The organism is Ruegeria sp. BHSB172, from assembly GCF_059613165.1.
This window is the reverse complement of sequence record NZ_JBXWRZ010000015.1, coordinates 1-55,008: the sequence shown is the minus strand read 5'-3', so window position 1 is coordinate 55,008 and position 55,008 is coordinate 1. Positions and strand designations below refer to the sequence as shown.

Here is a 55,008-nt window from a genome sequence, read left to right as displayed (position 1 = left end):
AAAATCCTGTGGCACGGGTTGCAGGCGGTTTTCCTGCGCAGTCGGCAGATCGACCGGCACCAGCCCCAGCGCCCGCAAGATCTGACGATAGGACGGATAACCCGGCGCGCCGATCCCCACCCGGTCGCCGCTGTCGAACAGCGCGGTGAAGGCCAGCAGGAATCCGCCTGAGGATCCCGGGGTGATCACCACCCGTTCGGGGTTCAGGTCTACGTCGTACCATTCGCCATACATCCGTGCGATGCGTTGCCGCAGCGCCGGCAGACCCAGCGCGACGGTATAGCCCAGCGGGCCGTGCCGCATCGCGCGGGCCAGCGCCTCCAACGCGCCTTGAGGCGCGCCGGTTCCGGGCTGGCCGACTTCCATGTGGATGATGTGGCGCCCGGCCTCTTCAGCGCGGCGCGCGGCCTCCATCACGTCCATCACGATGAAGGGATCAACGCCCGACCGGGTTGAGTTTCGCATGCCCATCTCCCATGTTGCGACCATGGCTTTTGAACGCGGATCCCGGCTGGCGTCAATCCCGGCATTTCTGCTGGCGGTGGCGCTGTGGATCGCGGCCGCCGCGCAAAGCCACGCGCAAAGCCTGATCCGCGACCCCGATATCGAACACGGGCTGCGCGAACTGGCCTTTCCGATCCTGCGCGCGGCGGGGCTGAACACCAACCGCGTGCGCGTTCTGGTGGTCAAGGACGATACGTTCAACGCCTTCGTGATCGACTACAACACGATCTACGTGAACCACGGGCTGATCCTCAGCGTCGACAGCCCCGAGATGCTGCAGGCCGTCATCGCGCACGAGGCCGCCCATATCGCCAACGGGCATCTGGCCCGGCGGGCCGAAAACCTGCGCGCCGCCAAGCGGGCCGCCGGGTTCGGAACCGCGCTGGCCATGATCGCCGCGGCTGCAGGGGGCGGCGAGGCCGCAGCCGGGATCGCCGCCGGAACATCCGCCTCGGCGCTGCGCAGCTTTCTGGGCCACACCCGCGCCGAAGAGGCCTCGGCCGACCGCAGCGCGGCCGGATACCTGCGTTGGGCCGAGATCTCGCCCAGCGGCATGGTCGCCCTGCACCGGAAATTCGCCGGCCAGGAATTGCTGAGCGAGGCCAATCAGGACCCCTACATGCGGTCGCACCCCACCAGCCGCGAGCGTCTGCGCGCCGCCGAGGCCTTTCTGGATGAATTCGGCGACCGCGCCAAACCCGACCCGAACGCCGACTACTGGTTCGCGCGGGTGAAGGGCAAACTGTCGGCCTTCCTGCGCTCGCCCAGCTGGACCCTGCGCCGCGCCAAAGAAGAAAGCGCACGGGACATCCGCCTGATGCGCGAAGCCGCCGCCCATCACCAGAACCGCAATCTGGGTGCGGCCCTGTCGTCCATCGACGGGGCCTTGGCGATCCGGCCCGAGGATCCGTACTATTACGAGTTGAAAGGTCAGATCCTGCTGGAAAACCGCCGGTTTGCGCAAGCGGTCAACGCCTATGCCAAGGCCATGGAACTGGCGCCGCGCGATGCTCTGATCATGGCCGGGTACGGGCGCGGGTTGCTGGCCGAAGGGCGTACGAAGGAAGCCCTGCAAGTGCTTGAAAAGGCACGCGCCCGCGACTATCGAAACCTGCGGCTGATGCAGGATCTGGGGGTGGCCTATGCCAAGCTGGGACAGCCCGGCATGGCCGCGACCGTCACCGCCGAACGCTATGCCCTGCAAGGCCGCCTGGCCGATGCGGGCATCCACGCAAGACGCGCCGTCGGGCAATTGCCCGAAGGCTCACCGGGTTGGCAACGGGCACAGGATGTGCTGATTGCCGCAGAACGAGCTGAGAAATCGAAAAGGAAACGGAAATGATCCTCAGACACGCAGCACCTGCCCTTCTGGGGCTTACCCTGATATCCGGCCCCGCGCAGGCGCTGGACCTGAGCGCGATGAGTCCCGACGAAAAGGCCGAGTTCGGCGCGGCCGTGCGCGAATATCTGCTGGAAAACCCCGAGGTCATCATCGAAGCGGTCAACATTCTGGAGCAGCGCAACGCCGCAGCCGAAGCCGCAGCCGACAAGGACCTGGTCGCAGCCAATGCCGAGGCGCTGTTCAATGACGGCTACAGCTGGGTGGGTGGCAATCCAGACGGCGACATCACTCTGGTCGAGTTCATGGACTATCGCTGCGGCTATTGCCGCCGAGCGGTGCCCGAGGTCGACGCCCTGCTGGCACAGGATGGAAACATCCGCTTTATCATCAAAGAGTTCCCGATCCTTGGCGACGCTTCGGTGTTGTCGTCACGTTTTGCTATCGCGACCAAGCAAGTCGCAGGCGACGACGCCTACAAGCAGGTGCATGACGCGCTGATGGAATTCGGCGGAGACGTGACCGAAGTAGCCCTGCGCCGCATCTCCGACGGGCTGGGCCTGGACAGCGATGCGATCTTGGCTGCAATGGATAGCGACGCGGTGACAGATGAAATCGCCCAGACCCGCGAACTGGCGCAACGGCTCAAGATTTCTGGCACGCCCAGCTTCGTGCTGGGTACGGAAATGTTGCGCGGTTATCTGAAGGCCGATCAGATGCAGCAGATCGCCGACGCCGTGCGCGCCGAACAGGGATAGTCGGCCAAGAGGTCGAGACCGGACACGCAACGACATGGAAGAGCCGCAGCCAGGTGCTGCGGTTTTTTCTGTTTCTATTCAGCCGCCTCGGCCGCGGCATCCAGCTCGGCCGCCTTCTTCTCCACCTGCTCGACGATGTGGTCGATCATCTGTTCGTTCGACATCTTGTGGCTGGCCTTGCCCGCCAGATAGACCATGCCCGAACCCGCGCCCCCGCCGGTAAAGCCGACATCGGTCATCAGCGCCTCGCCGGGGCCGTTCACGACGCAGCCGATGATCGACAGGCTCATGGGCGTCTTGATGTGTTCCAGCCTCTTTTCCAGCGTCTCGACCGTCTTGATCACGTCGAACCCCTGCCGCGCGCAGGACGGGCATGAGATGATGTTCACGCCCCGATGGCGCAGGCCAAGAGATTTTAGGATCTCGAAACCGACCTTCACCTCTTCGACCGGATCGGCGGACAGGCTGACGCGGATCGTGTCGCCGATCCCCATCCACAGCAGGTTGCCCAGCCCGATGGCCGATTTGATCGTGCCGCTGACCAGCCCCCCGGCCTCGGTGATGCCCAGATGGATCGGGGCGTCGGTGGCCTCGGCGATGCCCTGATAGGCAGCAGCCGACAGGAAAACGTCGCTGGCCTTCACGCTGATCTTGAATTCGTGGAAATCATTGTCCTGCAGGATGCGGATATGTTCGAGCCCGCTTTCCACCATCGCCTCGGGGCACGGCTCGCCGTATTTCTCCAGCAGGTGCTTTTCCAGACTGCCCGCGTTCACGCCGATGCGGATCGAGCAATTGTGGTCGCGCGCGGCCTTGATGACCTCTTTCACCCGCTTTTCATCACCGATATTGCCCGGGTTGATGCGCAGGCACGCGGCGCCGGCCTCGGCGGCTTCGATGCCGCGCCGATAGTGGAAATGGATATCCGCCACGATCGGCACCGGGCTTTCGCGCACGATCTCCTTTAACGCCTTCGACGACGCCTCGTCCGGGACCGATACGCGCACGATATCCGCTCCGGCCTCGGCCGCCGCCTGTACCTGCGCCACGGTCGCGGCGACATCGGTCGTCAGCGTGTTGGTCATGGTTTGCACGGCGATCGGCGCGTCGCCGCCCACCGGAACGTTGCCGACCATGATCTGGCGGGATTTGCGGCGATAGATGTCGCGCCAGGGGCGCACGTGGTTCAGAGACATGAAAACGGATCCGCGTCAGTCTGAGGTCTGGCCTTTAGATAGTCCGGGGGCAAGCCCGCCGCAATGGCAAGATCACTCTGCCGGGGCTTCGGTCGCTTGAGTCTGAAGCTCGGCCACCAGACGCCGCAGCGCACTGTTGGCCTCGGACGTGAGATCGGCAACGGCATAGTTTTCGGCAACCGCGTCCTTGGACAGGATCACGCCCTTGGACACGGTTCCGGGCTTACCGACCGGGCCGTAATGCTGGCCGTTCATCGAGAAATACACGCTGCCCGATGCCCCTGCGCGCAGTTGCGGGGGCTCTTCTGTCAGCGGCACCTCGAAGACGTTGCCGTTTTCGACCGTGCCAAGCGTTCCCTCGAAGATCACGCTGCCATCGGCTGCGGTGACCCGCATCCAGGCAGGTTCTACCGCAACGATCTTGAGCGCAGTGTCCACCTGTTCGACCACTTGCGGCAGCGGTGTGCGCTCGACCGTGTGCACTTCGGCCATAGCCACCTCGGGCAGTTCCGGCGGGCGGAAGGTGCCTACGGTGCGCGGATCGAGCGTCGAGATCGGCGCATCGCGCGCCACCAGCACCGGCACGTCCAGCGCCTGCGGCCGATACAGACGATCCAACGCCTCTGCACTGGGGGCCTGCAAGCCGTCGATATCATCGTCGGTGTCGGACCGGATCGCCGCCAACGGATCGAGATCAGCCAGCACCACCGGCGCTTGTTCGACCGGGGCGACCTGCACCTGCTGGATCTTGTTGAGAACCGACCAGCCGCCATAGCCGATGCCGCCGATCAGCGCCAGCAGGACCAGCGAAGAGCCGATTGCCCGGGGTTCAATCTGGCTAAAGACGGATTCACGGCCCGGAAGATAAGGCGTGTTCGGCGAAATGAACGGGTCGCGCCCCATTGGTCCACGCGCCGGCAAGTCGCCGCCGCCTTTCTTGACCACCGAGGCTTGGGCCGACATGCCATGCGCCACCGAAAACCCGCTTTCCTTGCAGAAGGTTTCAAAGGTTTCATCCGGGTCCATGCCCAGATACCGGGCGTAGGAACGCACATACCCGGCGATAAAGCCGGGTGTGTCGAACGCATCAGGGTCGGCGTTTTCGATGGCGGCGATGTAGTTGGCCTTGATCCGCAGTTCACGTTGGACATCCAGCAGAGACTTGCCCTTGGTGGCACGCTCGCCGCGCATAACATCGCCCAGGCGAACCTCATAGTCGTCAAACCCTTTTGGCCTGACCTCCACGTCTTGCTCGGAATTGCGCTGAGTCCTGCGCCCAATCATCCCTGCTGCCCCAAACTGCCTACCGCGTGTTACACGCAAACGGCGAATCATCCCCACAACGAATCATCCGTTTTCTTTTGTTAGCGAGAGCTTAACACGCGCCAAACATGTTGCACATGTCAGTCAGAGGCTACCCGGCAAGTTCGGCGCGATTTAGCGCACAATGTGACCAAAGTTCGTCCATTGCCTGGACCAAGCGGTTCATCTCGTCCGGTCCATGGACGGGCGACGGGGTAAAGCGCAGGCGCTCGGTCCCGCGGGGCACGGTCGGGAAATTGATCGGCTGGACATAGATGCCATAGCTTTCCAGCAGCATGTCGCTGAGCTTTTTGGTATGTACCGGGTCGCCTACGATCACCGGCACGATGTGGCTGCCGTGGTCGATCAGCGGCAAGCCCAGCCCCTTCAGCCGCAGCTTGAGGATCTTGGCCTGGGTCTGATGCTGCTCGCGCAGTTCCGGCGCACGCTTGAGGAAGGCGACCGAGGCTGCGGCGCCCGCAGCGACCGCCGGAGGCAGCGAGGTGGTAAAGATAAAACCCGGCGCATAAGAGCGAACGGCATCGCACATTTTCGCGCTGGCCGCGATGTAGCCGCCCATCACGCCATAGGCCTTGGCCAGGGTGCCGTTGATAATGTCGATCCGATGCGCCAGCCGGTCACGCTCGGTCACGCCGCCGCCGCGCGGGCCGTACATGCCCACGGCATGCACTTCGTCGATATAGGTCAGCGCGCCGAACTCGTCGGCCAAGTCGCAGATTTCCTCGATCGGACCGAAATCGCCGTCCATGGAATAGACCGATTCAAAGGCGATCAGCTTGGGCGCGGCCGGGTCGTCGGCTAGGAGCAGTTCGCGCAGATGGGCCACGTCATTGTGGCGGAAGATCCGCTTGGCGCCCCCGTTGCGGCGCACGCCCTCGATCATCGAAGCATGGTTCAGTTCGTCGGAATAGATGATCAGGCCCGGAAACAACTTGGGCAGCGTGCTAAGAGTGGCGTCGTTGGCGATGTAGGCGCTGGTGAACAGCAGCGCCGCCTCTTTGCCGTGCAGATCGGCCAGTTCCGCCTCGAGCCGTTTGTGATAGACGGTCGTGCCCGAGATGTTGCGCGTCCCGCCCGATCCGGCACCGGTTGCATCGATTGCCTCGTGCATCGCCTGCAACACGACAGGGTGCTGCCCCATGCCCAGATAATCGTTGCCGCACCAGACCGTGATGTCCTGCTGCGACCCGTCGGGGCGCGTGCGTACCGCATGCGGGAACTGTCCGTTGCGACGTTCGATGTCGATAAAGGTCCGGTAACGTCCTTCTTCATGCAGCTTGGCAATCGCCGTATCGAGCTGAGCTGTATAGTCCAAAGGACCCTCCTTCATGACCCTTTCGCGCGGCCAGGCGTTTCTCCGTGCCATAGTACCCGATTTTCAGGCAACGTCCGCTATTTGTTTCCTGCACTTGCCTAGCCCGTCGGGACCCGTCGCAACATTGATTTGCATCAATTATCCTTTCGGGCCAGCCGCGACAAGTAAACTCGACACCACCAAGCGCGAGGAAACGACGCAGGCCGGGCGCCTCACATGCTCGCATGTTTCCGATATTGTCCGCGGTTTCCCTGCGGCTTGGGCTGGACGGCACCGCTGGCGCTGATAGGTTCGGCGCAAATTCAAAACCATTCAGGAGCCCCCGATGTCGCTTGACGCCGTACTGAGCAAGATCGACGCTGATCTTACCACCTCGATCGACCGGTTGATGGAATTTCTTCGGATCCCGTCCATCTCGACCGATCCAGCCTACAAGGAAAGCGTTGACAAGGCTGCCGACTGGCTGGTCGCCGATTTGCAGAGCATGGGCATTCAGTCAGAAAAGCGCGCAACGCCGGGCCACCCGATGGTCGTCGGTCATGTTGGCGATGATGCTGACGCACCGCACCTGCTGTTCTACGGGCACTATGACGTTCAGCCGGTTGACCCGCTGAACCTGTGGAAGCGCGACCCGTTCGACCCGGCTCTGGAAGAGACCGAGCACGGCCAGGTGATCCGCGGGCGCGGTGCCTCGGACGACAAGGGCCAGCTGATGACTTTCGTCGAGGCCTGCCGTGCGTGGAAGGCCGTGCATGGCAAACTGCCCTGCCGGATCACCTTCTTCTTCGAAGGTGAAGAAGAGTCTGGGTCGCCTTCGCTGGTCCCGTTCCTCGAGACCAACAAGGACGAGTTGAAGGCCGATCTGGCGCTGGTCTGCGACACGTCGATGGTGTCGCGCGGCGTGCCCTCGATCGCCTCGCAACTGCGCGGCATGCTCAAGGATGAATTCACGATCATTGGCCCGCGCATCGACCTGCATTCGGGCCACTACGGCGGCCCGGGCCTGAATCCGCTGCGCGAGATTTCCCGGATCGTCGCCTCGTTCTACGACGAGGAAACCGGCCGCGTTGCGGTCGAAGGCTTCTACGAAGGCGTGCACGAGGTTCCCGCCGACCAGCTGCGCCAATGGGAGAATTGCGGCTTTGACGAGGCCGAGTACCTCAATTCGGTCGGCTACACGCAGCCGCACGGCGAAAAGGGCTACTCGACGCTTGAACAGCAATGGGCGCGGCCGACGCTGGAAATCAACGGGCTGTGGGGCGGCTACAACGGGGCGGGGTCGAAAACCGTGATCCCCAGCGAAGCCCATTGCAAGATCACCTGCCGACTGGTCGGCGACATGGACCCCGACAAACTGCGGGACAAGATCCGCAAACACGTCGAAGACCGCCTGTCGCCCGACGCCAAGGTCGTTTGGGACAATGACCTCGAAGGCTCCCCCGCCTCGGTGATGAATCTGGACCGGCCGGAGTTCGAGGCCGCCCGCAGCGCCCTTTCAGATGAATGGAACCGCGAGGCTGTTTTCACCGGCATGGGCGGCTCGATCCCGGTCGTGGGATATTTCAATTCCGTTCTGGGGCTGGATTCGATGCTGGTCGGATTTGCGAACGACGACGACGCCATCCATTCACCCAACGAAAAGTATGACGTGAAAAGCTTTCACAAGGGCATCCGCTCGTGGGCCCGTATCCTGGACGCCCTGACCCGCTGAGCAGAAGCAGTTTGCGAGGCTCTGCCTCGCACTCCGGGATATTTGACGCCAGATGAAGAATACGACCGCACTTCATCTGGCCCAAAATATCCCGGGGGAGCCGCGCGCAGCGCGGTAGGGGCAGAGCCCCATTCCGCGTTCCGCCATGATCCGATTTGCAGCTAGAAGTGGATGGCGCGTCCGTAAGCGTCCAGAACGGCCTCGTGCATCATTTCCGACAGCGTCGGGTGCGGGAAGACGGTGTTCATCAGGTCTTCCTCGGTGGTTTCCAACTGGCGCCCTACGACATATCCTTGGATGAGCTCGGTCACCTCGGCACCGACCATGTGCGCCCCTAACAGCTCACCCGTCTTGGCATCGAAAACGGTCTTGATCATGCCCTCGGGTTCTCCCAGCGCGATGGCCTTGCCATTACCGATAAAGGGGAAACGGCCGACCTTGACCTCAAAGCCCAACTCTTTGGCCTTGGCTTCGGTGTAGCCGACCGATGCCACCTGGGGCTGGCAGTAGGTGCACCCAGCGATGCTCTCGGGTTTGACGGGATGGGCATGTTTTCCGGCGATCAGTTCCGCGACCATGACACCCTCGTGGCTTGCCTTGTGCGCCAGCCAAGGCGCCCCTGCGATGTCGCCGATCGCATAGAGGCCATCGACGCCGGTACGGCAGAATTCATCGGTCACGACATGGGTTCTGTCGATCTTCACCCCCAACGCCTCGAGCCCCAGGTTCTCGACGTTGCCGACGATCCCAACGGCAGAGATGACCGTGTCGAATTCGTGTTTTTCCGTCTTTCCGCCGGTTTCGATATGGGCGGTCACCTTGCCCTTGCCGCGGTCAAGCTGCTTGACCATGGATTTCTCCATGATCTTCATGCCCTGCTTGATGAATGCCTTTTTGGCAAAGGCGCTGATCTCGGCATCCTCGACCGGCAGAACGCGGTCCATGACCTCGACCACCGTCGTGTCCGCGCCCAGCGTATTGAAGAAACTGGCGAATTCGATCCCGATCGCGCCCGAGCCGATGACCAGCAGCTTCTTGGGCATCCGAGGGGGCTGCAGCGCGTGCTTGTAGGTCCAGACCAGGTCGCCGTCGGCCTCGAGCCCCGGCAACTCACGCGCCCGGGCCCCGGTGGCGAGGATGATGTTGCTGGCGACCAACTCCTCGGTTCCCTTGTCGGTCTTGACCGAAACCTTGCCGCGCGCGGGGATCGTCGCCTCTCCCATCACCACGGTAACCTTGTTCTTTTTCAGAAGGTGCCCGACGCCACCGGCCAACTGCTTGGCCACGCCGCGCGACCGCTTGACCACAGCATCGATATCATATCCGATCTTCTCGGCGCTCAGCCCGAAATCCTTGGCGCGTTCCATAAGGTGGAATACCTCGGCAGACCGCAGCAGCGCCTTGGTCGGGATGCAGCCCCAGTTCAAACAGATGCCGCCCAGGTGCTCGCGCTCGACGATTGCGGTCTTCAGGCCCAGCTGGGCCGCGCGAATAGCAGCGACATAGCCGCCGGGGCCGGCCCCGATTACGATCAGATCAAAGGATTTTGCAGCCATGTGTACCTCTCGGCGCGGGTCTGATGAAAACTAGTTTAGTGCTAAACTATTTCTGCGGGCGCTTCAACATCGCTGCCTGCGACATTGGTGACGTAAGGTCACAAAAGCAGAAACCCAGCCCGTCAAGACTATTGCAGCGCTGGGCGGAAGGCTAGAAAAGATACCAATTCCATTGGCAACACGTGTTTGACCGAGACATAGGAGGCCCAGGCCATGGCCCGAACACTCAAGGATCTGCTGATTGCCCTACTGAACGCGACTCTGATCCTGCTGGCCCTGTGCCTGTTTCTCGGCTGGAAACTGGCGCAGAGCGTCGAGAACATTCAGGACCGGTTCCAGCAGAATCTACAGATCGTGCGCCCATTTCAGGAGCAGGCCCGCAACATCAGAGCGGGTTTGAGCGCGTTGCGGGACGAGTTGAAGGCCGTTCGCGCCGGCGGCAGTACCGATTTGGACACTGGACAGAAGCTGGCGCGAACGCTGGACCGGCTCGACCAAAGCCTGGCAACCCTGAACCGGGCACAAGATACCCTGACACAGATCGCCGAAACCCCGGAACTGTTGATCGACCGAGCCATAATCACAGCCATCGACACCACCAGCCAACGCCTGATGACGCTGCGCGGCTGCGGGGCGCAGGAAAGCTAGGCGATCGCCTGCAACTCGCGCACGGTGGCACCGTAACCGCCGTTGCTGACATAGGCGGCCTCGGGCGCAGTCGTTTCCCGCGACAGCGCCGCGTTGCGATAGGGGAACCGCCCGAATTTTCTGATCACCTCGCGATGCGCGCGGGCATGCAGCAGGTTGTCTCTGCCATGCTTGGGCATGCGCTCGCACATCAGTCGTACACAGCGTTCCTGGTCGCACAGGTTCTCGGAATGCATCAGCGGCATGTAGAAGAATTGCCGCGCCGGTTCGTCGATCTTCAGGTCCCAGCCCTTGTCGATGGCGCATTTGGCCGCCGCCAGCGCAGCCCTGTCGGACGCGAAGGCCCGAGCGCTGCCCCGGAACATGTTGCGCGGAAATTGATCCATCAGAATGATGTAGGCCAAGGCCCCGCTGGGATAGGTCAGCCACAGCGAGAATTTCCCTTGGCACGCCGCTTCCCACGTCGTCAGGAACCTCTCCCGGATCCGGGTATCCAGTGCCTCATCCTCGCGGTACCAGCCCTTGGGGCCGACTTCATCCAACCAAAAACTCAATACTTCTTCAGGACCGACCATCCCAATGACTCCGTGTGTTCTCCCCCAAGAGACGTAGAGTCATTTAAGGGTCTTTTACAGAAATGTTACAGTAACATATTGCAACACTTGCGACACATATCCGGCGCTCAGGCCGGAGTTTCAGCCTCTTCGTCGTCCTGCGCGGCCTCGATGGCGATTTCCTGCGCAACTTCCAGCGCCACCGGCGAGGCGGTGGGGTAAAGCGGCGCAAGCGCGGCGGTCTCGTCCACCGGCACATGGGCACGCTGGGTCATCCGGTACAACGCATAGGCAGCCATGGCGAACAGCAACGCTGCGATTAACAGGAAATACCCGGACGGCCCGAACACCGCATCGCCCATCAGCCAACCGGTGATGAGCGGGCCAGCGATCGCCCCCAAACCGTTGATGAAGATCAACCCGCCCGAGGCAGCGGCCATGTCCTCGTATTCCAGATAGTCATTGGTATAGGCGATCAGCAGCGAATAAAGCGGGTTCGACATGCCTCCGATCACGAAGGCCGCGGCCAGCAGAACCGCGAAGGTCATACCAAACAGCATGCCCACCAGCGCCGCGGCCCCCCCTGCGACCGAAACCAGCAGGATCAGCACCCGCCGGTCCATCCGGTCCGAGAACCATCCCAGCGGATACTGCAACAGCAACGCACCGATGTAGAAGGTTGCCACAAAGGTCGAAATCTCGACCAGGGTCAACCCGGCGCGGGCGCCATAGACCGCGGCCATGCCGAACTGGGCCGAAAAGACGCCGCCCAGCAGGAACATGCCAACGCAGCCCAGCGGCGAGGTTTCCATCAACTGTCTCAGCGTCATCGGCTTGGTCGTGTCAAAGGCCGGTGTCGGCGAGATCGACAGCAGGATCGGCGCGAACGAGACCGAGACCAGGATCGAGGCGATTACGAAGGTCTCGTACCCCGCCGGATCGCCCACCAGCATCAGCGCCTGCGCACTGACGATGCCGATCATCTGGACGATCATGTACAGCGACAGCGCCTGCCCCCGGTTTTCATTGCTGGCGGCATTGTTCAACCAGCTTTCGGCCGTCACATACACGCCGGAAAAACAAAAGCCGATCACCACGCGGCCCAGCGACCAGGCGATCGGGTCGGTCAGCATCGGATACATGATCATCACTGCCGAGATGAACGACGCCAGCGCCGCGAAGACCCGCACATGCCCGACTCGCCGGATCATCTCGGGGGCCAGGCGCGAGCCGCCCAGGAATCCTACGAAATAGGCCGACATGACAAAGGACATCTCCAGCGTCGAGAAGCCCTCGATCTCGCCCCGCACGCCCAGCAGGGTACCCTGCAGGCCGTTGCCGATCATCAGCAGACCCATTCCAAGAAGAAGCGCCCATGCGCTGGCAAGTACCTGAAGCATGACTGCCTCCAATTCTGCTGGACAATTTTTTGCGTCAAACTCGTTGCGTTAAACGACCTGAATACGCCCCGGTCGCGCTTGTCTACGACATTTCCCGGATTCGGTCCGGTGATCGCGCCCTTTAAGGGATCAAAAGCGACGCGTCACCATAAGAAAAGAAGCGGTACCGGCTGGCAATAGCGTGATCGTAGATCCGCAGCATCCGGTCCTTACCCATCAATGCCGAGACCAGCATCAGCAGGGTGGATTTGGGCAGGTGGAAATTGGTCATCAGCGCATCGGTCACATGGAATTTGAAACCGGGATAGATGAAGATGTCGGTCTCGCCTTCCCACGGTTCGATCCGTCCGCCGCGCGCGGCGCTTTCGATCAGGCGCAGCGCCGTGGTGCCCACGGGAATGACGCGGCCGCCGGTGGCCTTGGTGGCGGCGATCTCGGCCGCGGCCTGCGCGCTGACACGCCCCCATTCGGCATGCATCTTGTGGGTGGTCACGTCCTCGACCTTGACCGGCAGGAAGGTGCCCGCGCCCACATGCAGGGTGACATAGGTGAAATCCACGCCACGCGCAGCCAGTGCCTGCAGCAGCGACTCGTCGAAATGCAGCGAGGCGGTGGGGGCCGCCACGGCACCGGAATGGCGCGCCCAGACCGTCTGATAGTCCGTCTTGTCCCGCTCGTCCGCCGGTCGCTTTGCGGCGATGTAGGGCGGCAGCGGCATCGCCCCGGCCTGCTCAAGCGCGCGGTCGAAATCCTCGCCCGTCAGGTTGAACCGCAGATGGGCCTGCCCGTCCACGACGCGTTCCAGAATCGCAGACAGTTCGCCCGAGAACACGATTTCTTCGCCGACGCGCACCTTTTTCAGAGGCTTGAGCAGTGCCGCCCAACTGCCGTCGGCCTGCGGGTCCAGCAAGGTGGCCTCGATCGCGGCCGACACCGACCCCTGCGCGCTGTCGCGGTGGCGCCGCCCCGACAGGCGCGCGGGAATGACCCGAGTGTCGTTCAGCACCAGCCGGTCGCCCGGTCGCAGCCAGTCGGGCAGGTCGGACACGCGCGCATCGGTCAGGTCATCGCCCTGCGCCACCAACAGACGCGCCGACGAGCGCGGGCTGGCGGGCCGGGTGGCGATCAGGTCTTCGGGCAGGTCGAAATCGAAATCACTCAGCTTCATGCGCGCGGCATACAACGCCCGAATGGATTTGACCACAGATCCCGGTCAACGATCTTCTCCCCGTGCCCCCAAAGACGGGCTGGGGCCATCGCGTTGGGGCGTTGCGTTGGGGCCGTCCGAAACCGTCGGTGCCGGGTCGCGCATAAGGTTGCGTAGAAACAATGGCGCCAATCCCGACAGCGGATTGACCGAGACCTGCGGCGCCGAGACCGGCCCGACCAGCTTGTAGTTGAAGGCGAAAACACCTTCGCCCTTCTGGGTCAGTACGCTGCCGATGGCGTTGACCAGGTAGATCGGAGAAATCGCGCCCTGAAGGTTCAGGAATTTGCGGTTCAGATCGACCGTGCCGTCGAACGACAGCCCCAGCGACGGACCGACCGCGCTGCCGCTGAGGATCTTGACCTGCGTCGGCGTGATTCGCATTACGCTCTCGATCGACGAGAACTGGATCCCCTGCCCGGACATCTCGTCCAGCAACCCGACCACACTGATCGCGTTCAACAGTGCCGCCATGGCCGGGGCGTCGGTGATGCGGGTGTTTCGGATATTCAGGTTCAGGTCGTAATTTCCGGGCTCGGCCACCGGGTCCAGCTGGACCTGTAGCGTGCCACCCTGCGCCTGCGTCAGCAACCCGGCCGACCGCAAAACGGCCCCGGCATCCACCGATTGCAGCCGGACTGCGCTGCGGCCATCGCCGCTGGGGAAGACCTGCCCCTGAACGGCGGCACCACCGTTCACCCGGGCGCTGAACCCGCCCTGCAGGCCGCCCGTCGTCTGGAAATTCCCGGTCAGGCCGGTCAGGGCCACCGTATCGGTGACCTGCAGCCGGTCCAGCGTCACGTCCAGTTTCGGACCTGCGCCACCGCCCCCGCCACCGCTGGCGAAGGTCGCCTTGGCAAGGTTCAGAACCCCACCCAGAACCCGGATATCCGGGACCGCCGCACCCCGCCCAATCAGCTCGGCCGGAACCGCTAGCCAGTCGCCCAGTTCGAACGTGCTGAATCGGATCCGGTCCAGCGCGCCGTCGCTGATCGAGATCGCTCCCACGGCCCGCAGCCCGGCGGCTTCGATTAGCAGCGTGTCGATGCTCAGCGGCTCGGAGACGGTGGCTTCGACCGTCAGCGCGCCCGTGCCGGACCGAGGCTTGCGCCAGCCCAATTCGGGGATCGCCAGCGTCACCCCCGCAAGATCCGAACTGGCGCGCAGACGCGTCGGCTGACCGCCCCCGATCCCCAGTTCGATCTGCGCCACGCCCTGCCCCGTCAGCATCTGCGGCGGCAATCCCGCCTTCAGCTCGTCCACCAAACGCGGCGACAGCTCGATCTGCCCGGTCAGCGTGCTGCGTTGCGGTTCGGTGCCGCCGATGGGCTGTCGCCAGCGGACCTGCATCGGGACCGCGCCGAAAGACCCGTCGCCGGCGATGGAGACCTCGTCCTGGGTGCCGCTCAGGGCCAGTTTCGCCGCGCTGACGCGGAAACCGGGCACAAGACGATCGGTCTGCAAGTTCAGGATGTCCCCGGCAAAATGGAACCGGGTTTCTTCCAGCTTGAGCCCCTTGATCAGCGGCAGGGCCAATGTGCCGCTCAACCGCACCTGCCCGTCGGCCAGATCGACCGGCAGTTTGGCCTTGGTCAGCACGGACAATGGCGGCCGGTCCAGCAGCGACAGCGCCGCGGTCACGCTGCCTCTGGCCTGAATGCGAACAATGCCCGGCGTCGATTTCTTGATCCCGGTGTCCGGGATGATGAATGAGGTGCCCGCGGCATCGACGACTCCGCCCTGATCGGCCTTCACGAATCCCTGATGGGCGGTGACGGTAAAGCGCCGCTCGATCAGGCTGGCCTCACCGCGTGCGTTCTGCAACGGCGGCAGGGTCTTGGCAAATCGCACGGTCGCCTCGTCGAATTCGAAATCCGCGTAGATCAGCGGTTTGGTCCCGGGGCGCAGGCGAAGAGCGAAATCCACGTTCGACATCTGCCCGCCGAGCACGTTTTCCGTGACCCATTTGCGCGGCTTAGGCGCCAGTCGCGGCGGCCAGTACTGCAAAACGCGCCCCTGCGAGATCTGATTGATCCGAGCGTCGAGATCCACGCTCCAGCCGTCGGGTAGGCCCTGTACCGCGCCCGACGCATGCAGCCGCACGTTATCGTCCTCGACAACCGCCTGCCCCAGTTGCAGGCGGAACGGATTCAGACTGACCTGGAAATCCAGCTGGGCCCGGTTCAGGTGCAGGTCGTCCACGAACAGATCAGCCGGGTTCAGCCCGATTCCGGTCAGGCGGACCTGAACCGCCATGCTCTGCAGCGCACCCGTCTCCACACCCTCGAGATAGGCCTCACCTTCACCTTGGACCGTTCCCCAGGCCGAGGCGATGGATACTTCGTTGAAATCCAGAACCTGCCGGTAGGGGTCATAGGTGAAATAGGTGCGGGCCGTGTCAAACGGCACCGGACGGGTTTCGGGATTGGGCTGCACGGCGCCCGGGCCGAGGTTGAGCGTGGCAAAAACCGGCCCCAACGCCCCCTGCTCGTCGATGCTGCCGCGCAGGGCGCCCGAGATCGGCGCGTCCAGCACCTGCAGCCACGCGAGGGCCGGCGCCTGCGCGGCCACGTCCACGGCGGGCAGGTCCGTGATCGAGATGCCGAACTGTGCCTGAGGCGAGCCGAATGAGCTGGTATAGTTGGCCTCGACCATACTCACATAGTCTCGCCCCGCCAGAACCGAAAACCCTGTGGCCAGCCGCAAGGCCCGATCGTCGCGGGTGACCAGGATGTGCCCGCCATCCAGAACCCAGGACCGGCCAAGCCGCTGATCGCTGTAGTCCAGCGTGATCGCCTCCATCTCGACCGACGCCAGTGCGGACAGGGCCGGAGATTGGAAAACGGCATCAGCCTGCTCGATCAGTTCGGCCAGATTTGGCGCCTGCCTCACGGGGGCGCTGCCGGACCCCACGATCAGGGTCAGCATCCCGTCTGGCCCGCGGACCAGCGTGATCTGGGCACCGTTCAGTACGATCCGCTTGGGCCGGACATGTCCGCGCAGCAATGGGCGCATCGACAGGCTGGCCCGCAAGTCCGACACATGTGCGATCTGCCGCCCTTCGGCATCGCTGATCGACACGTCGCTCAGCCGCAGACTCGGACGCCAGCCTTCGTGGATGATGAAACTGGCATCGCCGAACCGGATCTTCACCCCGTCCAGCGCCTGGTCTAGCCGCGCCTCGACCCGGTCGCGCAGCCAGTTCGGCGCATGCACCCGTTGCCCCAGGACCATCAACCCCGAGAACACGGCCAGAAACACCAGCAGGAAAACCCCGCGCAAGGCCCACAGAACGGCCGTCCGGCGGCGGGATCGGCGGCGCGGCGCCCGGCCTGGTTTGTCCGATTTTTCGTCCTGCCGCTCAGCCAATTCGCCTACCAAGCCTTCCAACCCGCTGACGCCGCTCTATTATCCGCGGCAGTTCATGACAACCACAACCGGAGACCTCCATGCCCGACCTCTCAGACATCGCCCCCGATTTCACCCTGCCCCGTGACGGCGGCGGTTCGGTCACCCTGTCGGCCCTGCGCGGCCGCCCCGTCGTTCTTTTCTTCTATCCCCGCGATGATACGCCGGGCTGCACGAAGGAATCCATCGGATTTTCCGAAGCTCTGCCCGCCTTCGCCGAGGCGGGCGCGCAGGTCTTCGGCATCTCGCGCGACAGCGTCGCCAAACATGACAAGTTCGTCGCCAAGCACGGTCTGACCACGCCGCTTCTGTCCGACGAAGACGGAACCGTCTGCGAGGCCTTCGGCGTCTGGGTCGAAAAGAACATGTACGGGAAGAAATCGATGGGGATCGAGCGTTCGACCTTTCTGATCGACACCGACGGCAAGATCGCCCGCGTCTGGCGCAAGGTGAAGGTCCCCGGTCACGTCGATGAGGTGCTGGAGGCCGTGCGCGCGCTTTGACGCCGCGCGCCATCCGGTCTAAGAGGCGGCAGTTTCATTCGACCCGAGGATCACCGTGGCCAAGACCCTGACCCAGATGGCAACCGACGTGCTGACCACCGCGGACGGGCGGGCCAAGACCGCCCTGTCGCGGCGCTATGCGGCCGACTGGGTCGCGTCCCGCAAGGGCGATGCCCCGGCGATCGAGATCGGCACCGCCGAACCGCCGCTGCATCCCGCGCGCCCCGCCCGCCCCGAGCTGCTATCACCGCGCGACGTGCCGCGCCGCCGCCCCGGGTCCGAGGCCGGGCGCATCGCGCTGCTGCACGCTGTAGCCCATATCGAGCTGAACGCGGTGGACCTGCATTGGGACATCATCGCCCGGTTCGGACATGTGCCGATGCCGATCGGCTTCTACGACGACTGGGTCAAATGCGCCGAGGAGGAATCGCGCCATTTCGAAATGGTCTGCGACTGCCTGGAGGCGATTGGCAGCCATTACGGCGCGCTTCCCGCCCATGCCGGCATGTGGCGCGCGGCCGAGGACACCGCCGGGGACCTGATGGGCCGGCTGGCGGTAGTGCCGATGGTGCTCGAGGCGCGCGGCTTGGACGTGACACCGGGCATGATCGAGATTTTCCGCAAGGCAAAGGCCGATCAGGCCGTAGCTGCGCTGGAAGTGATCTATGCCGAAGAGGTCGGCCACGTCGCCTATGGGTCGAAATGGTTCCACTTTCTGTGCGGTCGGGAAAATGCCGACCCCAAGGACGTGTTTCACGATCTGGTCCGCCGGTATTTCCACGGCGCCCTGAAACCGCCCTTCAACGAGGAGAAGCGGGCCGAGGCTGGATTGCCGCCCGATTTCTACTGGCCCCTGGCCGAAGATCTGCCCCCGCCCGGAACGGCCCGGAAATAGACCGGGCAGCGCGCGCTTCGGCAAATTCTCGCCGATCCGTAGCCCGAAATTGCGCGATTTTTGCACCAATCGGTTAACAAACTTGCCCAATCGCTGCCCGGCCATTAATCAGTCGCCCCAAGGGTCGGCAAGCCGCCACGGCAACCACTCATGACCGACCCGGACAATGGGGATGAGGAGTAAGACGCGTGCGAACACGTCTGGCGATCAAACTGCACTCACTGCTCGAACGGCACTTTCCCGAACGCAGGGTCTTTCTGAAATCCGACAAGGACACGCGCTTTGTCCGGCTTAGCTCGGAAACCCAGGTACTGGCGGTTCTGGGCGTGGCGGTCATGGTCGGCTGGACGTCGGTGGCAACTGCGCTGTTGCTGATGGACAGCATCGGGTCGGGCAATTTCCGGGAACAGGCCAAACGCGATCAGGCGGTCTATCAGGAACGTCTGAACATTCTGTCCGCCGAACGGGACGCCCGTGCCCAAGAGGCGCTGGCCGCACATGAACGCTTCAATTCCGCGCTCGAGCGGATCTCGGCGATGCAGTCTGAACTGCTGGAATCCGAGAACCGCCGGCACGAGTTGGAAACAGGGATCGAGGTGATTCAGGCCACTCTGCGCGCCACCATGAAACAGCGCGAGGAGGCGCGCGCCGAACTGGCCGCGCTGAAACAGAAGGCCGACGACCCGGCCGTGGCCATGTTTGCATCGGCCGCCCCCGTTCAACTGGGATTCCTGTCCGAGGCCCTGGCCCGCACGGCCCAGCAGCGCGACCAGATCGCGTCCGATGCCCAGAGTGCGCTGGACCAGCGCGACGAGCTGGAACTTGAAATCCAGTTGATGCAGGAACGCAATGACGAGATCTTCCGCCAGTTGGAAGAGGCGATGCTGATCTCGGTCGAGCCGCTGGACAAGATGTTCCGACAGGCCGGCATGCCGACGGACCGCATCCTCGACGAGGTGCGGCGTGGCTACAGCGGCATTGGCGGGCCGTTGACCCCGATCTCGTTCAGCACCCGCGGCGAGGAGCTGTCGCCGGATGAAATCCGCGCCAACCGCCTGCTGGAACAGATGGACCAGTTGAACCTGTATCGCATCGCCGCTGAAAAGGCGCCCTTTGCCACGCCGATCCGTTCGTCCTTCCGGTTCACCAGCGGCTACGGCTATCGCCGCGACCCAAAGACCGGTGGCCGCCGGATGCACAAGGGCACCGATTTCGCCGCCCCCAAGGGCACAAACATCTATGCGACCGCCGACGGCGTCGTGACCCATGCCGGATGGCAATCGGGTTTCGGCAAGCTGGTCAAGATCAAGCACGCCTTCGGGATCGAAACCTATTACGCCCATAATTCGAACATCCGCGTGAAGGTCGGCCAAAGGGTCTCGCGCGGGGACCACATTGCTGATATGGGTAACACCGGACGGTCGACCGGAACGCATCTGCACTACGAAGTGCATGTGAACGGAAAACCCGTAAACCCCATGACCTACATCAAGGCTGCGAACAATGTTTTCTAAGAGCAAGATCAACGAGCCCGCACCCAAGGCATCCGAAACGGCGAAGCCCGCCGCTCCGGCCGCTCAGGCGACCCCTGCCCCGACCGAGCAGAAAGCGGCCGCAACCCCACCGAAACCCAAGCCGCCGGCTTCGGTTCTGTCGTCAGATCTGCACATCACCGGCAACATCAAGACCTCGGGCGACATTCAGGTCGAAGGCACCGTCGAAGGCGACATCCGTGCGCATCTGCTGACCATCGGCGAGACCGCGACGATCAAGGGCGAGGTGACTGCCGATGACGTGGTCATCAACGGCCGGATCGTAGGCCGCGTGCGCGGGCTGAAGGTGCGCCTGACCTCGACCGCGCGTGTCGAGGGCGACATTATCCACAAGACCATCGCAATCGAAAGCGGCGCGCATTTCGAGGGCTCGGTCCAGCGTCAGGACGACCCGCTGAACCCGGGCCGCAGCAGCAAGACCGGCGCCAACCCGGCCGCCGAAGTCAGCCAGTAAATCCGAAGAACCCAACGGTTCCGACCCAAACGCCGTGGCCCTGCCGCGGCGTTTTTTCGTGCGCGATGCCCCCGGCGTGGGTGGCCGTGAAACAACATCGTCCGCGCAGGTGGAAACGACCATTTAGAGTTTTTTTCGGTTTCCGCTACACTCGCCCCCGTTGAATTTGGGAGATTTCACTATGCGAGCTAAATTGATGGCCGAGTTCTTCGGCACGTTCTGGCTGGTTCTTGGCGGGTGCGGCAGTGCGGTTCTGGCCGCGGGCGTGGCCGATGTCGGCATCGGCTGGCTGGGCGTTTCCTTCGCCTTCGGCCTTACGGTGCTGACGATGGCCTTTGCGGTAGGCCATATCTCGGGCGGGCATTTTAACCCGGCCGTCAGCCTGGGCCTGATGATCGGCGGACGCTTTCCAGCCAAGGATCTATTGCCCTATTGGGCCGCCCAGGTGATCGGCGCCATACTGGCGGCTGCGGTTCTGTACCTGATCGTCAGCGGCGCCCCCGAGTTTTCCGGTGTCGGCAGTTTTGCCTCGAACGGTTATGGCGAAGCCTCGCCCGAGGGCTATTCGATGATGTCCGCCCTGGTGATCGAGATCGTCCTGACCGCCTTTTTCCTGATCATCATCCTGGGCGCCACGTCCGAAAAGGCACCGGCCGGCTTCGCCCCCATCGCCATCGGGTTGGGGTTGACCCTGATCCACCTGATCTCGATCCCGGTCACCAATACGTCGGTGAACCCGGCGCGATCGACCGGCGTTGCGCTCTTCGCCGACGGGCCTGCGCTGGCCCAGCTGTGGCTGTTCTGGGTCGCCCCGCTGATCGGCGGCGCGGTGGGCGCGCTGATCTGGAACGCGATGGTGTCCGAGGACTGACGCCCGGCCTAGCGACCCGTCATCCAGATTCCGTCGGGCCAGAAGGCGTGGAAAGCAAAGGCGAACATCACGTCATGCACCACGTCCTGCCCGGCGGCATCAGTGACGCGGACCGATCCGACGTCACGCCCCTTGGCGATGAGCCCGTTGTCCAGCGCCGAGGCCTGGCCGCTGCGCCACGAGATCGTCACGCCAGCCTCGGTCACCTGGCCTTGGCGGCGCAGGCGGGTCAGAGGCCAGGCCCGGTCGCCCACCCGCACCACACGTTCCAGAGGGTGAAGGCCATGTGGTGGCAGCGCTCCGTCATACAGGAACGGTTGGCGCGACGTGTCATAGCCGCGATAGGGGTTGCGGCCATAGTCGCGATTGTAGTCCGGTTCGGCCATCACCAGCCCATCGGGGTTGCGTTCGCGAAACTGCGCCCAGCTTTCCATCCACGCCGGAAGCGCCCGCAGCCGGGCTCCGGTCAGCCGCCCGACAATGGCCTCGCCCGTGGCCTGCTGCCACCAGCTTTCGGTTTCACGATCGTACATGACCATGTCCGAATGGCGCAGCTTGCCCGTGACGCCAAAACTGAGCACGCCTTGCTCCGTCCGCCGGTCGAACACCAGCGCCGAGTTGCACAGGGGGCAATAGGTGATCGCGACGGGCCGGTTGCCGATCCGGTCATTCACGATCTCGTGCCAGATCAGATAGCGGATCGGATAGGCCCTTGGCCGCGCGCCGGGTAGCTCGACGGAGATGACCGGCTCGGCAGCGGCCAGTCCGGTATTCACGGACACCTCGACGAAACCGGGATCGCTGAGCGCCGGGATGCCATCCTTGGGCGGCCCGCCCGAGCGGATCTGGCTCCAGTCCTGCACCGAGGTCATCGCGAAATCGGTCCGAGGCCATTCACCGCGCCACAGATCGGGGTTGGCGGACGCAGCCGCCGCGCAGACCAGCAGAAGGGAAGATAGAAGGGATCGCATGAGGCACCTCTGGCTGTCTGCCATGGTGCGCGATGCGCGGGCGGCGGGCCAAGCCCCCCGCACGGGGACGTGAACACCCGTGCGTCAAACCCGGCGCGGAAACCGCGCCGGGTGTCGAGGTCATTCGGTAACGGTGACCTTGGTCATCACGTCGGGCTGGCCGATCACGGCGCCGTTCGGGCCGGTGCCGCGTTTGATGGCGTCCACCACGTTCATCCCACCGGTCACCTCGCCGACAACCGTGTACTGGCCGTTCAGCGACGGCGCCGGTGCGAACATGATGAAGAACTGCGAGTTGGCGCTGTTCGGGTCGCGCGCCCTCGCCATGCCGACGATGCCGCGCTCGTAGGGAACATCTGAGAATTCGGCCGGCAGGTCAGGACGATCGGACCCACCGGTGCCCGCACGGCGCATATCGCTGCCCAGCTTGCCGTATTCAACATCGCCGGTCTGCGCCATGAAACCGTCGATCACGCGGTGGAATACCACCCCGTCATACTTGCCCTCGGCGGCCAGAGCGGTGATCTGCTCGACATGCTTGGGCGCGACATCTTCGAACAGGTCGATGGTGATCGTGCCGTTGGCCTCGCCCTCGACTTCGATCTGCAGGCCCGTGGCCAGCGCCGGGCTGGCCAGCAAGGCAAAAACGGCGGCCAGCTTATACATCGGCGGCCACCTTGACGCTGATCATGCGGTCGGGGTTCGCGGGCGGCTCGCCGCGGGTGATGGCGTCGACATGCTCCATCCCCTCGATCACGCGGCCATAAACGGTGTATTGGCCGTTCAGAAAGTGGTTGTCCTTGAAGTTTATGAAGAACTGCGAGTTGGCCGAGTTCGGGTTGGCCGACCGGGCCGCGCCCAGCGTACCCCGGTCATGCGGCAGTTTCGAGAATTCCGCCGGAAGGTTCGGCAGCGACGACCCGCCGGTGCCCGCCATACGGAGGTTGAAGCCGTCTTCCATGTCGCCGTGCTGCACATCACCGGTCTGCGCCATGAAGCCGTCGATCACCCGGTGAAAGGCCACGTTGTCGTACTCGCCCGCGCGCGCCAGCTCTTTCATGCGCTCGCAATGCTGGGGTGCCACGTCGGGCAGCAGCTCGATGACGACCTTGCCATCCTTCAGCTCGATGATGATGGTGTTTTCGGGATCCTTGATCTCGGCCATGGGGCTCTCTCCTGTGGAAATGATTTGCGCAAATACCTATGCGCCGGACGCGGGAAAGCCAAGTGAAGCATTGACCTGTCGGCAAAATGCAGGAAAAGAACCGCTGACGCGTGGTGACAACGGCGAGGATGACACGATGGGCTGGAAAACGCTGGACGACATGGACCTGCAGGGCAAACGCGTGCTGGTGCGCGTGGATATCAACGTGCCTGTCGTCGAAGGCGCGGTGACCGACGACACACGCATCCAACGCATCGTGCCCACCGTGCGCGACATCCTGGCCAAGGGCGGCAAACCCATCCTGCTGGCCCATTTCGGGCGCCCCGGCGGCGAGCGGCGGCAGAACCTGTCGCTGAAACAGCTGGTCCCCGCGCTGGAATCGGCCTTTGGCACCAAGGTCCGTTTTGGCGAGGATTGCGTCGGATATGAGGCCGAGCTGGCCGTGGCCAACCAAGGCGAAGGCGAGGTCGTACTGCTGGAGAACACGCGGTTTCACGACGGCGAAACCAAGAACAGCGCCAAACTGGGCGAAGGGATGGCCAAGCTCGGCGATATCTATTGCAACGATGCCTTTTCCGCCGCGCACCGCGCCCATGCCTCGACCGAGGGGCTGGCGCAGCTGCTGCCGGCATGCGCCGGGCGCCTGATGCAGGCCGAGCTGAGCGCGCTTGAGGCCGCGTTGGGCAACCCTCAGCGTCCGGTCACCGCAGTGGTCGGCGGGGCCAAGGTCTCGACCAAGCTGGACCTGCTGGGCAACCTGATCGAGAAGGTCGACAACCTGATCATCGGCGGCGGCATGGCCAACACCTTCCTGCTGGCCAAAGGGTATGACGTGGGCAAATCGCTGGCCGAACACGCCATGACCGACACCGCCGCGCAGATCATGACCAAGGCCGAGGAAACCGGCTGCCGCATCATCCTGCCCAGCGACGTGGTCGTGGCCGAAAAGTTCGAGGCCCACGCCCCGCACAAGGTGGTGCCGGCCGATCAGTGCCCGGCCGATGCGATGATCCTGGACGCGGGGCCGGAAACCGTAGCCACGATCTGCAAGACCTTTGAAGATAGCAAAACACTGATCTGGAACGGCCCGTTGGGCGCTTTTGAGCTCGAGCCCTTCGACGCGGCCACCAACGCCGCCGCGCTGAAAGCGGCCGAGCTGACCCGCGCGGGCAAGCTGGTCTCGGTGGCCGGCGGCGGCGATACGGTCGCCGCGCTGAACGCGTCGGGCGCGGCGCATGATTTCACCTACATCTCGACCGCCGGTGGTGCGTTCCTTGAGTGGATGGAGGGCAAGACCCTACCCGGCGTCGCCGCCTTGGACCAATGATCCAAGGCCGGTGGCGCCCTGCCCGGCGAGGCGCCCTGTTTTTTTGAATCGCTGTCGAGATTTTCGCGTTTTCGGGGATTCACAAGCCGAATCACCTGTGACATAGTGCCGACAGATGCCCGGGAAACGGGCACGATTGTGAGGCAGTATTCATACGGCGGTAAACAGAGTGTCCCGTTCCAGTCGGCCCGGTTTGGGCACAGTCCTGTTCTTTTCAGTGGCGTTTTTGCTGGGTGTGTATTTCACCTTCGCCGCCGTACAGGGCGACTATGGCCTGCTCAGACGGGTCGAGATTGCGGCGGAACGGGATGCTCTGTCGCGCGACCTCGGCGGATTGAACGCCGAAATCGCGCGGATGGAGAACCTGACGCGCAGGCTTTCGGACACCTATCTTGACCTTGATCTTCTGGACGAACAGGCACGCTCGGTTCTGGGCATGATCCGCGCCGACGAAATCGTCATCCGCTGAATGCCCACTCAGGCTGTGGAACGGCGCGCGCCGAGACGCTGCGTCACATTTCCACTCGCCAGACTGCGCGAAATGCATTAAAAGATAGTTTAACGCTAAACTATCTTGCCTGAAGGGGGAGATCGCCACGATGGCTGCGCGAAAAACCACAAAGAAACCAAACGTTTCTGCGGAGGAACTCAAGACCTACTACCGCGAGATGTTGTTGATCCGCCGATTCGAAGAAAAGGCGGGGCAACTGTATGGGATGGGTCTGATCGGCGGTTTCTGCCACCTCTACATCGGTCAGGAAGCCGTCGTCGTGGGGCTCGAAGCCGCTGCCGAGGATGGCGACAAGCGCATCACCTCCTACCGCGACCACGGTCACATGCTGGCCTGCGGCATGGATCCGGGCGGCGTGATGGCCGAACTTACCGGGCGCATCGGCGGTCTGTCCAAGGGCAAGGGCGGCTCGATGCACATGTTCTCGAAGGAAAAGCATTTCTATGGCGGCCACGGCATCGTGGGCGCGCAAGTGCCCTTGGGGGCGGGTCTGGCCTTTGCCGATAAATACAAGGACAACGGCCGCGTGACCTTCACCTATTTCGGCGATGGCGCGGCGAACCAGGGCCAGGTCTACGAAACCTTTAACATGGCCGCCCTGTGGCAGCTACCGGTGGTCTTCGTGATCGAGAACAACCAGTACGCGATGGGAACGGCGCAGTCGCGCTCGACCTCGACCAAGGACATCTATCACCGCGGCGAGGCGTTCGGCATTCCCGGCGAAATCGTCAACGGCATGGACGTGCTGGCAGTGAAAGAGGCCGGAGAGAAAGCAGTGGCCCACTGCCGCGCAGGCAAGGGGCCCTATATCCTAGAGGTCAAGACCTACCGCTATCGCGGCCACTCGATGTCAGACCCGGCCAAGTACCGCACCCGCGAAGAGGTGCAGAAAGTGCGCGAACAGAGCGACCCGATCGAACATGTGCGCGAGCTGCTGCTATCGGGCAAGCACGCCACCGAGGATGACCTGAAGGCGATCGACAAGGAGATCAAGGAAGTCGTCAACAAGGCCGCCGAATTCTCCAAGGAAAGCCCCGAGCCGCCCGTCGAAGAGCTCTGGACCGACATCTACGCCTGAGAGGACGAACAAGACATGGCAACCGAAATTCTCATGCCCGCCCTTTCGCCGACCATGGAGGAAGGCACCCTGGCCACATGGCTGGTCAAGGAAGGCGACACCGTAAGTTCCGGCGACATACTGGCCGAGATCGAGACCGACAAGGCCACGATGGAGTTCGAGGCCGTCGACGAAGGCATAATCGGCAAGATCCTGATCCCCGAGGGCACCGAAGGGGTCAAGGTCAATACACCCATCGCCGTGCTGGTCGAAGAGGGCGAAGACGTCTCCGCCCTGCCCGAGGCTGCCCCGGCAGCCGAGGCGGGAAGCGAGGCCGCCGCGCCTGCGGCGGTTGAGGCGCCCGCACCCGCCCCTGCGGCGGCTCCTGTCGCGCCCGTCGTGGATCTGTCGCCCGATTGGCCAGCCGACGCGCCGATGAAACAACAGACTGTCCGCGAAGCTCTGCGCGACGCGATGGCAGAAGAAATGCGCGCCGACGAAGATGTCTACCTGATGGGCGAGGAAGTCGGCGAATACCAGGGCGCCTACAAGGTCTCTCAGGGTCTGCTGGACGAGTTCGGCGCAAAACGCGTGATTGATACGCCAATCACCGAGCATGGCTTTACAGGCATCGCCGTCGGCTCGGCCTTTGGCGGGCTGAAGCCGATCGTCGAGTTCATGACCTTCAACTTCGCCATGCAAGCGATCGACCAGATCATCAACTCGGCCGCCAAGACGCTGTACATGTCCGGCGGTCAGATGGGCTGTCCGATCGTGTTCCGCGGCCCCAACGGCGCCGCCGCGCGCGTGGCGGCCCAGCACAGCCAGGACTATGCCGCCTGGTACATGCAGATCCCCGGCCTGAAGGTGGTGATGCCCTATTCGGCAGCCGACGCCAAAGGCCTGCTGAAATCGGCCATCCGCGATCCCAACCCGGTCGTGTTCCTGGAAAACGAAATCCTCTATGGCCGCTCGTTCGACGTGCCGCAGGTCGATGACCTGACCGTGCCGCTGGGCAAAGCCCGCATCTGGCGCGAAGGCACCGACGTGACCATCGTCAGCTTCGGCATCGGCATGCAATACGCCTTGGAAGCTGCCGACAAGTTGGCCGAGGACGGCATCAGCGCCGAGGTGATCGACCTGCGCACCATCCGCCCGATGGACACCGGCGCGATCATCAACTCGGTGATGAAGACCAACCGTCTGGTCACGGTCGAGGAAGGCTGGCCCCAAGGGTCGGTCGGCAGCTACATCAGCTCGGTGGTGATGCAAGAGGCGTTCGACTATCTCGACGCGCCCGTCATCAACCTGACCGGCAAGGACGTACCCATGCCCTATGCCGCGAACCTGGAAAAACTGGCGCTGGTGACCACCGACGAGGTGATCGAAGCCGTCAAACAAGTGACCTATCGGTAAGGAGCGACTGACAGATGCCCACCGAAATTCTGATGCCCGCCCTTTCGCCGACCATGGAGGAAGGCACGCTCGCCAAATGGCTGGTCAAGGAAGGCGATACCGTCTCCTCGGGTGACCTGCTGGCCGAGATCGAGACCGACAAGGCCACGATGGAATTCGAAGCCGTCGACGAAGGCATCGTCGGCAAGATCCTGATCCCCGAAGGCACCGAGGGGGTCAAGGTCAACACCCCGATCGCCGTGCTGCTGGAAGAAGGCGAAAGCGCCGATGACATCGCCGCGGCCCCGGCCAAGGCGCCCGAGGCTGCGCCCGCAGCCGACGCGGGCAACGAGGCTGCCGCCCCCGCGGCATCCGAGGCGCCCGCCCCTGCCCCGGCTCCGGCGGCCCCGGTCAAAGCCGACGGCGGACGCATCTTCGCCTCTCCGCTGGCCCGCCGGATCGCCGCTCAGAAAGGGCTGGACCTGGCGCAGATCAAGGGCTCGGGCCCGCATGGCCGCATCGTCAAGGCGGATGTCGAAGGCGCAACCGCTGCTCCGGCCGCCGCTCCGGCTCCGGCAGCCGCACCCAGCGCAGCGCCGGCACCTGCTGCTGCCCCCGCCGGCCCCTCGGCCGACATGGTGGCCCGCATGTACGAAGGCCGCGAGTACGAGGAGGTCAAGCTGGACGGCATGCGCAAGACCATCGCCGCCCGTCTGGCCGAGGCCAAGCAGACCATCCCGCATTTCTACCTGCGCCGCGACATCAAGCTGGATGCGCTGCTGAAATTCCGCAGCCAGTTGAACAAGCAGCTGGAAGCCCGCGGCGTTAAGCTGAGCGTCAACGACTTCATCATCAAGGCCGTCGCCAACGCGCTGCAGCAGGTACCGGAATGCAATGCCGTCTGGGCGGGCGACCGGGTGCTGCAACTGAAACCCTCGGACGTGGCCGTGGCCGTGGCGATCGAAGGCGGGCTGTTCACCCCGGTCCTGAAGGACGCCGACACCAAATCTCTGTCGGCGCTCTCGACCGAAATGAAGGACCTGGCCGCCCGCGCACGCGAGCGCAAGCTGGCCCCGCATGAATACCAGGGCGGCACCTTTGCGGTTTCGAACCTGGGCATGTATGGCATCGACAATTTCGACGCCATCGTGAACCCGCCGCATGCGGGCATCCTGGCCGTCGGCACCGGCGCCAAGAAGCCGGTCGTGGGCGAGGATGGGGAGCTGACCGTGGCGACCGTCATGTCGGTCACCATGTCGGTGGATCACCGGGTGATCGACGGCGCGCTTGGGGCTCAGTTGCTGCAGGCCATCGTGGACAACCTAGAAAACCCAATGGTCATGCTGGCCTGATCCAGGCCACAAGAATCAAAAAAAGCCGCCTCGGACCCCGAGGCGGCTTTTTTTGTACCTGAGAACAGGCTTACTGATCCTTACCCAGCATGTGATCCATCGAGATCGAGGGCTGGTCGCATCCGGCCTCGCCCACGATCTTGGCGGGGATTCCGGCTACGGTTTTGCAGGGCGGCACATCCTGCAGAACAACCGAACCGGCGGCGATACGGCTGCAATGGCCTACGCGGATATTGCCCAGAACCTTGGCGCCAGCGCCGATCAGAACGCCATCCTCGATCTTGGGATGGCGGTCCTCTTCCTCCTTGCCGGTCCCGCCAAGGGTCACCGAATGCAGCATCGAGACGTTATCGCCCACGACCGCGGTTTCACCGATCACGATAGAATGGGCGTGGTCGATCATGATGCCCTTGCCGATCTTCGCGGCGGGGTGGATGTCGACACCGAAAATCTCGGAACAGCGCATCTGCAGAAAATAGGCCAGATCGTGGCGCCCCTTGCGCCACAGCCAATGCGCTACCCGATACGCCTGCATGGCCTGGTAGCCCTTGAAATACAGAATCGGCTGCAGCAGGCGATGGCAGGCCGGATCCCGCTCGTACACGGCCATCAGGTCGGCCCGGGCGGCAGTAAGCAGGCTCTGGTCGTCGGCGTAGGCCTCCTCGACGACTTCCCGCAGCACCATCATCGACATTTCGTTCGAGCACAGCTTGGCCGAAATCCGATATGACAAGGCGCGTTCCAGCGATTTGTGGTGCAGAATGCAGGCGTGCACCAGCCCGCCCATCAGCGGTTCTTTCTCGACGGCGGCTTGCGCCTCGGATGTGATCCGGTCCCAAACGGGATCGACCGGAGTGACTTGGGTGCGCGTTTCAAACATGGCTTTTGTTCCTTTTCTGCGCCTAGAATAGCCATCTAGGCCCAAAAAGGCCAAACGCAAACCCTTGATGTACGACACAACAAAAAATGAACCAGGCGGAACTTATGGAATTCGAAACACTGATCCGCGCCCGGTTGGCCGAATTGGAACAGAATTCCGAAGCCGGGAAACAGGCCCAGTCGGTCGTCCAGCTTGATCAGCAGGCGGTTGGGCGCCTCAGCCGGATGGACGCGCTGCAGAACCAGGCCATGGCCAAGGCCCAGCAGACCCGGCGCGACCTTGAAGCCCGCCGGCTAAACGCCGCTCTGACGCGCATCTACGAGGGCGAATTCGGGTATTGCGAAGACTGTGGCGAGGCCATCGCGCGCGGGCGGCTGGAACTGGATCCAGCCGCCGGGAAATGTGTCAGCTGCGCGTCCGGCTGATCTGAAACCGGATCAGGTGGCGCAGAACCGTCTCGAAACACTGGCAATAATCCGTGTCGTCGAAACCCGGTTCATCCGCCAGAGGTCGGCCACGCGCCGCCGCCATCAACGACCCGTTGCCGAACTGCGGATGCAGCCGCCCGGTGGCCGCGACATGCCGGTCGGCCAGTTCGGCCTCGGCAATCATGCGGGCACACAGGCGGTCCCTTTTGGGTTGCGGCGCGGATAACAAAACCCGCGCCGCCGCGCTGATGTCTCCGTGCAGAACGGGGCGCATGGCCGACCTAGCCCACGGTCATTCGCGCCGCGGGGCCCGGGCCATAGCTGGCCGAAACCTGCGCGACCTCAACGCCATAGGAACCGGTGACGCCGTCGGCAGATTTCATCGCGGCCGTATAGGTCCAGGCCGGAACGGAGACTACCTCTTGGCGCACCAACGCGCCGCCGGCGCTGATACGAACCAGATAGGCCTCGGATTCCTCACCCAGGGGCACCTCGAGAAAGCTCCAGTCGTCTCCGTCGATCCGGGTCCGGCGAACCCAGGTCAGATGGTCGTCGCCCGCCGAATGCAGAGCGCGCAGATGCACCGGCGCATAGGGGCGCAGTCCGTTGCCGTCGAAGGTTTCGACCCTGTGGGTGTAGGACTCGTCGTCGTAACCCCGCGTTGCCGGCCCGATCCGGAAATGCCGCTCGACGCGACGCTCGGTGCGGGCGAGGCTGGCCTGATAGATGCGCTCGTCCAATAGGACGAAGACCGACCCTACCGGCCAGTAGTCCGGCATCAGGGCATCGGTGCCCAACTGGCCCCGCAACCGCCCCGACAGGTCGTAGACACCGGGTTCCTGCAACTGCGCGTCGGCGAACTGGAACAGCTCCCAGTTGCCGGCGGTTCCATCTCCGATGGCCGCCAGATTCGCCCCGTTCAGCAAGGTAGCCCGCGACTGCGACTGCAGCACCCCGTCAATAAGCCTGACCCGCAAGGGGGCGCCTTCGTCCCAAACCCCGGCCGCAGCCCTGGGCAGTTGGGTTTCGGCAAATCCGATCACGGCCTGCCCCGGCAGAACGTCGCGCAATTCGTACCCCTCATCCCGATCCGAGGCATAGACGGCAACGCTGCCCGGCCAGGGGTCGGCCGTCGCCGCAATAAAAGGAGCGTGCGGCTTTTCCGCACCGGTGATCAGCGGCAGATCCAGGAAATAGGACAGAACCGGTACCGGCGCGGCATAGGGCTTGGCGCTGGCTCCGTCATCTTCCATGTCCGACCGGTCATAGACCGCCGGCTCGATCCGGACTGCGTCCACCAGCTGCAGGTCGGCCTGCTCGACCCGGTCGATGCGATACAAGGCATTCGACGCCGCATTCGCCGAAGGCAGGCGCACCACGTCCCCGGCGCCCAGGTGCATCAGTGATGGCGGTAGCGCAAACCGAACCGTGTCGCGCGACACGCGTGCCTCGGACAGCCAACGTTCGACGGTCTGTCGCCCCTCGGCCCGGGTCATCGACAAGGGCATTTCATTCACGGCCACCGAGTGGGTCCGGTCATCGGGCATCACCGCCTCTTCCGACACAAGGTCGTGGTCGGAATCCGACTGCACGAACCGCAGACGCACACGGCCCGCCATTTCCGCTTCGGCCTCGCGCAGGTACTGCACGCGCCCTTCGATCTCGGGGCTTTCCGCGATCTGGTCCAGTTCAAGGTCGTGTGAATGCCGACCCTCGCGCATACGGAACACCAGCATCCCGTCGCGCTCGACCGCGTCGAACCCATAGCGCAGCATGAGCGGTTGCAAGGCGGAGCGTGCATCCGACACGTCTTCGATCGCATAGCCCCGCACGACGCCGTACAGGCCCGACACATCGATGTCGGTCACCCCTGCGCCAAGGCAGATTTCGGTCACAACCGAGGCCAGAGTGCGCGACCCAGACCGCCCGTTCAGCCAATGACCGCGCGCATAGTTGGCCCCATCGCTCCATTGCGAGCGCAGGTTCGGAAAGGTCGGATAGGGCCGCGCATCCCAGGCCCAGACAAAGGCATTCGACACATCCACCATCGGCCCGCCATAGATCTCGGAGACCGGGTTCACCTGCGGGTCCGCCCAATAGCCCAAGGTGGCCTTGAGGTACTGAACCTGGATGAAGTCATCGCGCAGCCCGTTCGAGTATCTTGGCAGGTCCGATTCCGAGGATTTCGGATCGACGAACTTGTTGGGCTGGTTGGTTCCCTTGTCGATAGCCGCGCAGCCCAGTTCGGTGAACCAGATGGGCTTCGACCTGGGCACCCATGCGGTGGGCACCGGCTGCCGCATCCCGCCGATGCGTTCGTGATGCGGCTTCGACCACCAGTTCCGGATGTCCTTGTACCGCCAGATCCATGGTTCGCCATGTTCGGCATCCTCGATCGGGGTCCGGATCTGGGCGTCGCGCTCCTCCGGCGAGGCATAGTACCAGTGATAGCCCTCCCCGCCTTCGATATTGGCGCGCAGATACCCAAGGTCATAGATCGACCGCGCACCGGATTTGGCGTCAAGATGCCCGTCTCCGTCGCGCCAGTCCGAGATCGGCATGTAGTTGTCGATCCCGACAAAGTCGATGTTGTCGTCGGCCCATAGGGGATCCAGGTGAAAATACCGGTCTCCGCTGCCGTCGCTCGGTTGATAGCCGAAATACTCGGACCAGTCGGCCGCATAGCCAATCCGGGTCTGCGGCCCCAGAATCTGGCGCACTTCGGCCGCGAGGGTCCGCAGTCGGTCCACGGCCGGAAATCCCGACGCGCCGCGGATCTGGGTCAGGCCCCGCATCTCGGACCCGATGCAGAACGAGTCGACCCCCCCGGCCGCTTTGCAAAGGGCGGCATAGTGCAGGATGAAGCGCGCAAGCCCCCATTCCTGCGGCCCCGAATAGGTGACGGTGCCCGCGCCGATTGAGAAATCCGACGCCTTGGCCGCGCCAAAGAAGCTGGCCACCTGCGCGTCGGCCTGAGCCGTTCCGTCCACAGACCCGTCCCGCCCCGGCGCAACGTCCAGCGTGATACGCCCACGCCAAGGCAGATGTGGCTGATCGCCCGCATCGGACCACGGGTCCGGCAGGCCGTTCCCCGGCAGTTGATCCATCAGGATGAACGGATAGAACATGACCCGCTTGCCCGTGGCCTTGAGGTGCGCGATGGCTTCGATGACCGACTCGTCCGCCGGGGTCCCGCCATAAACCGGCCGGCCGTCAATCTCCTCGACGACCGCAGCCGCGCTGCGAGCCACCCCGGCCACGTTCCACGGCATGTTCATGCCATCGACATCCCGTCGCAGAACCTTGGGTCGAATGCTGCATTGGCCGCACCGCAGATCATCCCCAAACCATGACACGACCAACGAGGCTGCTTCGCAAGCGGGCAATTCCCGGCGCAACGCCCGCAGCGAGTCGACCAAATCCGGCTGGCCGGACGGCGCGTTGACATTTGCGGCCCAGGTCCGCCCCTTCCCTTTTCCATAGTTCACCTGGCGGCTGGCAAGGGTGTATTCGCCCGTGCCCGGTATCAGGGCAACGCCTTTCACGATCCGTTGCAGCTCGCTCTCATAGTTTGGCATATCCTCCTGATCGGGGCGGATCACCTCGAACGAGAACTGCGGCACGCGGTTGCCGAATCTGCCGAGTTGCAGGTCCTCGATCACCACATAAGCCGTGCCGCGATAAGCAGGCACGTTGCCCGTGCCCTCGATCGATTCAATCAACGGGTCGGGCAGTTGAGTATCCGTCCCCCGATAGATCCGCATGTTGACGCTGGTGCGCTCGATTTCCTCACCATCGGCCCAAATGCGCGAAACGTCGGCGATTTTGCCTGCCCCGACCGCAATCGCCAGCGACACCGAGTAGCTGTAACTGTGGGTGGTCGTCGTCACTTCGGCGGGTTTGGGCGTGCCCTTGCCGCCCCCGGCAGACTGCGTCGTGGTCGTGGTCGACCGCGTCTCCAGAAAATCCGAAGCCCAGATGACCTGCCCGCCCACGCGCATCCGGCCGAAAACCTTGGCCACGGGCGCGCCTTCGCCAGTCTCGGTCAAGCGAAAACGGTCCAGTCGCCCGGTCTCGACCACTTCGCTGCCGCTTCCCATCACCGATTGGCTCATCAGGTGCTGGTCGATCACACGGCCCAGCGTGGCGCCGATGGCACGGCCGACGATCGCCGTGGACAGGCCGGCCACCGTTCCGCCGATTGACCCGCCCAGCGCGGCCCCGGCCGCCGATAACAGAATGGTCGCCATCAGGTGTCCTCCAAAGGAAAATCAAAACAGGCGACCACCCGGCGGCGCCAAGGATCGCTCAGAGCGTTTTCAACCACCCCATGCCCTGAATAGGCATGGATGAAGCGCGGCACCGGGCCGGTCTCGCTGACGATGCCCAGATGCTTGGCAACGCCTCGGTCGCGCATGCGGAACAGCAGCACCGCTCCGATGGCCAAGCTCAGGTCAAGGCGTTCGATCAGGTGGCGTTGGGCAGCCGCCCACATCCGCTCCTCGCCCTGTGGCTCGGACCAGTCCTGGCTGTAGGCCGGTACTGCTTCCGGCTCGTCCCCGATTGCGGCGCGCCACACGCCACGCAGCAACCCAAGGCAGTCGGTACCCGCCCCCCTGATCGAGGCCTGGTGGACATACGGTGTCCCCAACCAGCGGCGCGCTTCGCTCACGATGTCATGTCGGGTCGGCATCACCGTCGGCTCCCTCCTTTGTACGGCTTTCCCTGCTTGGGCACGGCCATCACCCAGTCTTCGCCTGGCAGGTCGGGAAATCCCTGAAAGTTCAGAAGATTGTCGAATTTCAACCGGCAGGTTCTCATCCGTTTGTCGCAACCCGCCGTCAGCCGGACGCGATCACCGGCCGAAAGGCGCCCACCGATCCCGGACCACAGCATAACCTCGCGCCCACCCGAGACCGGCCGATCCGTCTTGATCGTCGCCCACAGCCCTTGCGATGCGCCGCTCAGCACATCCAGCCGGCCCCGATCGAACCAGCCCGCGTCAATCTCCTCGGCCCCTTCCAGGCGCAAGACCGGGCCGTCGCCGACCGCGGCGATCGCGACCTCAGCCCAATAACCGGGCGTGGTCGTGTCGAACTTGCAGGCCTTGTCGCCCAAAATCGCGGTGCAGGGTTTTTGGTAGATCCGCCCCAATGGCCGGTTCAGCCGGTCGGTCAGCCCCCGCAATTCGGCATGAAACGCGCGCCCGGCCCTCCGCAACTCGCCGATCGAGCCGCGAAACTGCAGCATCCGCTGGTCCGGCGCGGCCCAGTTGACCAGCCAGGCCCGCACCTCGGCGCCGTCGAACCGGCCGGCCTCGATATCTTCGTCGCGCACGGCCGCATCGGTCAGGGCGCCCATGGCCTCGGAATTGTCGATCGACAGGCCCGTTGCCTGTTCGATCGCCGAGGCCGTCAGACCGGAGCTTGCCTTGAACACCAGTCCGTCAAAGGCCAATTCGCGGTCATGGTCGGTGAACCCGAAGGACACGCCATCGGTTCGAGTGATCGCCCAACAGCGGCAGACCGTAGTCATGCCGGACTGAAGATGGGTCAGCAATGCCTGCTTGTCGCCGCTCATCAGACCCGCACCTCCACCACCGGAACATTGGGTACGTCGCCTGCCTGAAAGCTGGCCACGCTGACCTGGATCCTGTCGGTGTCGAAGCGCACCGGCACGTCGAACTCGAACCCGGCGGTCACTTCGACCCCCTCGGCCGGCGGGACCGCGAATTGAATCAGACCGCGATTCAGGTCCACCTCGAAATCGACGCCCTCTCGGGCCTCGTCCTGATCGAGCCCCACCTTGACCGTACCCAGCACCGGCTTGACGATGGGCCTGACATAGCTGACCCCGCCCGAGGCATAGGTCTTGACCAGTTGGAACACGGTCGTGACCCCGTCGCCTTGACCGATCACCTGGTCGCCCATGTCGACCTCGGCAGTGGCGGCGCAGGACTTGTAGTCCGACCAGTCCTTCCAGCGAAAGCCGAACATCTGCCCCTTACGCGCCTCGAAAAAGGCGATCAGCGTCTGGATGTCGTCCAGCGACCGCATCCCCAAACCGGCGTCATAGCGCCGCCGCGAATGCGCCCAAGGCGTGTTGCGTTCCTCGAACCCGTTGGCCAGCGTCACGATATCCGTGCGCCGCTCGGGTCCGCCGACCGAGCCGAAACTCAGGCTGGCGGGAAATCTGACTTCGTGGAAATTCATGTCCTGCTCCCCAAATTACCGGTTGCGATTGCCGCGCCCCAGGGCGCGGCTCATCTGGGCCGCGATCTGGCCCTGGCTGCGGCGGAAGCCTTGAACGTCGGGCGTGGTGATGTTCATCACCACGTTCACCGCCCGTCCGCCGCCGGAGTTGCGCACGCCCAGCTTGCCGTCGGGTCCGCGCGCCAGCGGCATGATCGCCTCGGGGCCGGCCTCGCCCATCAACCCGGTCGCACCGCGCATCGGAAACATGGTGGGCCCGGTGACAACGCCGCCATTGGCAAAGGGCATGACGCGCCCCTGGGCGAAACTGTCACCGTCGGCAAAGGGCAGCAGCCCCTGCACGAGGCCGCCGACCGTATTGGCCAGCATGCCGCCGAAATGATCCGTCACCGGCTTGATCGCCGCCGAATAGGCCGTACGGATCATCGAGTTCTTCAACACGTCCAGCGCGTCCGACAGGTTCATGCCGTCCAGAACCACACCGTCGAAGGCCTTACGCAGCCCGGTTGACATGCCGCGTTCCAAGGTGGCGACATCCTTCCCGGTCTCTTCAAAAGCGGCGCTGATCCGCTTCATCTGGGCATCGAAGGCCGCCGCCATCGTGGCGGCATCGCCCAGGGCATCGCCCAGCGCCTCGCCGCGCTCCTGCAGGTCGTCAAACCCGTCCCGATCCGTCATCACGCTCTCCTTGTATCTTGTCGGGCCAGGCGGCCAGCAGCTTCTCCAGCCGCGCCCGGTTCATCGCCGGTATCCCGCGGCCCTGCCCCAGCATCAGCCGCAGTTCGGCCGGGGTCAGACGCCAGAACTGATCCGGCGTCAGCCGCAGCCCGTGCAGCCCGGCCCGCATCAGGCCGGGCCAATCAAAGCCGCTCATGACTCACCCGGCACCATGAAGGCCCGCGCCAGCAGCTCGGCCGCCGCCCGCGCCGCGGCCATCGGTCCGCCCTCGATCTCGGCCCGCAGCATGTCGGCGCGGGTCACATCCGCCCCGCCTCCGCGCAGCCCCGCCAGGATCAGCGCCAGCACGTCACCGCTGGAATAGGCGCCGCCCTCAAACCGCTGCACCAGTTCCACCAGCGACCCTGCGCCCAGCTCCTGCTCCAGCTCGGCCAACGCGCCCAGCGTCAGCTTTAGCAACCGGCGCTGGCCATCGATCACCAGCGCCACTTCTCCCGCCCACGGATTGACCATCACAGCGCCACAAAGGTCAGGGCGCCGGCGCTGGCCAGGCTCATCTCATAGGTCGCCTCGCCATTGTGCGAGCCCGCATACTCGATCCCGGTCACCTGGAACGGGCCTTCGACGATGCCGAAATCAGGGATGATCACCTGGAAGGCGGGCGTTTCACCATCAAAGAACAACTGCCGCGCGCGTTCATCCGTGCCGGCGTCCTTGAACACGCCCGATCCGGAAATCGAGGCCGACTTGACCCCCGCCCCCGACAGCAACTCGCGCCAGCCGCCCTGGCTTTCCAACGTGGTGACATCCACGCTTTCGGCGTTGAAACTGATACGCGTGGCCCGCAGCCCCGCGATGGTCTGGAACAGACCCGTGCCGTTCATGTCCACCTTGACCAGCAGGTCCTTACCGTTCTGGGCACCCATATGCTCTCTCCATTGATTGCTTAGTTGTCTTCCACGCGGGCGCGGAATCTCAGGTCGATCTGCCGGATCGCGCCGCCGGTCCCGGTGCGCCGGGCCGAGGCCCGCTCGAACCACAGCCCCACCAGCCGCCCCCGATCCAGCGTCAATGCGGCGTCGTCCAGCGCGTCGCACACGGCCCCGGCCAGCGTCTTGGCCGCGCCGAACCCGGCCGCCTCGGACACCACCGACACCGCGAAGCGATGCAAAGTCCCTTGCCCCGTCTTGTCCGAAGCCTCGCGCACCTCTTCGGGGCCAAGCGTCACGTAGGTCTGAGGAACCGTCCCCGAAGGCACCGCGTCATAGATCGCGCCGCCGCTCAGCGCGCCCACCTGGGCATCCGCCACCAACTGCTGGAACACCGCCGCCTGCAGCGCCGCCGAAACGCCATAGCTCATGCCGCCACCTCCTCATCCGCGAAACAGGTCAGATAGCGCCCGGCCGCGTCGTATTCGGCCACGGCGCGGATCACGAAGCGCCGCTCGCCCTCGCGAAACCTCTGATCGGGCGCCGGGCGCATCGACGACCCCTCGGGCGCGCCACGCACCACGATGCGGTAACTCACGCGCGACACCGGCACATTCGCCACCGCGCGCTCGGTGCCGGTCCGGGCGGTCACCTCGGCCCACAGCGTGCCCAGCGGCGTCCATGTCTCGGCATAGCCGCCCGCGCCATCGGCCACCCGAACCGGGGCCTCCAGCACCAGCTGCCGGTTCAGACGGGGCGCGCTCATTGCATCACCCCCGCGCCGAAACGCACCATGCGATAGCGCTGGATCAGGCTGGTCACCCCGAAAGGCATGCAGCCGTCGCCCAGGCTGGTCTCGTCGCGGTATTCATAGTAATGCGCCGCCAGCAGCAGCACCGCTTGCCACAGATCGGCCGGCAGTCCGCCCCAGTCCGCCGCCATCCCGGCCGTCAGCGCGATAGTCGCCTCTCCACCGGTGGGAATGGCGGGCAGGCGAGCCCCCATCGGCCGCAGGCAGGGACGCTGGCTGTCCCGCTCCAGGCGGTAGGTCCCGGGCGCCACTACCTGCTGGGCGCCCAGCGCGTCGGTCAGCATCACCGCGTCGATACTCGTCACCGGCGCAACCGGCAGGACCTCGCCCGCGTCGTTGCGCCACCGGCTTAGCGTCCATGTGAAACTGCGCGATATCAGCACCTTGCCCGTGCGCGCCTCGATCGCGGCCATCGCCGCCCTCAGGAACCCTTTCAACACGTCGTCCTGCAGGCTGGTCTCGGCAAATCCCGTGCCCAGCCGCAGATGCGCCTTGAACTGATCCACCGGCAGCGCCGCATCCGCGATGGCGGTTTCTTCGATCAACATCATCCATTCACTCCGCAATCTCGGACCCCTCCGGGGGCCGCATCCTTGGAAAATGGCGGGCACGTGCCGCCCCACGTTGCTCGGACGGAGGGGAGCAGCTAGACAACGCGGGGGATCTCACCCCGGCCCGCGCCCGCCGCCCGAGGGACCGACCCACCGGCCCCCAGGATCCGTCACCGCTTAGGCGGTGCCGAATTTCACCAGCTTGATCGCGGCAAAGTCGCTGATGTCGCCACCCACGCGCTTGGTGGCGTAGAACAGGACATGCGGCTTGGCGCTGAACGGGTCGCGCAGCACGCGCAGGTCGGGGCGTTCGGCGATGGTATAGCCGGCCGAGAAGTCACCGAAGGCGATCGAGAAGCTGTCGGTGCCCGGATCCGGCATGTCCTCGGCGATCAGCACCGGATAACCCATCAGTCGCGCAGGCTCACCCGCGGCCAGGCCATCCGACCACAGGAAGCGGCCGTCGGCATCCTTGAGCTTGCGGATTACACCCGCGGTTTTCGAGTTCATCACGAAGGTGCCATTCACGCGGTACTGCGCGCCTAGCGCATAGACCACGTCAACGATCGCATCCGCATCGATGCCGCCCGCAACACCGGTGGGCACGTAGCCCAGGTTGCCCCAGGTCCAGACCTCATTATCCACCGCCGGATGGCTCAGAATGCCCTTGGGCTTGTCGATGCCGTCGCCGTTGATGAAGGCCGCCGCCTCGGCGCGGGCGAACTTGTCGGCGATACGGCCCGCCAGCCAGCCCTCGACGTCGAATGCGCTGTCATCCAGCAGCCGCTGCGAGGCCTTGGGCAGCGCGCTCAGCTCGTGCAGCGGGATCGAGATGCGGTCGATCGACGGGGTGCCGGTCTCGGGGGCGGCCGCGGTTTCATCGGCCCAGCCCGCGCCCACATCGGTGTGGTCGATCAGCACGTCGAACGAATTGGCCTCGACATTCACGACCGACGCGATCGAGCGGATCGACGCGGTGGATTTCAGCACCGACTTGATCATCTCGGCGGTCTGCGGATCGACCAGGTAGCCGCCATCGCTGTTGACGGCCGTCGACAGCGATTTGGCCTCCATCTCCAGCCCGCGCAGGGCATCGTCGTCGCCCGAGCGCACATAGGCGTCAAAGGCCTTCTGGTGCGGCGCTTCGTCCAGGGTCGAGGCCGCAAGATGCGGGCGCGCCGCGATGGTTGATTTACGATCCAGCATGGTCAGTCGCTCTTCTGTCTGTTGCAGTTTATGTTGAACTTCAGCCTTCAGGCCTTTGAATTCACTCACGAAGCCAGCCATCGCCTGCTTCACCTCCTGAACCAGGGGCACACCCTCTCCGGTCAAGGCCGCGGTCTCGGTCTTGCTCATCAGCACTTCCTTTCTGGGTGGGGGTTGAGGCGCGCTAGGTTCGCGCCAGCTCCTGCCGGGCGTTCTCGAACACCTCGGCAATACTGCGCCAGGTGTCCTCGGCATCGGGGTCCGTCCCCTTTGCCGCCACCCGCGCACTGGGCAGCATCGGGAAGGTCACCAGCGACACCTCCCACAGCTCCAGTTCCGTCAAGAGCCGCCGGCCCTTGTCATCCTTCACGGCCCGCTTTGTGCGATAGCCGATCGACAGCCCGTCCAGCGCACCCGCGCGGATCAGCTCGGCCGCTTCGCGCCCCTTCTGGGTGCTTTCCAGCAACCGCCCCTTGACCCACAGCCCGCGCTCATCCTCGCGCACCTCGTCCCACACGCCGATGGGCTGCGTCGGATCGTGCTGCCAGAGCATCTTGACCCGCTGACCGGCCGCCCTCAGCCCGGCCAGCGATACGGCATAGGCACCTTTCTGCACCACGTCGCGGCCCTGATCGACCTGGCCGAACAGGCTGGCATAGCCCTCGATCACCGCGTCCTCGGTCACCGACAGCCCATCGCCGAACCGCGCGAACTTGCGTTCCAAATCCATGAAAAACTCCTCGTAAGCCACTGAATTCATGGCGCTACCGTCAGGAATGACTGGAACGCCTGCGCTAGGATCACCGCCGCCACGCCATAGACCGTCAGCCACAACCGCCGCTCCAGCCGTTCCATCATTTCCTCGATCTGATCCAGCCGCCTGCACAGATGCGCATGCTGGATCTCGGCCACCCTCTCGTGCGCGGCCAGGCGCAGGCCCGGCGCGCAGTCAAAGGGCGGATATCCCGGCGTGTCAGCCATCCGCCGTCTCCGCCAGCGCCGGCAGGCCCAGCAGAGCACGCTTTTCGGCATCGGTCAGGAAATCGGCATTGGCCACCCGCGCCCATTGCGCATCGCGTTCCGCCGCCAGCGCCGGCACCTGGTCCAGATCGGGCTTCAGCACCAGATCTTCGCCGGTAAAGCCCGACAGCCAGTCCGACAACGCCGCCGCCACCCGCGTCACCAGGGGCAGAACGGTCAGGCGATAGAACGCCCGGTTGGCCTCCTGATAGTTCGAATAGGTCGCGTCGCCCTGGATCCCCAGCAGCATCGGCGGGACACCAAAGGCCAGCGCGATCTCGCGGGCGGCGGCTTCCTTGGTCTTCTGAAACTCCATGTCCGAGGGCGAAAAGCCCATCGGCTTCCAATCCAGCCCGCCTTCCAGAACCATCGGACGCCCGGCGTTGCGCGCGCCGCGATAGTTCGCCTCGATCTCGTCGCTCAGACGGCGGAACTGTTCCTCGGCCATCACGCCCTGCCCGTCGCCGCCCTTCCACACCAGCGCCCCCGAGGGCCGCGCGGCATTGTCCAACAGCGATTTCGACCAGCGCGAGGCGCTGTTGTGCACGTCGATTGCCATCGCCGCCGCCTGCAGGGGCGAAAAGCCATAGTGGTCATCCTGCGGGTGGAACGACTTGATATGGCAGATGGCTTCGGCCGGGAACCGGTGCGTCTTGCCCCCGGCGGTGTAGTCATAGGCCCTGGGCCAGCCATCCGCCCCCGGCACCACGCTCATCCGTTCCGAGCGCAGCACATGCAGCTCGACCGGCAGCCCGCCCTCGGCCTGCACCGCCTCGACATAGGCGTTGCCCGACAGCAGCAACTGCCCGAATAGCGCCTCCAGCAGCTCGGCCTTGCCCTGCGCCGCGTTCGGACGGCGCATCAGGCGCAGAACCGGGTGCGTCTCGTACCGTTGCGCGTCGTCCTGCAGCACCAGAGGCAGCGCCGCCGCGGCCTCGGCAATCAGCTTGACCGACCGGAACCCCACCGGGTTGCCGGAAAACCCGGTGCGCGTCAGCGAGGCTGTGTCCCGCGGGCTCCAGGCAACGCGACCTCCGGTCTGCCAGGCCACCACCGGCCCGGCTGCGCTTGCTTTTGCCTCGGGGGCCATCTCAGCCGATCCACGACGCAAGAAATCGAATACCATGTCCAGATGCTCCTTTCTGCCGCCGCTCTGCCCGGCTTGTTGAAAGGAGTTATGACGGAAAGATCTTTAAGCCTCGGGAATGGGGCGTACGGCGGCTGCGCAACGGCGTAGGAGCCTATGCCTTCAGGTTTTACCTCGGCATCAACCAGAAATGCGCTACCCTCGTCGTCAATCTATCAGGAGGGACCAGTCATGTACAAACGTGCAATTGAAACCGGCGGGATCGCCGTCGTGACCGGCGCCGCCAGTGGAGTCGGGCGCGTCGCGGCACAGCGTTTTGCTCAAGCCGGGCTGGACGTCATACTCGCCGACCTTCCGGGACAGGCGCTCGACGAAACGACGGAAGACCTCAAAGCAGGCTTTGACGCGGTAAACATCACCGCGGTGCCGACGGATGTCACCTCTCAAGCCGACATGGAAAACCTGGCTGATACAGCTCTCGCCGCCGGGCAAGTCGCCGTTTTGATGAACAATGCAGGGATCAGCCTGCCGACGAAAACATGGGAGTCATTCGACAACTGGCAGAAAATTCTCGACGTGAACTTTCTGGGTGTGCTGCGCGGCGTCCAAGCCTTTTTGCCCCACATGATCAAGGCTGACCGCCCGGCGGTCGTCATCAACACCGGGTCAAAGCAGGGGATCACCACCCCGCCGGGCAACCCCGGCTACAACGTGTCCAAGGCCGCCGTCAAAACGCTGACCGAACAGCTCGCGCACGAGCTGCGCGAGGCCGGCGCACCGATCTCCGCGCATCTCTTCGTTCCGGGCTTTACCTATACCGGCATGGTCGCGTCATTCCTGCCGGAAAAACCGGCCGCCGCCTGGACCAGTGAGCAGACCGTCGACTATTTCTTGGACCGCATGGCCCACGGCGACTTCTACATCCTCTGCCCCGACAACGACGTCGATGCCGAACGCGACCGCCGCCGTGTTCAATGGGCCGCCGAGGACATCATCCACAACCGCCCCGCCCTCTCGCGCTGGCACCCCGACTATGCCGAGGCCTTCGCGAAGTTCGAAAAGCCCAAGGGCTGATCACAAAACCCGCACCCTGGGCCGCCGGTATGCCGCCGCCGGTCCCACCACCAGTTCATGCAGCGCCCAGACCAGCGCGTCGACCCGGTCGGCCGAGCCCTGCCCCTCAAACCCCCGCGCGGTCATCTGGCACATCTGCTCCTCCAGCGCCTCCAACCCGGCCACATGGAACACCCGCCCCTGCTCATAGAGCGCCGCCACCGGCTCGGCCCGCGCCACCTTCCCGCGCGAGGCCCGCACCGCCCGGAACGGGACCAGAGGGTCCACCTGCCGCACCACCTCTTCTACCAACTGCCCGCCCTGATTGACCTCGGCCACCAGCCGCTCGGCCCCGAATTCGTCCATCGCGTCGATCGCCGCGCGCGCCCAGCCTGCCGGGCCCGCGCCCTGCACCGTCCGGTCGGCCAGCACATAGGCGCGCCAGTCCTCGGGCGGCCCCTGCAGTTGCGCGCCGACCACCAAGATCCCGCAGGCATCCGCGCCAGAACCGCCCGTCACCGCCGGGTCCAGCGCCACCACCACGCGGTCCAGCTCGGGCACCGCCTTGACCCGCGCCGCATCCAACATCGAGCCGGTCCACAACGCCCCCTCGGCATCGGCCAGCAGCACGCCGTCCAACTCCTGCCGCCCCAGCCGCGTGCCCGCATAACGCGCGCGCACCTCCTCCAGAAATGACTCCGCCAGGTTGGCCCGGTTCGCCTCGGTCGGCGCATGGGTCATCACCGTCGACGGCGCAGCCAGCAGATCCTTCAAAACCTTCACGTTGCGCGGCGTCGTGGTGATGCAGACCCGCGGCCGCTCCCCCAGACGCAACGCGAATTGCAGCATGTCCCAGGTCTCGCCCGCCTTTTTCCACTTGGCCAACTCATCCACCCAGGCCGCATCGAATTGCGGCCCCCGCAGCCCCTCGGGATCATGCGCCGAAAACGCCTGCGCCTCGGCCCCGTTGGGCCAGACCAGTTTGCGTTCCGATGCCTTCCACTGCGGCCGCCGGTCAGGCGGAGAGCACTGCATGATCCCGCTGTCGCCAAAGATCATCACGTCACGCACTTGGTCAAAGGTCTCGCCCACCAGGGCCACGCGCCGGGCCTCGCCCTCGTCGAAAGGTTTGCCCCCCTCGACCGCCTGTCGCACCCACTCGGCCCCGGCCCGCGTCTTGCCCGCGCCGCGCCCGCCCATGATGACCCAGGACCTCCAGTCGCCCTCGGGCGGCAGTTGATGCGGCAGTGCCCAGAACTCGAACAGGAAAGGGAGGGCACACAGCCCCCCCTCCCCGATCTCACTCAGAAATCTGTCCCGCACCGCAGCAGGCGCGGAGGCGAGCCAATCGGCACCCGATCTCAGATCGGGCCCGCTCCAGGTCGAGCGCATAGCCTCCTTGGGCGATTCCCGCTTGTCTTTGACATTGTTCGACAAAGCTTGTCTCCACTTTCTGGCAATTTCGGATCAGCCCCTCTAGCTGCCCGAGTTGTCTGGCTGAACTCGCCAGGTCTGCATCCTCCCCGGCCTCGATCCGCCTGCGCAGGTCTTCCGCCGCTTGCCGCAAACCGCAAATGGACACCTCCAACGACTGCAACAGCTCGGCCGTCCGGGACATCCGCTCTTCCGGGGTAATCAAAGTCATGTTTGCCTGTGACCTCATGCGTGAGTGATCTCCGCACGAGAGAAATGAAAAACGGCCGCCGGGTTGCCCCGGGGCCGTTGCCCACTTCTTCTAGCATGACACAACTTATACGCGAAACAGTGCGCCATGTCAAGGTGCCGCGCAACAGCGCGCAACGGGTAACGTACTGTCGGGGTTAACAAAATCTCAATTTCCACCCCCTCACACGGCCCAGCCCAGATACCACACAAGCCGCCGCTCCACACCAATCCGCCGACGCGGCTTGACATTCCACGCCGCAGCCCTCATGTGTCCCGCAGCGCTGCCGCGTGAGCACGCGGATCAGAACCGAGGTCCGACAGCGCCCCATATCTCCAGTTCCCATTCACGCAGGGTTCTCGACGCGTCGGCCGGATGCCGCAGGATTCGCCTGCTGATCCCGAGGCCACGCACAACCCCTGCCGGTCGCGCATCCCGCGCGATCAGTGACTCTCGTTCGCGCATTGCAGATGCAGGCGCGGACCACAAAGGAAGACTACTTGTTCGACTTCGACATGCTTGGCCTTGCGCCAGCCCTGAACGACGCGCTTGAACGCGCCAAATTCACCCAACCGACCCCGATCCAGAACCAGGCGATCCCGCTGGCCCTGGAAGGTCATGACATCCTGGGCCTCGCCCAGACCGGCACCGGCAAGACGCTGGCCTTTGGCCTGCCGCTGATCGACCACCTTCTGGCCCAGCCCGGCAAACCGGCGCCGAAAACCGCCAAGGCCCTGATCCTCGCCCCCACCCGCGAGCTGGTGAACCAGATCGCCGACAGCCTGCGCACGCTCACCAAAAAGACGAAACTGCGCGTGGCTACCGTCGTCGGCGGGCAGTCGATCAACAAGCAGGTCATGTTCCTGTCGCGCGGCACCGACATCCTCGTCGCCACCCCCGGGCGCCTGATCGACCTGATGGAGCGCGGCGCGGTGGATCTCGGCCAAGTCCGGCACTTGGTGCTGGACGAGGCCGACCAGATGCTCGACATGGGCTTCATCCACGCCCTGCGCCGGATCGCGCCCGAACTTGGCACCCCGCGCCAGACCATGCTGTTCTCGGCCACCATGCCCAAGCAGATGGAGGAACTCAGCCGCGCCTACCTGACCAACCCGCAACGGGTGCAGGTCTCGCCTCCGGGCAAGGCGGCCGACAAGATCACCCAGTCGGTGCATTTCGTTGAAAAGCCGGGTAAACCCGCCAAGCTGCGCGAGATCCTCTCGCGCGACACCGAGGCCCTGACGCTGGTGTTTTCGCGCACCAAGCACGGCGCGGAAAAGCTGATGAAGGGGCTGGTCGCCGACGGCTACAACGCCGCCTCGATCCACGGCAACAAAAGCCAGGGCCAGCGCGACCGCGCCATCAAAGCCTTCCGCGAGGGCGAGATCGCCGTGCTGGTCGCCACCGATGTGGCAGCCCGCGGCATCGACATTCCGGGGGTGGCCTATGTGATCAACTATGACCTGCCCGAGGTGCCCGACAACTATGTCCACCGAATCGGCCGCACCGCGCGTGCGGGTCGCGAAGGCGAAGCCATCGCCTTCTGCGCCCCGGATGAATACGATCTGCTGCGTCAAATTCAGAAGCTGATGAAGATCGAAATTCCCGTGGCCAGCGGAACGGCCCCCGAGGCCGCGGCCACTGCCAAACCCGGTGGACGTCAGCGCAATCGGCGCCGTGGGCCAAAGCCGCAAGGCGCAAATTGCGCTGCGAACCGTCCGCGCCGTCCGCGCCGCAAATCGGCGGCGTAACAAAAGACCGGCGCGCATGCCCCCATGCGCGCCGGCCATCGAGTCCTGAATACTCGTCGAACGTTCAAACCAGACAGATCGTCTTATTCGGCCTGATCACCCTTGCTCGGGCCCGCGCGGATCAGTTCCCCGACCCGTTCCTTTCGGCCTCGATCTCACGCCACTTGGCGACATTGCGGTTGTGCTCCTGCAGAGTTTCCGCAAAGGCATGTCCGCCGGTTCCATCAGCCACGAAGAAGACATAGTCGGTCTCGTCCGGTGCGACGGCGGCCTGCAAGCTGGCCAGTCCCGGGTTGGCAATCGGCGTGGGCGGCAATCCATCGATCAGATAGGTGTTCCACGGGGTCGCCCGCCGCAGTTCGCTGCGCCGCAGACCCCGGCCCAGAACGCCCTGCCCCTTGGTCACACCATAGATCACCGTGGGATCGGTCTGCAGCTTCATGCCCTTGCGCAAACGGTTGATGAACACGCTGGCCACCTGGCCGCGCTCTTCCGGGATGCCGGTCTCCTTCTCGATGATCGAGGCCAGGATCAGCATCTCCTCCGGCGTCTCGATCGGCAGACCGTCTTGACGGGTCTCCCAGACCTGAGCGATGCGGGTCTGCTGTGTGTCCTGCATCTGTTGCAGCAGCGCGGTGCGGTCGTCACCGGGCGAAATCTCATAGCTGTCGGGGGCCAGCATGCCTTCGGGCGGCAGTTCGGCCACCTCTCCGGTCAACGCGTCCGCCGCCTTCAGCCCCTCGACCACCTGCCAGCTGGTCACACCCTCGGCCACGGACACGCGATAGCGCGTGTCAGGATTGTTCCGCTTTTCCTGGTAGATCTCCGGCGCGTCCTCTTCACCCACCACGAACAAGGCGATCTCGACAAACTCCAGCGTCGCCGGGTCCAGTTCACGCACGCGGATCTGCGTCCGGGTCACGCCGATGCGATATTCGATCTCGGTGCCACAGGTGCTGGCGCCGCTGCGGGTGATCTCGTCGATGATCTCGGCCATCGAGGCACCTTCGGGGATCAGAAAGCTGCCCGCCTTCAGCCGCTGCGCCTTGTCTGTGTAGTCGGCGGCCAAGCGAAAGATCGTGGCACTGCTGATCGCGCCCTGATCTTCCAACTGGCGGCTGACGCCGGTCATGTTGCTACCGCTTTTGACCTGCAGGCAGATCGCGGTTTCCAGAGGGCCTTCAGCCTTGTACTGCGACTGCCCCCACAGGATCAGCCCGCCCAGCAGGAACATCCCGACCACCAGCAGGGTCAGCATGTTCGAGGCCAGCGCGCGCCACATCTATTTCGCCTTTCCGAAAATCACACTGGCATTGGTACCGCCGAACCCAAACGAGTTCGACAGCGCCACGTTTATTTCACGCTCGCGCTTGGTATTCGGCGCCAGGTCAATCGGCGTTTCCACCTCGGGGTTGTCCAGGTTTATCGTCGGCGGGGCCACCTGATCGCGGATCGCCAGGATCGAGAAGATCGCCTCGATCGCGCCTGCGGCCCCCAGCAGGTGACCGGTGGCCGATTTGGTCGAACTCATCGTCGCCTTGCTAGCGTATTCGCCCAGCAGGCGTTCAACCGCGGCCAATTCGATCGTGTCGGCCATGGTCGAGGTGCCATGCGCGTTGATATAGTCCAGATCCTTCGGCTCGAGCCCCGCGTTGCGCAGCGCCGCCTTCATCGAGCGCTCCGCCCCGTCGCCATCCTCGGCCGGCGCGGTGATGTGATAGGCGTCGCCCGACATGCCATAGCCCAGAACCTCGGCATAGATCTTGGCGCCGCGGGCCACGGCGTGCTCGTATTCTTCCAAAACCACGATTCCGGCGCCCTCGCCCATCACGAAACCGTCGCGATCGACGTCATAGGGGCGGCTGGCGGCCTTGGGGTTATCGGCATATTTGGTCGACAGCGCCTTGCAGGCGTTGAAGCCGGCAATACCGATCTCGCAGATGCAGCCCTCGCCGCCGCCGGCGATCATCACGTCGGCATCGCCCGAGCGGATGATACGGCTGGCATCGCCGATCGCGTGGGCACCGGTCGAACAGGCGGTCACGACCGAATGGTTCGGACCCTTGAAGCCAAAGCGGATCGAGACCTGACCCGAGGCCAGGTTGATCAGCGCGCCCGGAATGAAAAACGGCGACACGCGGCGCGGACCCTTGTCGCGGATCAGATTGGCGGTCTCAGCGATCGAGCCCAGACCGCCGATGCCTGACCCGATCAGAACGCCGGTGCGCAGACGCTCTTCCTCGTCCTCGGGCAGCCAGTTCGCGTCCTTGCAGGCCATCTCGGCCGCAGCGATCGAATACAGGATGAAATCCTCGATCTTGCGCTGTTCCTTGGGCGGCATCCAGTCATCGGGGTTGAAGGTCCCGTCGGTGCCATCGCCACGCGGCACTTCGCAGGCATAGGTCGTGGTGACCCCTGCGGCTTCGGCATCGAACAAGGTGATCGGGCCGGCACCCGACTCGCCGGCCAGCAGCCGCGACCAGGTTTCCTCGACCCCGCTGGCCAGTGGAGTGACCAATCCCAGACCGGTTACAACGACTCTGCGCATGAAATGCCTCTTGCCTGCTTGCTGTTTGAGAACCGCTCATACCCCGGCCAAGGGTCCGGGGGCAAGAGCAACAGCGTATTCCGCACAGGCAGCCTGCCGCCCGCCCTCGCGGCGCACACCGCGCACGGCCAAGGCAAAACTACAGGAACTGCCCCCGACAACCTGTCAGAGGCGGCCCGGACGGATTTGTTGCGTTACTGGAATTGCGCTACAGGTTCATGGGCGGTTTTGGCTACCGCCAAAGCCTCGGACAAGTCGACCGTCTTGCGGAACAGCGCCCGCCCGACCAAAGCACCCGAGATATTGGGGATGTACGCCAGACGCGAGATGTCGTCGCTGCTGCGCACGACGCCGCTGGCGATCACCGGTGTGCGCGAATGCGCGGCCAGCCCCGAAATCAGGCCCAGCTGCGCCTCGACATCCTCCATGTCGCTGTCGATATCGGTGACCAGAATGGCAGCCAGCGGAGCATCGGCAAACGCTTCGATGAAAGCCTCCGGGGTGAACGCACTTTGGGTGCGCCAGCCGTCCGTCATCACGTAACCCTGCCACACGTCCACGGCCAACACGATCTGGTCTGGGTATAGCTTGGCCAACTCTTTGAACAGATGGGGATCACGCGCCGCCAGGGTGCCGATTACGATGCGGCCCGCCCCTTTGTCGATCCAACGCTCGACCTGCTCGCGCGAGCGGAACCCGCCCGCCAGTTGAACAGGCAGTTCGGCGCTGCGGATGATCTGCTCGACAAGCACAGAGTTCGTGTCGCAACCTTCGATCGCGTCGAAATCGGTCAGGTGCATCCATTCCGCCCCCGATGCGGCCCAGCCTTGGGCGGTTTCCACCGGATCGACATGCCAGATCAGCGCCTCGTCCAAGCGGCCCTTTTCCAAGGTGACGCACCGCCCATTCTGCAATTCCATCGTGGGATAGATCCTCATGAGCCAACTCCTCTGCCCAGTCGTTCCGGATTTCCACGATAGCATAGGCGGCCGCCAACGGCCTTCGCTTCCCAGTTTCGGCAAACCGAGAGCCATTTGCGGCAACAAGCGGAAAGTTGCGTTTCAGAAACGCGCGGGCGGGCCATCCCGACGAAACAGTTTGACGGTCGTGTCGCGAAACCGGGTTTCGCGCAGTGCGACATAGCCCAGCCTGGCGGCCAGTCGCTGCGACGGTTGATGCTTGGCATCTATCATCGCCACCAGCGGGCCCGGCATGATCCGGTCGAACCAGTCATGCGCGGCCTGCGCGGCCTCGAACCCGTAGCCTTGCCCATGCGCCTCGGGCGCCAGGACCCAGCCGGCTTCGGGGAAGGTGTCGAAGTCCTCGCCCAGACAGCGGTTGCCGAAAAAGAACCCCGCCTGACCTATCAAAGTGCGATTCGATTGCAGCAGCACGCCCCATTGGCCGAACCCGGCCATCTGCCAATGGCCCGCATTGCGTAGAAAGGAATCCCAGGCCTCGCCGCGTGTGCGGGGCTTGCCGCCGATATGACGCACGACATCTGGGTCGCGCCAGATCTGGGCGAACCGCTCGAAATCCTCGGGTCGCATCCCGCGCAGGGTCAGCCGCGCGGTATTGATCGTCGGGGTGGATCTTATCATGCCCTTGCCCGTTCAGAACCTGCCTACATCCAGAGCAGAGCAAATCCTGGCCGTGCGAGGCAAGCCGGAAATGGCCGGCGCAAAGAAAAACGGCGCCTCCGTTGCCCGGAAGCGCCGTTTTCCCAATAATTCAAAGCGATCAGGAAGCTTCGCTGATGAACTTCACGGCGTCGCCGAAGGTCTGGATGGTTTCGGCTGCATCATCGGGGATCTCGATGCCGAACTCTTCTTCGAAAGCCATGACCAGTTCAACGGTGTCCAGGCTGTCCGCGCCCAGATCGTCGATGAAGGACGCGTTCTCGGTGACTTTGTCCTCTTCAACACCCAGGTGCTCAACAACGATCTTTTTAACGCGATCTGCGACGTCGCTCATGTCTATTCCTCATTCCATTTCAGGGCGGTCTGCCCGGTTCTGCCCTTGCCCGCTCGGGGTGGCCTTGATTTGCCCGATCCGGGCGGTTTGGGTCCCGGGTCTCCGGGAAAGTAGAAGGCCGACCTGAACGCCCGGCCCCTAATTACATGCGCCGCCTATAGCACAGACGACGCAAGAGGCAAACGCTTTCGCACCTGCCCCGCGATGCGCCTACAACATGGCCATGCCGCCGTTCACATGCAAGGTGGTTCCGGTCACATAGCCCGCCTCGGGGCTTGCCAGATACAGCACGGCCGCCGCGATTTCCGACGGTTCGCCCATCCGACCGGCGGGCACCTGCGCCAGGATGCCGGCCTTCTGGTCGTCGGTCAGCTTTTCGGTCATCGCGGTCGTGATGAAACCCGGCGCAACCGCATTTGCTGTTATGCCCCGGCTTGCGACCTCGTAGGCCAGCGACTTGGTCATGCCGACCATGCCCGCCTTGGACGCGGCATAGTTCACCTGACCCGGGTTGCCGGTTGCACCGACAACGGACGAGATGTTGATGATGCGCCCCCAACGCGCCTTCATCATGCCCCGCAGAACGCCTTTGCACAGCTTGGCTGTCGCGGTCAGGTTCACGTCGATCACGCTCTGCCATTCCTCATCAGACATGCGCATGAAAATGTTGTCGCGGGTTATCCCTGCGTTGTTGACCAGAATATCAACGGACCCCATGGCCTCGGCGGCCTGCTTCGGCAGCGCGGCCACGGCCTCGGCGTCACCCAGGTTGCACGGCAGGACATGAGCACGCTCGCCCAGTTCATCCGCCAGTTTCTGCAGCGGCTCTACGCGCGTGCCCGACAGGCCCACAGTGGCCCCTGCGGCGTGCAAGGTTCGTGCGATCTCGCCCCCGATCCCGCCCGAAGCCCCGGTGATCAGAGCGCATTTTCCAGTCAAATCAAACATACCTGTATCCTTTTCGAGTGTCCTGTCGGACCAACTTTAGGTTATTCGCCTGCCTGCAGCGCTTTTTGAACGTCTTCCGGCGTGCCAACGGCGGTGCAGGCCACGGCCCGATCGATCTTGCGGATCATGCCCGACAGCGCCTTGCCCGCGCCTATCTCCCAAGCTTCGGTCACGCCCTGGGCCACCATGTACTGAACGGATTCGCGCCAGCGGACCGATCCGGTGACCTGTTCGACCAGCAATTGACGGATCAGGTCGGGATCGGTCACCGCCTCGGCGCGGACATTGGCCACCAGAGGAACAGCCGGCGCCTTGATTTCGACGCTTGCCAGCGCTTCGGCCATCACTTCGGCGGCGGGCTGCATTAGGGCGCAATGGAACGGGGCGCTGACCGGCAGCATCACGGCGCGCTTGGCGCCCCTTGCCTTCGCGATCTCGGCCGCGCGTTCGACGGCAGCCTTCGCCCCCGACACCACGACCTGCGTGGGATCGTTGTCGTTGGCGGCTTGGCACACGTCGCCCTGTGCCGCTTCCTCGGCCACGGCACGCACCGCATCCAGGTCCAGCCCCAAGATCGCAGCCATCGCGCCCTCGCCCACCGGCACGGCGCTTTGCATGGCCTGACCGCGGGTGCGCAACAGGCGAGCCGTGTCGGCCACGCTGAGCGCGCCGGCCGCAGCCAGAGCCGAATATTCACCCAAGGAATGGCCCGCGACGAAAGCCGCCCGAGTGACCTGAACGCCCTCGAACTCCAGCGCGCGCATCGCCGCAATCGACGTGGCCATCAGCGCCGGCTGCGCGTTCTGCGTCAGGGTCAGGGTTTCGATGTCGCCCTCCCAGATCAGGGTACTCAGCTTCTCGCCCAGCGCCTCGTCCACCTCGTCGAACACGGCTTTGGCGGCGGGATAGGTATCGGCCAGCGCCTTGCCCATGCCGATGGTCTGGGCGCCCTGCCCCGGAAAAACAAACGCGATTGTCATTGCGACCTCTTGGATGACGTCAGGTTGCGCGGGGTGTAAACCGAGTGGCGGTCTGGCACAAGCTTTGCCTGCACTCTGCATTATGGCACCCTGTCTGTGCGCAGCACGCTATTGTGTCGCCCCGCGGGGCCGCTACCTTGGCGCAGAAGCCAATTCCGGAGCGTACCACCCATGCCCCTGACCAACACCCCTGCTAGCTATGGCAGCGTGACCAAGACCTTTCACTGGGTGACAGCCCTGCTGATCTTTACCGCGCTACCGCTCGGCTGGATCGCCAATGACCTGGCACATGCGATCTCAGACCCGGCGATCCCCTCGTCCGAGGCCGACATCGCCCGCGCCGCCCGCCTGTTTTCGCTGCACAAGACCGTAGGGATCACGGTGTTCTTCGTGGCACTGGCGCGCATCCTGTGGGCGCTCAGCCAACCCAAGCCGGGTCTGCTGAACGCCGACAACAAGCCCGAGGCCTTCGCCGCCGATGCGGTGCATTGGCTGCTGTACGGGTCTTTGGTGCTGGTTCCGCTGTCGGGCTGGATCGACCATGCCGCGACCGAGGGCTTTGCGCCCATCCTGTGGCCATTCGGACAGAACCTGCCGCTGGTGCCGAAATCTCCGCACCTCGCCGAATTGATGGCCGCGCTGCATTGGCTGTTCATGCTGGTGCTGGTGGTCGCCGTGTTTCTGCACGTGGCGGGAGCGCTCAAGCACCACGTCATCGATAAGGATTCGACCCTGCGCCGGATGCTGCCGGGGCGGTCCGACGCGCCGACCCCGCCCGACCAGACACATTCTGCGGCGCCGGCAGCCGCGGCAGCGGTCGTCTGGGTCGCGGTACTGGCGGGCGGCTGGGCGACCGGGATGCTTGGCGCCGGGACTCAGGCCGATGCTGGCTCTACAGAATTGGCAGAGGTTCAATCGGACTGGCAGGTGCAGGACGGCGAACTGGCGATCACGATCACCCAGTTGGGCAACCCGGTGACCGGCCGGTTTGCCGATTGGACGGCCGCCATCACCTTCGACGACCCTGGTGCGCCGGGGCCGGCGGGGACCGTGGACGTTACGGTGTCGATCGGCTCGCTGAGCCTGGGCAGCGTGACAGATCAGGCCATGGCCCCCGATTTCTTCGACGCTGCCCAATTTCCCACCGCCCGGTTCCAGGCCGTTCTGGTCAAGACCGAGACCGGCTACGAGGCGCGTGGCCCTTTGACCATCCGCGGCCAGTCCGTCGACATCGTGCTGCCCTTCGCCCTCGACCTGCAGGGCGACACAGCGCGGATGTCAGGCTCGGTCGATCTGAATCGGCTGGATTTCGGCAT

Annotated in this window: 56 protein-coding genes (1 of these 56 only partly in view); 18 read left to right on the top strand and 38 right to left on the bottom strand. The window is 64.3% G+C overall.

Annotated features, from left to right (window positions below; genetic code table 11):
- A protein-coding gene (locus tag AC2FM3_RS09885) for a pyridoxal phosphate-dependent aminotransferase (protein WP_496681183.1) crosses the window boundary here: on the bottom strand, positions 1-465 show its start. Its footprint begins 699 nt before the window's first position; only the first 465 of its 1,164 coding nucleotides appear in the window; the start codon lies at positions 463-465; the stop codon falls past the left edge of the window.
- Here AC2FM3_RS09885 and AC2FM3_RS09880 point away from each other — a divergent pair.
- Both AC2FM3_RS09880 and AC2FM3_RS09875 read left to right on the top strand, forming a co-directional pair.
- On the top strand, positions 464-1,846 hold the full coding sequence (locus tag AC2FM3_RS09880) for a M48 family metalloprotease (RefSeq protein WP_496681180.1): 1,383 nt from the start codon (positions 464-466) through the stop codon (positions 1,844-1,846). The genes AC2FM3_RS09885 and AC2FM3_RS09880 overlap by 2 nt on opposite strands.
- Entirely contained in the window at positions 1,843-2,601 is a 759-nt protein-coding gene (locus AC2FM3_RS09875; protein WP_496681179.1) for a DsbA family protein, read from the top strand. The genes AC2FM3_RS09880 and AC2FM3_RS09875 overlap by 4 nt, the downstream gene beginning before the upstream one ends.
- Positions 2,602-2,675: 74 nt before the next feature.
- Here AC2FM3_RS09875 and ispG read toward each other — a convergent pair whose 3' ends face one another.
- The 3 genes from ispG to hemA all read right to left on the bottom strand — a co-directional run bounded on the left by ispG (position 2,676) and on the right by hemA (position 6,435).
- Positions 2,676-3,797 (bottom strand): flavodoxin-dependent (E)-4-hydroxy-3-methylbut-2-enyl-diphosphate synthase, encoded by a 1,122-nt coding sequence (gene ispG / locus AC2FM3_RS09870; RefSeq protein WP_149774887.1) that lies wholly within the window; start codon positions 3,795-3,797, stop codon positions 2,676-2,678.
- A gap of 72 nt (positions 3,798-3,869) precedes the next feature.
- A complete protein-coding gene (locus tag AC2FM3_RS09865; protein WP_496681175.1) occupies positions 3,870-5,081 on the bottom strand; it encodes a helix-turn-helix domain-containing protein in 1,212 nt (403 codons plus the stop codon).
- A 130-nt stretch (positions 5,082-5,211) separates the two neighbouring features.
- Entirely contained in the window at positions 5,212-6,435 is a 1,224-nt protein-coding gene (gene hemA, locus AC2FM3_RS09860) for a 5-aminolevulinate synthase (protein ID WP_496681172.1), read from the bottom strand.
- 325 nt (positions 6,436-6,760) lie between these two features.
- Between hemA and AC2FM3_RS09855 the strand changes: the two genes are divergently transcribed.
- The gene (locus tag AC2FM3_RS09855) at positions 6,761-8,146 is read left to right on the top strand and encodes a dipeptidase (protein ID WP_496681169.1); all 1,386 of its coding nucleotides are present in this window, start codon (positions 6,761-6,763) and stop codon (positions 8,144-8,146) included.
- Positions 8,147-8,307: 161 nt separating this feature from the next.
- Here AC2FM3_RS09855 and lpdA read toward each other — a convergent pair whose 3' ends face one another.
- On the bottom strand, positions 8,308-9,702 hold the full coding sequence (lpdA, locus tag AC2FM3_RS09850) for a dihydrolipoyl dehydrogenase (RefSeq protein ID WP_496681168.1): 1,395 nt from the start codon (positions 9,700-9,702) through the stop codon (positions 8,308-8,310).
- 213 nt (positions 9,703-9,915) lie between these two features.
- On the opposite strand from lpdA, the gene AC2FM3_RS09845 reads away from it, so the two are divergent.
- Positions 9,916-10,350, top strand: a complete 435-nt coding sequence (locus AC2FM3_RS09845) for a hypothetical protein (protein ID WP_496681167.1) — start codon at positions 9,916-9,918, stop codon at positions 10,348-10,350.
- Here the strand turns inward: AC2FM3_RS09845 and AC2FM3_RS09840 are convergent.
- From AC2FM3_RS09840 to AC2FM3_RS09825, 4 genes are all read right to left on the bottom strand, one after another.
- Positions 10,347-10,925 carry a DUF924 family protein gene (locus AC2FM3_RS09840; protein ID WP_496681166.1) on the bottom strand — a complete coding sequence of 193 codons (579 nt, stop codon included), beginning with the start codon at positions 10,923-10,925 and terminating at the stop codon, positions 10,347-10,349. The genes AC2FM3_RS09845 and AC2FM3_RS09840 overlap by 4 nt on opposite strands.
- A 107-nt stretch (positions 10,926-11,032) precedes the next feature.
- Positions 11,033-12,304, bottom strand: coding sequence for an MFS transporter (locus tag AC2FM3_RS09835; RefSeq protein ID WP_496681165.1), 1,272 nt, complete (start codon positions 12,302-12,304; stop codon positions 11,033-11,035).
- Positions 12,305-12,425: 121 nt separating this feature from the next.
- Positions 12,426-13,472 carry a tRNA preQ1(34) S-adenosylmethionine ribosyltransferase-isomerase QueA gene (gene queA, locus AC2FM3_RS09830; protein ID WP_496681201.1) on the bottom strand — a complete coding sequence of 349 codons (1,047 nt, stop codon included), beginning with the start codon at positions 13,470-13,472 and terminating at the stop codon, positions 12,426-12,428.
- A gap of 45 nt (positions 13,473-13,517) precedes the next feature.
- A complete protein-coding gene (locus AC2FM3_RS09825; protein WP_496681164.1) occupies positions 13,518-16,892 on the bottom strand; it encodes a YhdP family protein in 3,375 nt (1,124 codons plus the stop codon).
- 68 nt (positions 16,893-16,960) lie between these two features.
- Between AC2FM3_RS09825 and AC2FM3_RS09820 the strand changes: the two genes are divergently transcribed.
- From AC2FM3_RS09820 to aqpZ, 5 genes are all read left to right on the top strand, one after another.
- Positions 16,961-17,422: a peroxiredoxin gene (locus AC2FM3_RS09820; RefSeq protein ID WP_496681163.1), complete on the top strand. Its 462-nt coding sequence runs from the start codon at positions 16,961-16,963 to the stop codon at positions 17,420-17,422.
- A gap of 76 nt (positions 17,423-17,498) precedes the next feature.
- The gene (locus AC2FM3_RS09815) at positions 17,499-18,317 is read left to right on the top strand and encodes a ferritin-like domain-containing protein (RefSeq protein WP_496681199.1); all 819 of its coding nucleotides are present in this window, start codon (positions 17,499-17,501) and stop codon (positions 18,315-18,317) included.
- 188 nt (positions 18,318-18,505) lie between these two features.
- Positions 18,506-19,831, top strand: coding sequence for a DUF5930 domain-containing protein (locus AC2FM3_RS09810; protein ID WP_496681160.1), 1,326 nt, complete (start codon positions 18,506-18,508; stop codon positions 19,829-19,831).
- A complete protein-coding gene (locus AC2FM3_RS09805) occupies positions 19,821-20,324 on the top strand; it encodes a bactofilin family protein (RefSeq protein ID WP_496681152.1) in 504 nt (167 codons plus the stop codon). Before AC2FM3_RS09810 ends, AC2FM3_RS09805 begins: the two co-directional genes overlap by 11 nt.
- 181 nt (positions 20,325-20,505) lie before the next feature.
- Positions 20,506-21,195 (top strand): aquaporin Z, encoded by a 690-nt coding sequence (aqpZ, locus tag AC2FM3_RS09800; protein WP_496681150.1) that lies wholly within the window; start codon positions 20,506-20,508, stop codon positions 21,193-21,195.
- Between the two features lie 8 nt (positions 21,196-21,203).
- Here the strand turns inward: aqpZ and AC2FM3_RS09795 are convergent, their stop codons facing one another.
- From AC2FM3_RS09795 to AC2FM3_RS09785, 3 genes are all read right to left on the bottom strand, one after another.
- Positions 21,204-22,166, bottom strand: a complete 963-nt coding sequence (locus AC2FM3_RS09795; RefSeq protein ID WP_496681149.1) for a DUF3179 domain-containing protein — start codon at positions 22,164-22,166, stop codon at positions 21,204-21,206.
- 120 nt (positions 22,167-22,286) lie between these two features.
- A complete protein-coding gene (locus AC2FM3_RS09790) occupies positions 22,287-22,832 on the bottom strand; it encodes a peptidylprolyl isomerase (protein WP_496681147.1) in 546 nt (181 codons plus the stop codon).
- Positions 22,825-23,331, bottom strand: coding sequence for a peptidylprolyl isomerase (locus AC2FM3_RS09785; protein WP_496681145.1), 507 nt, complete (start codon positions 23,329-23,331; stop codon positions 22,825-22,827). The genes AC2FM3_RS09790 and AC2FM3_RS09785 overlap by 8 nt, the downstream gene beginning before the upstream one ends.
- A gap of 136 nt (positions 23,332-23,467) precedes the next feature.
- Here AC2FM3_RS09785 and AC2FM3_RS09780 point away from each other — a divergent pair, with 136 nt between their 5' ends.
- The 5 genes from AC2FM3_RS09780 (at position 23,468) to AC2FM3_RS09760 (ending at position 28,973) form a co-directional block, all read left to right on the top strand.
- On the top strand, positions 23,468-24,658 hold the full coding sequence (locus AC2FM3_RS09780; protein ID WP_496681143.1) for a phosphoglycerate kinase: 1,191 nt from the start codon (positions 23,468-23,470) through the stop codon (positions 24,656-24,658).
- Between the two features lie 169 nt (positions 24,659-24,827).
- Positions 24,828-25,127 carry an FtsB family cell division protein gene (locus AC2FM3_RS09775; RefSeq protein ID WP_496681140.1) on the top strand — a complete coding sequence of 100 codons (300 nt, stop codon included), beginning with the start codon at positions 24,828-24,830 and terminating at the stop codon, positions 25,125-25,127.
- Between the two features lie 130 nt (positions 25,128-25,257).
- A complete protein-coding gene (pdhA, locus tag AC2FM3_RS09770) occupies positions 25,258-26,247 on the top strand; it encodes a pyruvate dehydrogenase (acetyl-transferring) E1 component subunit alpha (protein ID WP_496681139.1) in 990 nt (329 codons plus the stop codon).
- 15 nt (positions 26,248-26,262) lie between these two features.
- On the top strand, positions 26,263-27,642 hold the full coding sequence (locus tag AC2FM3_RS09765) for a pyruvate dehydrogenase complex E1 component subunit beta (protein ID WP_496681136.1): 1,380 nt from the start codon (positions 26,263-26,265) through the stop codon (positions 27,640-27,642).
- A gap of 14 nt (positions 27,643-27,656) precedes the next feature.
- Positions 27,657-28,973 carry a pyruvate dehydrogenase complex dihydrolipoamide acetyltransferase gene (locus AC2FM3_RS09760; protein WP_496681133.1) on the top strand — a complete coding sequence of 439 codons (1,317 nt, stop codon included), beginning with the start codon at positions 27,657-27,659 and terminating at the stop codon, positions 28,971-28,973.
- Positions 28,974-29,043: 70 nt separating this feature from the next.
- Here AC2FM3_RS09760 and cysE read toward each other — a convergent pair whose 3' ends face one another.
- Positions 29,044-29,853 (bottom strand): serine O-acetyltransferase, encoded by an 810-nt coding sequence (gene cysE / locus AC2FM3_RS09755; RefSeq protein WP_496681130.1) that lies wholly within the window; start codon positions 29,851-29,853, stop codon positions 29,044-29,046.
- An 86-nt stretch (positions 29,854-29,939) separates the two neighbouring features.
- Here cysE and AC2FM3_RS09750 point away from each other — a divergent pair, with 86 nt between their 5' ends.
- Positions 29,940-30,278, top strand: coding sequence for a TraR/DksA family transcriptional regulator (locus tag AC2FM3_RS09750; protein WP_496681128.1), 339 nt, complete (start codon positions 29,940-29,942; stop codon positions 30,276-30,278).
- On the opposite strand, the gene AC2FM3_RS09745 is transcribed toward AC2FM3_RS09750, so the two are convergent.
- The 16 genes from AC2FM3_RS09745 to AC2FM3_RS09670 all read right to left on the bottom strand — a co-directional run bounded on the left by AC2FM3_RS09745 (position 30,259) and on the right by AC2FM3_RS09670 (position 42,814).
- Entirely contained in the window at positions 30,259-30,555 is a 297-nt protein-coding gene (locus AC2FM3_RS09745) for a DUF7742 family protein (protein WP_496681125.1), read from the bottom strand. The genes AC2FM3_RS09750 and AC2FM3_RS09745 overlap by 20 nt on opposite strands.
- 7 nt (positions 30,556-30,562) lie before the next feature.
- A complete protein-coding gene (locus AC2FM3_RS09740; RefSeq protein ID WP_496681123.1) occupies positions 30,563-34,531 on the bottom strand; it encodes a baseplate multidomain protein megatron in 3,969 nt (1,322 codons plus the stop codon).
- Entirely contained in the window at positions 34,531-34,974 is a 444-nt protein-coding gene (locus AC2FM3_RS09735; RefSeq protein WP_496681120.1) for a C40 family peptidase, read from the bottom strand. Before AC2FM3_RS09735 ends, AC2FM3_RS09740 begins: the two co-directional genes overlap by 1 nt.
- Positions 34,974-35,861, bottom strand: coding sequence for a phage/gene transfer agent baseplate hub protein (locus AC2FM3_RS09730; protein WP_496681117.1), 888 nt, complete (start codon positions 35,859-35,861; stop codon positions 34,974-34,976). Before AC2FM3_RS09730 ends, AC2FM3_RS09735 begins: the two co-directional genes overlap by 1 nt.
- The gene (locus AC2FM3_RS09725; RefSeq protein ID WP_496681114.1) at positions 35,861-36,493 is read right to left on the bottom strand and encodes a phage distal tail protein, Rcc01695 family; all 633 of its coding nucleotides are present in this window, start codon (positions 36,491-36,493) and stop codon (positions 35,861-35,863) included. Before AC2FM3_RS09725 ends, AC2FM3_RS09730 begins: the two co-directional genes overlap by 1 nt.
- Before the next feature lie 15 nt (positions 36,494-36,508).
- Positions 36,509-37,171 (bottom strand): RcGTA-type gene transfer agent tail tape measure protein, encoded by a 663-nt coding sequence (locus AC2FM3_RS09720; RefSeq protein ID WP_496681111.1) that lies wholly within the window; start codon positions 37,169-37,171, stop codon positions 36,509-36,511.
- Positions 37,149-37,367, bottom strand: a complete 219-nt coding sequence (locus AC2FM3_RS09715; protein WP_496681109.1) for a rcc01693 family protein — start codon at positions 37,365-37,367, stop codon at positions 37,149-37,151. Before AC2FM3_RS09715 ends, AC2FM3_RS09720 begins: the two co-directional genes overlap by 23 nt.
- Positions 37,364-37,684, bottom strand: a complete 321-nt coding sequence (locus tag AC2FM3_RS09710; protein ID WP_496681106.1) for a gene transfer agent family protein — start codon at positions 37,682-37,684, stop codon at positions 37,364-37,366. Before AC2FM3_RS09710 ends, AC2FM3_RS09715 begins: the two co-directional genes overlap by 4 nt.
- Positions 37,684-38,097, bottom strand: a complete 414-nt coding sequence (locus AC2FM3_RS09705; protein ID WP_170370664.1) for a phage major tail protein, TP901-1 family — start codon at positions 38,095-38,097, stop codon at positions 37,684-37,686. The genes AC2FM3_RS09710 and AC2FM3_RS09705 overlap by 1 nt, the downstream gene beginning before the upstream one ends.
- A gap of 20 nt (positions 38,098-38,117) precedes the next feature.
- Complete coding sequence (locus AC2FM3_RS09700; RefSeq protein ID WP_496681103.1) at positions 38,118-38,531, bottom strand: DUF3168 domain-containing protein; 414 nt, start codon at positions 38,529-38,531, stop codon at positions 38,118-38,120.
- A complete protein-coding gene (locus AC2FM3_RS09695) occupies positions 38,528-38,866 on the bottom strand; it encodes a phage head closure protein (protein ID WP_496681100.1) in 339 nt (112 codons plus the stop codon). Before AC2FM3_RS09695 ends, AC2FM3_RS09700 begins: the two co-directional genes overlap by 4 nt.
- Positions 38,863-39,462, bottom strand: coding sequence for a head-tail connector protein (locus AC2FM3_RS09690; protein WP_496681097.1), 600 nt, complete (start codon positions 39,460-39,462; stop codon positions 38,863-38,865). The genes AC2FM3_RS09695 and AC2FM3_RS09690 overlap by 4 nt, the downstream gene beginning before the upstream one ends.
- Positions 39,463-39,639: 177 nt before the next feature.
- Complete coding sequence (locus tag AC2FM3_RS09685; RefSeq protein WP_496681095.1) at positions 39,640-40,818, bottom strand: phage major capsid protein; 1,179 nt, start codon at positions 40,816-40,818, stop codon at positions 39,640-39,642.
- Between the two features lie 34 nt (positions 40,819-40,852).
- Positions 40,853-41,398: an HK97 family phage prohead protease gene (locus tag AC2FM3_RS09680; RefSeq protein ID WP_496681094.1), complete on the bottom strand. Its 546-nt coding sequence runs from the start codon at positions 41,396-41,398 to the stop codon at positions 40,853-40,855.
- 26 nt (positions 41,399-41,424) lie between these two features.
- On the bottom strand, positions 41,425-41,649 hold the full coding sequence (locus AC2FM3_RS09675) for a GTA head formation protein, RCAP_rcc01685 family (protein WP_093962401.1): 225 nt from the start codon (positions 41,647-41,649) through the stop codon (positions 41,425-41,427).
- Positions 41,642-42,814 (bottom strand): phage portal protein, encoded by a 1,173-nt coding sequence (locus tag AC2FM3_RS09670; RefSeq protein WP_496681091.1) that lies wholly within the window; start codon positions 42,812-42,814, stop codon positions 41,642-41,644. Before AC2FM3_RS09670 ends, AC2FM3_RS09675 begins: the two co-directional genes overlap by 8 nt.
- A gap of 192 nt (positions 42,815-43,006) precedes the next feature.
- On the opposite strand from AC2FM3_RS09670, the gene AC2FM3_RS09665 reads away from it, so the two are divergent.
- Positions 43,007-43,849, top strand: a complete 843-nt coding sequence (locus AC2FM3_RS09665; RefSeq protein WP_496681090.1) for an SDR family NAD(P)-dependent oxidoreductase — start codon at positions 43,007-43,009, stop codon at positions 43,847-43,849.
- On the opposite strand, the gene AC2FM3_RS09660 is transcribed toward AC2FM3_RS09665, so the two are convergent.
- Both AC2FM3_RS09660 and AC2FM3_RS09655 read right to left on the bottom strand, forming a co-directional pair.
- A complete protein-coding gene (locus tag AC2FM3_RS09660) occupies positions 43,850-45,220 on the bottom strand; it encodes a DNA-packaging protein (RefSeq protein ID WP_496681087.1) in 1,371 nt (456 codons plus the stop codon).
- Complete coding sequence (locus AC2FM3_RS09655) at positions 45,129-45,473, bottom strand: hypothetical protein (RefSeq protein ID WP_496681085.1); 345 nt, start codon at positions 45,471-45,473, stop codon at positions 45,129-45,131. Before AC2FM3_RS09655 ends, AC2FM3_RS09660 begins: the two co-directional genes overlap by 92 nt.
- A gap of 518 nt (positions 45,474-45,991) precedes the next feature.
- Between AC2FM3_RS09655 and AC2FM3_RS09650 the strand changes: the two genes are divergently transcribed.
- Entirely contained in the window at positions 45,992-47,242 is a 1,251-nt protein-coding gene (locus tag AC2FM3_RS09650) for a DEAD/DEAH box helicase (RefSeq protein ID WP_496681082.1), read from the top strand.
- Positions 47,243-47,363: 121 nt separating this feature from the next.
- Here AC2FM3_RS09650 and mltG read toward each other — a convergent pair whose 3' ends face one another.
- From mltG to fabD, 7 genes are all read right to left on the bottom strand, one after another.
- Positions 47,364-48,524 carry an endolytic transglycosylase MltG gene (mltG, locus tag AC2FM3_RS09645; protein ID WP_496681079.1) on the bottom strand — a complete coding sequence of 387 codons (1,161 nt, stop codon included), beginning with the start codon at positions 48,522-48,524 and terminating at the stop codon, positions 47,364-47,366.
- Positions 48,525-49,790, bottom strand: a complete 1,266-nt coding sequence (gene fabF / locus AC2FM3_RS09640) for a beta-ketoacyl-ACP synthase II (RefSeq protein ID WP_496681077.1) — start codon at positions 49,788-49,790, stop codon at positions 48,525-48,527.
- 194 nt (positions 49,791-49,984) lie between these two features.
- A complete protein-coding gene (locus tag AC2FM3_RS09635; protein ID WP_496681074.1) occupies positions 49,985-50,728 on the bottom strand; it encodes a 1-(5-phosphoribosyl)-5-[(5-phosphoribosylamino)methylideneamino]imidazole-4-carboxamide isomerase in 744 nt (247 codons plus the stop codon).
- Positions 50,729-50,851: 123 nt separating this feature from the next.
- On the bottom strand, positions 50,852-51,391 hold the full coding sequence (locus tag AC2FM3_RS09630; RefSeq protein WP_496681071.1) for a GNAT family N-acetyltransferase: 540 nt from the start codon (positions 51,389-51,391) through the stop codon (positions 50,852-50,854).
- Between the two features lie 139 nt (positions 51,392-51,530).
- Positions 51,531-51,764: an acyl carrier protein gene (locus AC2FM3_RS09625; protein WP_005982462.1), complete on the bottom strand. Its 234-nt coding sequence runs from the start codon at positions 51,762-51,764 to the stop codon at positions 51,531-51,533.
- A gap of 210 nt (positions 51,765-51,974) precedes the next feature.
- Entirely contained in the window at positions 51,975-52,712 is a 738-nt protein-coding gene (fabG, locus tag AC2FM3_RS09620) for a 3-oxoacyl-[acyl-carrier-protein] reductase (protein WP_496681068.1), read from the bottom strand.
- Positions 52,713-52,753: 41 nt separating this feature from the next.
- Positions 52,754-53,692, bottom strand: coding sequence for an ACP S-malonyltransferase (gene fabD, locus AC2FM3_RS09615; RefSeq protein ID WP_496681066.1), 939 nt, complete (start codon positions 53,690-53,692; stop codon positions 52,754-52,756).
- Between the two features lie 171 nt (positions 53,693-53,863).
- Between fabD and AC2FM3_RS09610 the strand changes: the two genes are divergently transcribed.
- A partial coding sequence (locus AC2FM3_RS09610) for a cytochrome b/b6 domain-containing protein (protein WP_496681063.1) occupies positions 53,864-55,008 on the top strand: 1,145 nt, incomplete at its 3' end.

What these genes read in the sequence shown, in the direction of transcription:
- AC2FM3_RS09880 (WP_496681180.1), top strand. Translation starts at nt 464, where the DNA reads ATGCCCATCTCCCATGTTGCGACCATGGCTTTTGAACGCGGATCCCGG.
- AC2FM3_RS09875 (WP_496681179.1), top strand. Translation starts at nt 1,843, where the DNA reads ATGATCCTCAGACACGCAGCACCTGCCCTTCTGGGGCTTACCCTGATA.
- ispG (WP_149774887.1), bottom strand. Translation starts at nt 3,797, where the DNA reads ATGTCTCTGAACCACGTGCGCCCCTGGCGCGACATCTATCGCCGCAAA.
- AC2FM3_RS09865 (WP_496681175.1), bottom strand. Translation starts at nt 5,081, where the DNA reads ATGATTGGGCGCAGGACTCAGCGCAATTCCGAGCAAGACGTGGAGGTC.
- AC2FM3_RS09855 (WP_496681169.1), top strand. Translation starts at nt 6,761, where the DNA reads ATGTCGCTTGACGCCGTACTGAGCAAGATCGACGCTGATCTTACCACC.
- lpdA (WP_496681168.1), bottom strand. Translation starts at nt 9,702, where the DNA reads ATGGCTGCAAAATCCTTTGATCTGATCGTAATCGGGGCCGGCCCCGGC.
- AC2FM3_RS09845 (WP_496681167.1), top strand. Translation starts at nt 9,916, where the DNA reads ATGGCCCGAACACTCAAGGATCTGCTGATTGCCCTACTGAACGCGACT.
- AC2FM3_RS09840 (WP_496681166.1), bottom strand. Translation starts at nt 10,925, where the DNA reads ATGGTCGGTCCTGAAGAAGTATTGAGTTTTTGGTTGGATGAAGTCGGC.
- AC2FM3_RS09835 (WP_496681165.1), bottom strand. Translation starts at nt 12,304, where the DNA reads ATGCTTCAGGTACTTGCCAGCGCATGGGCGCTTCTTCTTGGAATGGGT.
- queA (WP_496681201.1), bottom strand. Translation starts at nt 13,472, where the DNA reads ATGAAGCTGAGTGATTTCGATTTCGACCTGCCCGAAGACCTGATCGCC.
- AC2FM3_RS09820 (WP_496681163.1), top strand. Translation starts at nt 16,961, where the DNA reads ATGCCCGACCTCTCAGACATCGCCCCCGATTTCACCCTGCCCCGTGAC.
- AC2FM3_RS09815 (WP_496681199.1), top strand. Translation starts at nt 17,499, where the DNA reads ATGGCAACCGACGTGCTGACCACCGCGGACGGGCGGGCCAAGACCGCC.
- AC2FM3_RS09805 (WP_496681152.1), top strand. Translation starts at nt 19,821, where the DNA reads ATGTTTTCTAAGAGCAAGATCAACGAGCCCGCACCCAAGGCATCCGAA.
- aqpZ (WP_496681150.1), top strand. Translation starts at nt 20,506, where the DNA reads ATGCGAGCTAAATTGATGGCCGAGTTCTTCGGCACGTTCTGGCTGGTT.
- AC2FM3_RS09795 (WP_496681149.1), bottom strand. Translation starts at nt 22,166, where the DNA reads ATGCGATCCCTTCTATCTTCCCTTCTGCTGGTCTGCGCGGCGGCTGCG.
- AC2FM3_RS09790 (WP_496681147.1), bottom strand. Translation starts at nt 22,832, where the DNA reads ATGTATAAGCTGGCCGCCGTTTTTGCCTTGCTGGCCAGCCCGGCGCTG.
- AC2FM3_RS09785 (WP_496681145.1), bottom strand. Translation starts at nt 23,331, where the DNA reads ATGGCCGAGATCAAGGATCCCGAAAACACCATCATCATCGAGCTGAAG.
- AC2FM3_RS09780 (WP_496681143.1), top strand. Translation starts at nt 23,468, where the DNA reads ATGGGCTGGAAAACGCTGGACGACATGGACCTGCAGGGCAAACGCGTG.
- pdhA (WP_496681139.1), top strand. Translation starts at nt 25,258, where the DNA reads ATGGCTGCGCGAAAAACCACAAAGAAACCAAACGTTTCTGCGGAGGAA.
- AC2FM3_RS09765 (WP_496681136.1), top strand. Translation starts at nt 26,263, where the DNA reads ATGGCAACCGAAATTCTCATGCCCGCCCTTTCGCCGACCATGGAGGAA.
- AC2FM3_RS09760 (WP_496681133.1), top strand. Translation starts at nt 27,657, where the DNA reads ATGCCCACCGAAATTCTGATGCCCGCCCTTTCGCCGACCATGGAGGAA.
- cysE (WP_496681130.1), bottom strand. Translation starts at nt 29,853, where the DNA reads ATGTTTGAAACGCGCACCCAAGTCACTCCGGTCGATCCCGTTTGGGAC.
- AC2FM3_RS09750 (WP_496681128.1), top strand. Translation starts at nt 29,940, where the DNA reads ATGAACCAGGCGGAACTTATGGAATTCGAAACACTGATCCGCGCCCGG.
- AC2FM3_RS09745 (WP_496681125.1), bottom strand. Translation starts at nt 30,555, where the DNA reads ATGCGCCCCGTTCTGCACGGAGACATCAGCGCGGCGGCGCGGGTTTTG.
- AC2FM3_RS09740 (WP_496681123.1), bottom strand. Translation starts at nt 34,531, where the DNA reads ATGGCGACCATTCTGTTATCGGCGGCCGGGGCCGCGCTGGGCGGGTCA.
- AC2FM3_RS09735 (WP_496681120.1), bottom strand. Translation starts at nt 34,974, where the DNA reads ATGCCGACCCGACATGACATCGTGAGCGAAGCGCGCCGCTGGTTGGGG.
- AC2FM3_RS09730 (WP_496681117.1), bottom strand. Translation starts at nt 35,861, where the DNA reads ATGAGCGGCGACAAGCAGGCATTGCTGACCCATCTTCAGTCCGGCATG.
- AC2FM3_RS09725 (WP_496681114.1), bottom strand. Translation starts at nt 36,493, where the DNA reads ATGAATTTCCACGAAGTCAGATTTCCCGCCAGCCTGAGTTTCGGCTCG.
- AC2FM3_RS09720 (WP_496681111.1), bottom strand. Translation starts at nt 37,171, where the DNA reads ATGACGGATCGGGACGGGTTTGACGACCTGCAGGAGCGCGGCGAGGCG.
- AC2FM3_RS09715 (WP_496681109.1), bottom strand. Translation starts at nt 37,367, where the DNA reads ATGAGCGGCTTTGATTGGCCCGGCCTGATGCGGGCCGGGCTGCACGGG.
- AC2FM3_RS09710 (WP_496681106.1), bottom strand. Translation starts at nt 37,684, where the DNA reads ATGGTCAATCCGTGGGCGGGAGAAGTGGCGCTGGTGATCGATGGCCAG.
- AC2FM3_RS09705 (WP_170370664.1), bottom strand. Translation starts at nt 38,097, where the DNA reads ATGGGTGCCCAGAACGGTAAGGACCTGCTGGTCAAGGTGGACATGAAC.
- AC2FM3_RS09700 (WP_496681103.1), bottom strand. Translation starts at nt 38,531, where the DNA reads ATGAGCTATGGCGTTTCGGCGGCGCTGCAGGCGGCGGTGTTCCAGCAG.
- AC2FM3_RS09695 (WP_496681100.1), bottom strand. Translation starts at nt 38,866, where the DNA reads ATGAGCGCGCCCCGTCTGAACCGGCAGCTGGTGCTGGAGGCCCCGGTT.
- AC2FM3_RS09690 (WP_496681097.1), bottom strand. Translation starts at nt 39,462, where the DNA reads ATGATGTTGATCGAAGAAACCGCCATCGCGGATGCGGCGCTGCCGGTG.
- AC2FM3_RS09685 (WP_496681095.1), bottom strand. Translation starts at nt 40,818, where the DNA reads ATGAGCAAGACCGAGACCGCGGCCTTGACCGGAGAGGGTGTGCCCCTG.
- AC2FM3_RS09680 (WP_496681094.1), bottom strand. Translation starts at nt 41,398, where the DNA reads ATGGATTTGGAACGCAAGTTCGCGCGGTTCGGCGATGGGCTGTCGGTG.
- AC2FM3_RS09675 (WP_093962401.1), bottom strand. Translation starts at nt 41,649, where the DNA reads ATGGCTGACACGCCGGGATATCCGCCCTTTGACTGCGCGCCGGGCCTG.
- AC2FM3_RS09670 (WP_496681091.1), bottom strand. Translation starts at nt 42,814, where the DNA reads ATGGTATTCGATTTCTTGCGTCGTGGATCGGCTGAGATGGCCCCCGAG.
- AC2FM3_RS09665 (WP_496681090.1), top strand. Translation starts at nt 43,007, where the DNA reads ATGTACAAACGTGCAATTGAAACCGGCGGGATCGCCGTCGTGACCGGC.
- AC2FM3_RS09660 (WP_496681087.1), bottom strand. Translation starts at nt 45,220, where the DNA reads ATGCGCTCGACCTGGAGCGGGCCCGATCTGAGATCGGGTGCCGATTGG.
- AC2FM3_RS09655 (WP_496681085.1), bottom strand. Translation starts at nt 45,473, where the DNA reads ATGACTTTGATTACCCCGGAAGAGCGGATGTCCCGGACGGCCGAGCTG.
- mltG (WP_496681079.1), bottom strand. Translation starts at nt 48,524, where the DNA reads ATGTGGCGCGCGCTGGCCTCGAACATGCTGACCCTGCTGGTGGTCGGG.
- fabF (WP_496681077.1), bottom strand. Translation starts at nt 49,790, where the DNA reads ATGCGCAGAGTCGTTGTAACCGGTCTGGGATTGGTCACTCCACTGGCC.
- AC2FM3_RS09635 (WP_496681074.1), bottom strand. Translation starts at nt 50,728, where the DNA reads ATGAGGATCTATCCCACGATGGAATTGCAGAATGGGCGGTGCGTCACC.
- AC2FM3_RS09630 (WP_496681071.1), bottom strand. Translation starts at nt 51,391, where the DNA reads ATGATAAGATCCACCCCGACGATCAATACCGCGCGGCTGACCCTGCGC.
- AC2FM3_RS09625 (WP_005982462.1), bottom strand. Translation starts at nt 51,764, where the DNA reads ATGAGCGACGTCGCAGATCGCGTTAAAAAGATCGTTGTTGAGCACCTG.
- fabG (WP_496681068.1), bottom strand. Translation starts at nt 52,712, where the DNA reads ATGTTTGATTTGACTGGAAAATGCGCTCTGATCACCGGGGCTTCGGGC.
- fabD (WP_496681066.1), bottom strand. Translation starts at nt 53,692, where the DNA reads ATGACAATCGCGTTTGTTTTTCCGGGGCAGGGCGCCCAGACCATCGGC.